The sequence below is a fragment of the Burkholderia sp. A2 genome (genome assembly GCF_001729305.1).
GTDB classification, from domain to species: domain Bacteria; phylum Pseudomonadota; class Gammaproteobacteria; order Burkholderiales; family Burkholderiaceae; genus Burkholderia; species Burkholderia sola.
Genome location: NZ_LZXX01000083.1, coordinates 111,567 through 167,982 on the forward strand (window position 1 = coordinate 111,567; position 56,416 = coordinate 167,982).

General features: G+C 66.3%; 49 protein-coding genes, 8 tRNA genes and 1 pseudogene (1 of these 58 running past the window's edge). 19 read left to right on the plus strand and 39 right to left on the minus strand.

Annotated features, from left to right (window positions below):
- Positions 1-125 precede the first annotated feature (125 nt).
- The 3 genes from A9Z05_RS08380 (at position 126) to aceA (ending at position 4,001) form a co-directional block, all read left to right on the plus strand.
- Entirely contained in the window at positions 126-395 is a 270-nt protein-coding gene (locus A9Z05_RS08380) for an acyl-CoA-binding protein (RefSeq protein ID WP_069617688.1), read from the plus strand.
- Between the two features lie 357 nt (positions 396-752).
- The gene (locus tag A9Z05_RS08385; RefSeq protein WP_069617689.1) at positions 753-2,300 is read left to right on the plus strand and encodes a DEAD/DEAH box helicase; all 1,548 of its coding nucleotides are present in this window, start codon (positions 753-755) and stop codon (positions 2,298-2,300) included.
- Positions 2,301-2,693: 393 nt separating this feature from the next.
- Positions 2,694-4,001, plus strand: a complete 1,308-nt coding sequence (gene aceA, locus A9Z05_RS08390; RefSeq protein WP_069617690.1) for an isocitrate lyase — start codon at positions 2,694-2,696, stop codon at positions 3,999-4,001.
- A gap of 193 nt (positions 4,002-4,194) precedes the next feature.
- On the opposite strand, the gene A9Z05_RS08395 is transcribed toward aceA, so the two are convergent.
- Together A9Z05_RS08395 and A9Z05_RS08400 are read right to left on the minus strand one after the other, a co-directional pair.
- Entirely contained in the window at positions 4,195-4,629 is a 435-nt protein-coding gene (locus tag A9Z05_RS08395) for a universal stress protein (protein WP_050012929.1), read from the minus strand.
- Positions 4,630-4,788: 159 nt separating this feature from the next.
- Complete coding sequence (locus tag A9Z05_RS08400) at positions 4,789-5,694, minus strand: LysR family transcriptional regulator (RefSeq protein WP_069617691.1); 906 nt, start codon at positions 5,692-5,694, stop codon at positions 4,789-4,791.
- Between the two features lie 158 nt (positions 5,695-5,852).
- On the opposite strand from A9Z05_RS08400, the gene A9Z05_RS08405 reads away from it, so the two are divergent.
- Together A9Z05_RS08405 and aceB are read left to right on the plus strand one after the other, a co-directional pair.
- Positions 5,853-6,620: a haloacid dehalogenase type II gene (locus A9Z05_RS08405; protein ID WP_069617692.1), complete on the plus strand. Its 768-nt coding sequence runs from the start codon at positions 5,853-5,855 to the stop codon at positions 6,618-6,620.
- A 68-nt stretch (positions 6,621-6,688) separates the two neighbouring features.
- Complete coding sequence (gene aceB, locus A9Z05_RS08410; RefSeq protein ID WP_069617693.1) at positions 6,689-8,281, plus strand: malate synthase A; 1,593 nt, start codon at positions 6,689-6,691, stop codon at positions 8,279-8,281.
- Positions 8,282-8,419: 138 nt separating this feature from the next.
- Here the strand turns inward: aceB and A9Z05_RS08415 are convergent, their stop codons facing one another.
- Complete coding sequence (locus A9Z05_RS08415) at positions 8,420-8,833, minus strand: gamma-glutamylcyclotransferase (RefSeq protein ID WP_069617694.1); 414 nt, start codon at positions 8,831-8,833, stop codon at positions 8,420-8,422.
- A gap of 282 nt (positions 8,834-9,115) precedes the next feature.
- On the opposite strand from A9Z05_RS08415, the gene A9Z05_RS08420 reads away from it, so the two are divergent.
- Positions 9,116-9,997 carry a helix-turn-helix domain-containing protein gene (locus tag A9Z05_RS08420; RefSeq protein WP_069617695.1) on the plus strand — a complete coding sequence of 294 codons (882 nt, stop codon included), beginning with the start codon at positions 9,116-9,118 and terminating at the stop codon, positions 9,995-9,997.
- A gap of 33 nt (positions 9,998-10,030) precedes the next feature.
- Here A9Z05_RS08420 and A9Z05_RS08425 read toward each other — a convergent pair whose 3' ends face one another.
- From A9Z05_RS08425 to gltX, 9 genes are all read right to left on the minus strand, one after another.
- Complete coding sequence (locus A9Z05_RS08425) at positions 10,031-10,495, minus strand: GNAT family N-acetyltransferase (protein WP_069617696.1); 465 nt, start codon at positions 10,493-10,495, stop codon at positions 10,031-10,033.
- Positions 10,496-10,856: 361 nt separating this feature from the next.
- Positions 10,857-10,933: transfer RNA gene (locus A9Z05_RS08430), tRNA-Asp, on the minus strand.
- Positions 10,934-11,006: 73 nt separating this feature from the next.
- Positions 11,007-11,082 (minus strand) — tRNA-Glu (locus tag A9Z05_RS08435).
- 65 nt (positions 11,083-11,147) lie between these two features.
- A tRNA-Asp gene (locus A9Z05_RS08440) sits at positions 11,148-11,224 on the minus strand.
- A gap of 80 nt (positions 11,225-11,304) precedes the next feature.
- Positions 11,305-11,380, minus strand: a tRNA-Glu gene (locus tag A9Z05_RS08445).
- Positions 11,381-11,443: 63 nt separating this feature from the next.
- Positions 11,444-11,520: transfer RNA gene (locus A9Z05_RS08450), tRNA-Asp, on the minus strand.
- A gap of 78 nt (positions 11,521-11,598) precedes the next feature.
- Positions 11,599-11,674: transfer RNA gene (locus A9Z05_RS08455), tRNA-Glu, on the minus strand.
- Between the two features lie 137 nt (positions 11,675-11,811).
- Positions 11,812-11,887 (minus strand) — tRNA-Ala (locus A9Z05_RS08460).
- Positions 11,888-12,014: 127 nt separating this feature from the next.
- A complete protein-coding gene (gene gltX, locus A9Z05_RS08465) occupies positions 12,015-13,424 on the minus strand; it encodes a glutamate--tRNA ligase (RefSeq protein WP_069617697.1) in 1,410 nt (469 codons plus the stop codon).
- A 273-nt stretch (positions 13,425-13,697) separates the two neighbouring features.
- Between gltX and A9Z05_RS08470 the strand changes: the two genes are divergently transcribed.
- Positions 13,698-14,615, plus strand: coding sequence for a patatin-like phospholipase family protein (locus A9Z05_RS08470; RefSeq protein WP_069617698.1), 918 nt, complete (start codon positions 13,698-13,700; stop codon positions 14,613-14,615).
- Positions 14,616-14,764: 149 nt separating this feature from the next.
- On the opposite strand, the gene A9Z05_RS08475 is transcribed toward A9Z05_RS08470, so the two are convergent.
- The 9 genes from A9Z05_RS08475 to A9Z05_RS08515 form a co-directional block, all read right to left on the minus strand.
- Positions 14,765-15,439, minus strand: coding sequence for a C40 family peptidase (locus A9Z05_RS08475; RefSeq protein ID WP_069617699.1), 675 nt, complete (start codon positions 15,437-15,439; stop codon positions 14,765-14,767).
- A gap of 128 nt (positions 15,440-15,567) precedes the next feature.
- A complete protein-coding gene (locus tag A9Z05_RS08480) occupies positions 15,568-17,190 on the minus strand; it encodes an ABC transporter ATP-binding protein (protein WP_069617700.1) in 1,623 nt (540 codons plus the stop codon).
- Positions 17,187-18,284, minus strand: coding sequence for an ABC transporter permease (locus A9Z05_RS08485; protein WP_050012940.1), 1,098 nt, complete (start codon positions 18,282-18,284; stop codon positions 17,187-17,189). Before A9Z05_RS08485 ends, A9Z05_RS08480 begins: the two co-directional genes overlap by 4 nt.
- A gap of 48 nt (positions 18,285-18,332) precedes the next feature.
- Complete coding sequence (locus tag A9Z05_RS08490; protein WP_069617701.1) at positions 18,333-19,376, minus strand: microcin C ABC transporter permease YejB; 1,044 nt, start codon at positions 19,374-19,376, stop codon at positions 18,333-18,335.
- A 50-nt stretch (positions 19,377-19,426) separates the two neighbouring features.
- Positions 19,427-21,289 carry an extracellular solute-binding protein gene (locus A9Z05_RS08495; protein ID WP_069617702.1) on the minus strand — a complete coding sequence of 621 codons (1,863 nt, stop codon included), beginning with the start codon at positions 21,287-21,289 and terminating at the stop codon, positions 19,427-19,429.
- Positions 21,290-21,429: 140 nt separating this feature from the next.
- Positions 21,430-21,804, minus strand: a complete 375-nt coding sequence (locus tag A9Z05_RS08500; RefSeq protein ID WP_069617703.1) for a hypothetical protein — start codon at positions 21,802-21,804, stop codon at positions 21,430-21,432.
- A 164-nt stretch (positions 21,805-21,968) separates the two neighbouring features.
- Entirely contained in the window at positions 21,969-22,664 is a 696-nt protein-coding gene (locus tag A9Z05_RS08505; protein WP_069617704.1) for a response regulator transcription factor, read from the minus strand.
- A 16-nt stretch (positions 22,665-22,680) separates the two neighbouring features.
- Positions 22,681-24,072 carry a HAMP domain-containing sensor histidine kinase gene (locus A9Z05_RS08510; protein ID WP_069617705.1) on the minus strand — a complete coding sequence of 464 codons (1,392 nt, stop codon included), beginning with the start codon at positions 24,070-24,072 and terminating at the stop codon, positions 22,681-22,683.
- Positions 24,073-24,083: 11 nt separating this feature from the next.
- On the minus strand, positions 24,084-24,758 hold the full coding sequence (locus A9Z05_RS08515) for a response regulator transcription factor (RefSeq protein ID WP_050013034.1): 675 nt from the start codon (positions 24,756-24,758) through the stop codon (positions 24,084-24,086).
- Between the two features lie 218 nt (positions 24,759-24,976).
- Between A9Z05_RS08515 and A9Z05_RS08520 the strand changes: the two genes are divergently transcribed.
- Positions 24,977-25,276 carry a DUF4148 domain-containing protein gene (locus A9Z05_RS08520; RefSeq protein ID WP_069617706.1) on the plus strand — a complete coding sequence of 100 codons (300 nt, stop codon included), beginning with the start codon at positions 24,977-24,979 and terminating at the stop codon, positions 25,274-25,276.
- 113 nt (positions 25,277-25,389) lie between these two features.
- Here A9Z05_RS08520 and cyoD read toward each other — a convergent pair whose 3' ends face one another.
- From cyoD to A9Z05_RS08545, 5 genes are all read right to left on the minus strand, one after another.
- Positions 25,390-25,722 (minus strand): cytochrome o ubiquinol oxidase subunit IV, encoded by a 333-nt coding sequence (cyoD, locus tag A9Z05_RS08525; RefSeq protein ID WP_059573658.1) that lies wholly within the window; start codon positions 25,720-25,722, stop codon positions 25,390-25,392.
- A complete protein-coding gene (gene cyoC / locus A9Z05_RS08530) occupies positions 25,723-26,331 on the minus strand; it encodes a cytochrome o ubiquinol oxidase subunit III (protein WP_027784811.1) in 609 nt (202 codons plus the stop codon).
- A complete protein-coding gene (cyoB, locus tag A9Z05_RS08535) occupies positions 26,331-28,337 on the minus strand; it encodes a cytochrome o ubiquinol oxidase subunit I (RefSeq protein ID WP_069617707.1) in 2,007 nt (668 codons plus the stop codon). The genes cyoC and cyoB overlap by 1 nt, the downstream gene beginning before the upstream one ends.
- A 3-nt stretch (positions 28,338-28,340) precedes the next feature.
- On the minus strand, positions 28,341-29,228 hold the full coding sequence (cyoA, locus tag A9Z05_RS08540) for a ubiquinol oxidase subunit II (protein ID WP_069617708.1): 888 nt from the start codon (positions 29,226-29,228) through the stop codon (positions 28,341-28,343).
- A 281-nt stretch (positions 29,229-29,509) separates the two neighbouring features.
- On the minus strand, positions 29,510-31,039 hold the full coding sequence (locus tag A9Z05_RS08545) for a NuoM family protein (RefSeq protein WP_069617709.1): 1,530 nt from the start codon (positions 31,037-31,039) through the stop codon (positions 29,510-29,512).
- Between the two features lie 1,061 nt (positions 31,040-32,100).
- Between A9Z05_RS08545 and A9Z05_RS08550 the strand changes: the two genes are divergently transcribed.
- Positions 32,101-32,541 (plus strand): hypothetical protein, encoded by a 441-nt coding sequence (locus tag A9Z05_RS08550; RefSeq protein ID WP_069617710.1) that lies wholly within the window; start codon positions 32,101-32,103, stop codon positions 32,539-32,541.
- A 485-nt stretch (positions 32,542-33,026) separates the two neighbouring features.
- Here A9Z05_RS08550 and A9Z05_RS08555 read toward each other — a convergent pair.
- From A9Z05_RS08555 to cysS, 6 genes are all read right to left on the minus strand, one after another.
- A tRNA-Ser gene (locus A9Z05_RS08555) sits at positions 33,027-33,120 on the minus strand.
- Positions 33,121-33,230: 110 nt separating this feature from the next.
- Complete coding sequence (locus tag A9Z05_RS08560; RefSeq protein WP_069617711.1) at positions 33,231-34,484, minus strand: aspartate kinase; 1,254 nt, start codon at positions 34,482-34,484, stop codon at positions 33,231-33,233.
- A gap of 342 nt (positions 34,485-34,826) precedes the next feature.
- Positions 34,827-36,248: a tRNA lysidine(34) synthetase TilS gene (gene tilS / locus A9Z05_RS08565; protein ID WP_069617738.1), complete on the minus strand. Its 1,422-nt coding sequence runs from the start codon at positions 36,246-36,248 to the stop codon at positions 34,827-34,829.
- A gap of 46 nt (positions 36,249-36,294) precedes the next feature.
- Entirely contained in the window at positions 36,295-37,266 is a 972-nt protein-coding gene (locus A9Z05_RS08570; protein ID WP_006478433.1) for an acetyl-CoA carboxylase carboxyltransferase subunit alpha, read from the minus strand.
- Positions 37,267-37,369: 103 nt separating this feature from the next.
- Entirely contained in the window at positions 37,370-38,197 is an 828-nt protein-coding gene (locus A9Z05_RS08575; protein ID WP_050012971.1) for a DNA-3-methyladenine glycosylase, read from the minus strand.
- A 43-nt stretch (positions 38,198-38,240) separates the two neighbouring features.
- Positions 38,241-39,638 carry a cysteine--tRNA ligase gene (gene cysS / locus A9Z05_RS08580; RefSeq protein ID WP_069617712.1) on the minus strand — a complete coding sequence of 466 codons (1,398 nt, stop codon included), beginning with the start codon at positions 39,636-39,638 and terminating at the stop codon, positions 38,241-38,243.
- Positions 39,639-39,872: 234 nt separating this feature from the next.
- Between cysS and A9Z05_RS08585 the strand changes: the two genes are divergently transcribed.
- The 4 genes from A9Z05_RS08585 to A9Z05_RS08600 all read left to right on the plus strand — a co-directional run bounded on the left by A9Z05_RS08585 (position 39,873) and on the right by A9Z05_RS08600 (position 42,618).
- Positions 39,873-40,595 (plus strand): tetratricopeptide repeat protein, encoded by a 723-nt coding sequence (locus A9Z05_RS08585; RefSeq protein WP_084044165.1) that lies wholly within the window; start codon positions 39,873-39,875, stop codon positions 40,593-40,595.
- Positions 40,596-40,634: 39 nt separating this feature from the next.
- Positions 40,635-41,210: a peptidylprolyl isomerase gene (locus A9Z05_RS08590; RefSeq protein WP_006484003.1), complete on the plus strand. Its 576-nt coding sequence runs from the start codon at positions 40,635-40,637 to the stop codon at positions 41,208-41,210.
- An 88-nt stretch (positions 41,211-41,298) separates the two neighbouring features.
- Positions 41,299-41,790: a peptidylprolyl isomerase gene (locus A9Z05_RS08595; protein ID WP_006478428.1), complete on the plus strand. Its 492-nt coding sequence runs from the start codon at positions 41,299-41,301 to the stop codon at positions 41,788-41,790.
- A gap of 27 nt (positions 41,791-41,817) precedes the next feature.
- Positions 41,818-42,618 carry a UDP-2,3-diacylglucosamine diphosphatase gene (locus A9Z05_RS08600; protein ID WP_069617714.1) on the plus strand — a complete coding sequence of 267 codons (801 nt, stop codon included), beginning with the start codon at positions 41,818-41,820 and terminating at the stop codon, positions 42,616-42,618.
- A gap of 52 nt (positions 42,619-42,670) precedes the next feature.
- Here A9Z05_RS08600 and cysE read toward each other — a convergent pair whose 3' ends face one another.
- Positions 42,671-43,444, minus strand: coding sequence for a serine O-acetyltransferase (gene cysE, locus A9Z05_RS08605; protein ID WP_027784824.1), 774 nt, complete (start codon positions 43,442-43,444; stop codon positions 42,671-42,673).
- 302 nt (positions 43,445-43,746) lie between these two features.
- On the minus strand, positions 43,747-44,571 hold the full coding sequence (locus tag A9Z05_RS08610; RefSeq protein WP_069617715.1) for an RNA methyltransferase: 825 nt from the start codon (positions 44,569-44,571) through the stop codon (positions 43,747-43,749).
- A 281-nt stretch (positions 44,572-44,852) separates the two neighbouring features.
- Here A9Z05_RS08610 and A9Z05_RS08615 point away from each other — a divergent pair, with 281 nt between their 5' ends.
- The 4 genes from A9Z05_RS08615 to A9Z05_RS08630 all read left to right on the plus strand — a co-directional run bounded on the left by A9Z05_RS08615 (position 44,853) and on the right by A9Z05_RS08630 (position 51,772).
- The gene (locus A9Z05_RS08615; RefSeq protein ID WP_059608913.1) at positions 44,853-45,656 is read left to right on the plus strand and encodes an inositol monophosphatase family protein; all 804 of its coding nucleotides are present in this window, start codon (positions 44,853-44,855) and stop codon (positions 45,654-45,656) included.
- A gap of 304 nt (positions 45,657-45,960) precedes the next feature.
- A complete protein-coding gene (locus A9Z05_RS08620) occupies positions 45,961-47,583 on the plus strand; it encodes an NAD(P)/FAD-dependent oxidoreductase (RefSeq protein ID WP_069617716.1) in 1,623 nt (540 codons plus the stop codon).
- Positions 47,584-47,862: 279 nt separating this feature from the next.
- Entirely contained in the window at positions 47,863-50,520 is a 2,658-nt protein-coding gene (gene mutS, locus A9Z05_RS08625) for a DNA mismatch repair protein MutS (RefSeq protein WP_069617717.1), read from the plus strand.
- On the plus strand, positions 50,501-51,772 hold the full coding sequence (locus A9Z05_RS08630) for a hypothetical protein (RefSeq protein WP_176730178.1): 1,272 nt from the start codon (positions 50,501-50,503) through the stop codon (positions 51,770-51,772). The genes mutS and A9Z05_RS08630 overlap by 20 nt, the downstream gene beginning before the upstream one ends.
- Here the strand turns inward: A9Z05_RS08630 and A9Z05_RS08635 are convergent.
- Positions 51,752-52,294 (minus strand): peptidylprolyl isomerase, encoded by a 543-nt coding sequence (locus A9Z05_RS08635; protein WP_069617718.1) that lies wholly within the window; start codon positions 52,292-52,294, stop codon positions 51,752-51,754. The two genes, A9Z05_RS08630 and A9Z05_RS08635, sit on opposite strands and share 21 nt — an antisense overlap.
- A 32-nt stretch (positions 52,295-52,326) precedes the next feature.
- Here A9Z05_RS08635 and A9Z05_RS08640 point away from each other — a divergent pair, with 32 nt between their 5' ends.
- Positions 52,327-53,547, plus strand: coding sequence for a cupin domain-containing protein (locus A9Z05_RS08640; protein WP_069617719.1), 1,221 nt, complete (start codon positions 52,327-52,329; stop codon positions 53,545-53,547).
- 56 nt (positions 53,548-53,603) lie between these two features.
- Positions 53,604-53,850 (plus strand): annotated as a pseudogene (locus A9Z05_RS38365) (hypothetical protein).
- 20 nt (positions 53,851-53,870) lie between these two features.
- On the opposite strand, the gene A9Z05_RS36840 reads toward A9Z05_RS38365, so the two are convergent.
- From A9Z05_RS36840 to dapA, 4 genes are all read right to left on the minus strand, one after another.
- Positions 53,871-54,035: a hypothetical protein gene (locus A9Z05_RS36840; protein ID WP_176730179.1), complete on the minus strand. Its 165-nt coding sequence runs from the start codon at positions 54,033-54,035 to the stop codon at positions 53,871-53,873.
- Between the two features lie 121 nt (positions 54,036-54,156).
- Positions 54,157-54,933, minus strand: coding sequence for an MBL fold metallo-hydrolase (locus A9Z05_RS08645; protein WP_069617720.1), 777 nt, complete (start codon positions 54,931-54,933; stop codon positions 54,157-54,159).
- Positions 54,934-54,937: 4 nt separating this feature from the next.
- A complete protein-coding gene (bamC, locus tag A9Z05_RS08650) occupies positions 54,938-56,083 on the minus strand; it encodes an outer membrane protein assembly factor BamC (protein WP_069617721.1) in 1,146 nt (381 codons plus the stop codon).
- Positions 56,084-56,194: 111 nt separating this feature from the next.
- Positions 56,195-56,416: the 3' portion of a 4-hydroxy-tetrahydrodipicolinate synthase gene (gene dapA, locus A9Z05_RS08655; protein ID WP_069617722.1), read on the minus strand. The gene runs 684 nt beyond the window's last position; the window shows 222 of its 906 coding nt (coding positions 685-906); its start codon lies beyond the right edge, outside the window — the gene reads right to left on this strand; its stop codon occupies positions 56,195-56,197.

The window sequence follows — 56,416 nt, forward strand, 5'->3', positions numbered from 1 at the left end:
ACGGGCGATCGGGCCCGATCTGTGCGCACGTGCGGCGCGGGCGGCGGTTTGGAAGGATCGCTCGACCCGGCGCGACGGTCCGCTTGTTAAGATCGGCCGATCTGAAACCCTTACGGAGACACCCGATGAGCGAACTCACCGCCCAATTCGACCAGGCCCAGATCGACGTCAAGCAACTGACGGAACGGCCGGGCAACCTGACCCTGCTGCGCCTGTACGCGCTCTTCAAGCAGGCGACCGACGGCGACGCGCACGGCGACAAGCCGGGCTTCACCGACATCGTCGGCAAATACAAGTACGATGCGTGGGAAGCGCTGAAGGGCACGCCGCAGGATGCGGCGAAGCAGCAGTACATCGAACTCGTCGAATCGCTGAAAAACGGCACGGCGTCCTGACCGGATCGCCGTCATCGCAATCGGCAATCAAATCAGTGGCGCAGCGCAGCAAATTTCTTTATAATGCGGCCTGCGTCACCTCCCGCGCTCGGCTCGCAAGCCGTTCCGGCCCGACGCCTCGTAGCGTTAAGCTCCAATCCGGTTTAGAACCTGTCCCCTCCTGCTTCGACCCTTGCGGTCGTCAACTAGGCTGGCGGCCCCGCTCCTGAAGCGCGCCGCACCCAAAACAGCTTCTAATGCCTCATCCGCCGACGGTTCGGCGGATTGCACCCGTTTCCCGATTTGCTCGCTGAATCCGACGACTTGGGTATGCGCGATTGGCGCCGACGTTTCACCCACTGTGTTTCAAGGATTGTTATGACTTCGAGCATCAACTCCAGCCCGCTCAACGCGATCGCCGACCAGGCGCTCGGTCTCGACGCCGCCGCACCGGCCGCGGTCGAACCGGCGTCGGACGAGCCGAGCTTCGCGTCGCTCGGGTTGTCGCCGGAGATCGTCTCCGCGCTGCAGGCCGCCGGCTACGTGAAGCCGACGCCGGTCCAGCAGCGCGCGATTCCGGCCGGCATCGCCGGCCGCGACCTGCTGGTGTCGAGCCCGACCGGTTCGGGCAAGACCGCCGCATTCATGCTGCCCGCGATCGAACGTTTCGCGCAGCTCCAGAAGACGCAGGCACAGCAGCCGCGCGCGCCGCGCGACCCGAACCAGGGCGACCGCCGCGCGCGCCGCCCGCAACCCGTCGCGCGCCCGGGCCTGCTCGTGCTGACGCCGACCCGTGAACTCGCGATGCAGGTCACGACGGCCGCATCGACGTACGGCAAGCACCTGAAGCGCCTGCGCACGGTCAGCATCCTCGGCGGTGTCGCCTATGGCCAGCAGCTGATGCTGCTCGCGAAGAACCCGGAGATCCTGGTTGCCACGCCGGGCCGCCTGCTCGATCACCTCGAGCGCGGGCGCATCGACCTGTCCGAACTGAAGATGCTCGTGCTCGACGAAGCCGACCGCATGCTCGACATGGGCTTCATCGAAGACATCGAAACGATCGTCGCCGCCACGCCGGAATCGCGCCAGACGATGCTGTTCTCCGCCACGCTCGACGGCAAGATCGGTTCGCTGACGAGCCGCCTGCTGAAGGACCCGGAACGCATCGAGATCCAGCAGCGCCTCGAGTCGCGCACGAACATCGCGCAGACGGTTCACTACGTCGACGACCGCGATCACAAGGATCGCCTGCTCGATCACCTGCTGCGCGACGACGCGCTCGACCAGGCGATCATCTTCACGGCGACCAAGATCGACGCCGACCAGCTCGCCGGCCGCCTCGCCGACGCAGGCTTCGAGTCGGCCGCGCTGCACGGCGACCTGCCGCAGGGCGCGCGTAACCGCACGATCCGCGCGCTGCGCGAGCGCCGTGTGCGCGTGCTGGTTGCGACCGACGTCGCGGCACGCGGCATCGACATCCCGGGCATCACGCACGTGTTCAACTACGACCTGCCGAAGTTTGCGGAAGACTACGTGCACCGTATCGGCCGTACCGGTCGCGCGGGCCGTTCGGGCACCGCGGTGAGCCTCGTGCACCACGCCGAGCAAGGCGCGCTCAAGCGTATCGAGCGCTTCGTGCGCTCGCCGCTGCCGGTCAACGTGGTCGAAGGTTTCGAGCCGCGCAAGTCGCCTCCGCGTAACGGCGGCACCGGCGGCCGCGGTCGTCCGGGCGGCGGCAACGGCGGTCGTCGTTTCGGCGGCAAGCCGGGCGGCGGTTATGGCGGCAACGGCAGCGGCAACGGTCGCAGCTACGGCGGCGGCAATGGCGGCGGCTGGAGCGGCAAGCCGGGCGGCAGCCGCGACGGCGGCCCGCGTCGCGACGGCCAGCGCAGCGGCGGCCCGCGCCGCAGCAACTCGGCATCGTAAGCACACACGGGCGGCCCTCGGCCGCCCCGCGGATCGGCTACCTGCCCATCCAGCCAACCGGCGCATCCGCGCCGGTTTTTTTCGCCTCGCGTCAATTTCACGATGCGGAAAATTTTTTTGCGTCGTAAAAAATCATGCTGCACGGCACAACCCGTGCGATTGCGGGATAGGAAAACGCATTTCTTATCTCGAAATGACAATGGCAACCCATTGATTAAAAACAACTAAAAAAATCCACGCTTCCCAAGACAGCCCCTGTTTCGCTCCCACCGATTTGCCTAGACTCTTATACAAGACTTCGCGAACCGGAACGCATCACTTCCCCGCCTCGCGAACCGCATCGTCACCGCCAGATTCGGCCCGTCACGCATACATCGCATCAAGGAGCTCATCATGTCGCGTCAGCAACAGGCACAGGAACTGCAGCAGCAATGGGAAACCGATCCGCGCTGGAAGGGCATCAAGCGCAACTACTCGGCTGAGGACGTGGTCCGCCTGCGCGGCTCGATCCCGATCGAGCACACGCTGGCCAAGCGCGGCGCGGAAAAACTGTGGAGCCTCATCAACAACGAGCCGTTCGTCAACGCACTCGGCGCGCTGACCGGCAACCAGGCGATGCAGCAGGTGAAGGCCGGTCTGAAGGCCATCTACCTGTCCGGCTGGCAAGTGGCCGGCGACGCGAACGTCGCGGGCGAAATGTACCCGGACCAGTCGCTGTACCCGGCGAACTCGGTGCCGCTCGTCGTCAAGCGCATCAACAACACGCTCACGCGCGCCGACCAGATCCAGTGGTCGGAAGGCAAGAACCCGGGCGACGAAGGCTACGTCGATTTCTTCGCGCCGATCGTCGCCGATGCGGAAGCCGGATTCGGCGGCGTGCTCAACGCGTTCGAGCTGATGAAGGCGATGATCGAGGCCGGCGCGTCGGGCGTCCACTTCGAAGACCAGCTCGCGTCGGTGAAGAAGTGCGGCCACATGGGTGGCAAGGTGCTCGTGCCGACGCGCGAAGCCGTCGCGAAGCTGTCGGCCGCGCGCCTCGCGGCCGATGTGATGGGCACGCCGACCGTGCTGGTGGCCCGCACCGACGCGGAAGCGGCCGACCTGATCACGTCCGACGTCGACGACAACGACAAGCCGTTCCTCACCGGCGAGCGCACGGTGGAAGGCTTCTTCCGCACCAAGCCGGGCCTCGAACAGGCGATTTCGCGCGGCCTCGCGTACGCGCCGTACGCGGACCTGATCTGGTGCGAAACGGGCAAGCCCGATCTCGAGTACGCGAAGAAGTTCGCGGAAGCGATCCACAAGCAGTTCCCGGGCAAGCTGCTGTCGTACAACTGCTCGCCGTCGTTCAACTGGAAGAAGAACCTCGACGACGCGACGATCGCGAAGTTCCAGAAGGAACTCGGCGCGATGGGCTACAAATTCCAGTTCATCACGCTGGCCGGCTTCCATGCGCTGAACTACTCGATGTTCAACCTCGCGCACGGCTATGCCCGCACGCAGATGAGCGCGTTCGTCGAACTGCAGCAGGCCGAGTTCGCGGCGGCCGACAAGGGTTTCACGGCAGTCAAGCACCAGCGCGAGGTCGGCACGGGCTACTTCGACGCGGTGACGCAGACGGTCGAACGCGAAGCATCGACGACCGCGCTGCACGGCTCGACAGAGGACGAACAGTTCTTCGACGGCAAGAAGGTCGCGTAACCCGCCCAAGCGTGACGCCGATGCCGCGGCATCGGCCACCGGAACAACAATCAGGGAGGAGACGGCAGGCGTGCGAGTCCCATCGCGCGACCGGCCGCGCGGCCTGCGGGCCGCCAGCAACGCCGCGCGCCGGCTTCGTCCGGCGCGCCCTTTTTCTGCGGCGCAGCCTGGCCCGGCCACGGCCGGCGCTGCCCTACCGATAGACGATCACCGGAATTTTCGTATGGGTCAGCACGCGCTGCGTCTCGCTGCCGATCAGCAGGCTGCCGAGCCCGCGGCGTCCGTGGGACGCCATGAAAATCACGTCGCACCCGCCGCGTTCGGCCGCCTCGATGATGCCGAGATACGGCGACGGATGCACGCTCGTCCACGTGTCGCACGCGACCCCGGCCGCCTTCGCCGCCGCTTCCACCTCGTCGAGATGCGCCCGCGCCTCGCGCTCGCTGCGCGCGCGGAAATCGGCGGGCGGCTCGATGATCACTTCGGAAAACGGCGAGTACGGGTATTGCGGCAGGCACGCGTAGGCCGTGACCTGCGCGCCGACCGCGCGCGCCAGGTCGATCGCGCCGTCGATCGCCTTTTGCGACAGTTCGGAACCGTCGGTTGGAACGAGGATGTGCCGGAACATCGCGCCCTCCTTCGTCAATCGCACGCCGCGCGCCCCGGCTCCGGCCGAACCGGCCGCGACACGGCGTGCATGCCTCTTACGATTGTAGTGGGTGAAACCGCGCAAGCCGCACCGTCAGCGGGTTCGCCCTCATATCGGAAACACGCGGACGCGCAGCGCCTACTCGCCCCAATAGCCGGGCCGCTCGTACGTGTGCTTCAGGTAATCGAGAAACAGGCGCACGCGCAGCGGCAGGTGCCGGCGCTGCGGAAACACCGCATGAATGCCGATCGGCGGCGCAGCGAATGCGTCGAGCACGCTGACGAGCCGGCCGGCCGCGATGTCCTCGCCGACTTCCCACCACGAGCGCCATGCGAGGCCATGCCCTGCGAGGCACCACTCGTGCAGCACCGCGCCGTCCGAGCATTCCATCGTGCCGTTTACGCGGATCGACACGACCTTGTCGCCTTCCTGGAACGCCCAGCCGCGCTGCTGGTTTGCATTGGCCGCGAGCGCGAGACAGTTGTGCCGCGCCAGTTCCGCGAGCGTGGCCGGCGTGCCGCGCCGCGCGAGATACGCGGGCGACGCGACGCACACGCGGCGATTCTCGCCGAGCTTCAGCGACACGAGCGACGAATCGGGCAGTTCGCCGAGCCGCACCGCGCAATCGAACCCCTCGTTGACGAGGTCGACCATCCGGTCGGACAGGTCGAGCGTCACCGACACGTCCGGATGCGCGCCGCTGAATTCGGGCACGAGCGGCGCGACGTGCCGCCGGCCGAAGCCGGCCGGCGCGGAGATCCGCAGATGGCCGCTCGCCTTGACGCCGCCGGCGGACACGCTCGCTTCCGCGTTCTGCATCTCGTTGATGATGCGCTGGCAATCCTCGAGGAACGCCGACCCCTCGAACGTCAGCGTGAGCTTGCGCGTCGTGCGCACCAGCAGCTTCACGCCGAGCCGCTCCTCGAGCGCGTCGAGGCGGCGGCCGATGATCGCCGGCGCGACGCCTTCCGCATGCGCGGCCGCCGACAGGCTGCCTTTGGCCGCGACCGCGGCGAACGTTTCGATCTGTTTGAACCGGTCCATGACTCCGTCGGGAGGACGGCATCGCCGCCCTTCGAATAACTTGAGCCGCACAAGATTAGGTATATGAAAGTAAAAGATCAAGTGACGTTTAGCGTCTTTTTTAGCACCTTCTATCACGAATAGAATCGACCCGACCTCTGAAACCGGAGCGCAAGGCTATGTCGGCCACAACGACACTCTCCTCTCCCAACGCCATTCTCTTCGACGCATTCGGCACGTTGTTCGACGTGCGTGCCGTGCTGGCCGTGGCTGAGCAGATGTTTCCCGGTCATGGGGAACGGTTGTCGCAGCTGTGGCGACGCAAGCAGATCGAATACTCGCAGTTGCGCACGCTTGCCGATCCGGCCGGCACGCACTACCGCCCGTTCCGGGACATCACGCTCGATGCGCTGCGGTTCGCCGCGCGCCGGCTCGGGCTCGCGCTGAACAGCGCGGCCGAGAAACGGCTGATGGACGAATACGCGTGCCTGTCCACCTATCCCGACACGCTGCCCGCATTGCGCAAGCTGCGCGCGCTCGACCCGCGCCCGCCGCTCGCGATCCTGTCGAACGGCACCCCGCAGATGCTCGACATCGCGATCAAGAGCGCGGGCATGTCCGGGCTGTTCGATCGCGTGCTGTCGGCCGACACCGTGCGCGCGTACAAGCCGAGCCCGGCCGCCTATGCGCTCGGCACCGCCGCGTTCGGGGCGAACCCGCGCGACATCGTGTTCGTGTCGTCGAACGCGTGGGACGTCGCGGGCGCCACCTGGTTCGGCTACACGACGTTCTGGCTCAACCGCACGGGCGCCCCCGCCGAGGAACTCGGCGCGCCGCCCGACGGCACGGGCACCGGCATGGCCGATCTGCTCGCGTTCCTCGCCGCACCCACCCCGGCTCCGTCCGGCAGACCCGCAAACCGCACGCGCCCCGGCCCGGGTGCATGACGTTTCGCAGCGCTGCCGCCTTCCCCTTTCACCGAAACCGCAACTGACCGACCAAGGAGATGAGACTCATGAGCACCCCGATCACGCTGCCGCAAGGCATGACGATCACCGGCGAAATCAAGCCGGGTTACGAAGCGATCCTGACGCCCGACGCGCTGGAACTCGTTGCGTCGCTGCATCGCACGTTCGAATCGCGCCGCCAGACGCTGCTGCAGGCGCGCGTCGAGCGCACGAAACGCCTCGACGCGGGCGAGCGCCCCGATTTCCTGGCCGAGACGAAGGCGATCCGCGAAGGCGACTGGAAGGTCGCGCCGCTGCCGGCCGACCTGCAATGCCGCCGCGTCGAGATCACGGGCCCGGTCGAGCGCAAGATGATCATCAACGCGCTGAACTCGGGCGCCGATTCGTACATGACGGATTTCGAGGATTCGAACGCGCCGAGCTGGACGAACCAGATCGACGGCCAGATCAACCTGAAGGATGCCGTGCGCCGCACGATCTCGCTCGAGCAGAACGGCAAGTCGTACCGGCTGAACGACAAGGTCGCGACGCTGATCGTGCGTCCGCGCGGCTGGCACCTCGACGAGAAGCACGTGACGGTCGACGGCCAGCGCGTGTCCGGCGGCATCTTCGATTTCGCGCTGTTCCTGTTCCACAACGCGAAGGAACTGATCGCGCGCGGCTCGGGCCCGTACTTCTACCTGCCGAAGATGGAAAGTCATCTCGAGGCGCGCCTGTGGAACGACATCTTCGTCGCGGCCCAGGAAGCGGTCGGCGTGCCGCGCGGCACGATCCGCGCAACGGTGCTGATCGAGACGATCCTCGCCGCGTTCGAGATGGACGAGATCCTGTACGAACTGCGCGAACACAGCTCGGGCCTGAACGCCGGCCGCTGGGACTACATCTTCTCGGCGATCAAGAAGTTCAAGAACGACCGCGACTTCTGCCTGGCCGACCGTTCCAAGATCACGATGACCGTGCCGTTCATGCGCGCGTACGCGCTGCTGCTGCTGAAGACCTGCCACAAGCGCAACGCGCCGGCGATCGGCGGGATGAGCGCGCTGATTCCGATCAAGAACGATCCGGAAGCGAACGACAAGGCGATGGGCGGCGTGCGCTCGGACAAGCAGCGCGACGCGACCGACGGCTACGACGGCGGCTGGGTCGCGCACCCGGGCCTCGTGCCGATCGCGATGGAGGAATTCGTCAAGGTGCTCGGTGACCAGCCGAACCAGATCGGGAAGCAGCGCGACGACGTGCAGGTCGAAGGCAAGAACCTGCTCGACTTCCAGCCGGAAGCGCCGATCACCGAAGCCGGGCTGCGCAACAACATCAACGTCGGGATCCACTACCTCGGCGCTTGGCTCGACGGCAACGGCTGCGTGCCGATCCACAACCTGATGGAAGACGCGGCGACGGCCGAGATCTCCCGCTCGCAGGTGTGGCAATGGATCCGCTCGCCGAAGGGAGTGCTCGACGACGGCCGCAAGGTCACGGCCGATCTCGTGCGCGAATTCGCGAAGATCGAGCTCGACAACGTGAAGCGCTCGGTCGGCGGCAACACGCAGCCGTACGAACGCGCGGCGGCGATCTTCGAGCAGATGTCGACGTCGGAAGGCTTCACCGAATTCCTGACGCTGCCGCTGTACGAGGAAATCTGACGACGCTGTCCGATGCGATCGCCGGACGGCCACGCCGCGCCGCCGGTCGCATGCGATGACGCGTCACCGGCATGAAAAAAGCGCCCCGCGGGGCGCTTTCTCTTTTGCGGCGTATCGAGCCGCCGCCCGCCGGCCCGCTCAGGCGGCTTCCTGCTCGCGCCGGTGCTGAACCCAGTCGCCGGACGCGATGCGCGGGCGCCCGGCCGCCGCATGCGCGGCCACCGGATAATACAGGCACACGTACTGCCGACCGCCGAGTTCGACGGTCACCTCTTCCGGTTTGAACAGCGAGTCGACGCCCGGATAGACGCGCTCGATCTCGTCGAGCACCGGGACGAGTTGCTCGTCGACCTCGTAGACGTCGCCCCAGACCAGCGACTTGCCGGCCGTCCCGGCGATCATGCCCGGATACGCGCCGAAATCGACCAGTTCGCCCGGCAGCGCGGCTGCACCCAGCAGCGTCGGGGCGGCGATGCCGTGGCGGGCGGCCGCATGGCCGATGTCGTTGGCCTGTCCGGCTCTCAAGGTGCCATAGACGAATACGTGGCGCATCGTGGTTCTCCTCTTCGATTCATGTGTTGCCGTGTTGGCGTGCGACCGGTGCGCGATGGGCGCGACGTGGCGCACGCATCGGTAGACCGCGATACCGGCCCGATGGTTCGAACCGTCGGCGCGACCGGCTGCGGGCGACCGGCTGCGGGCAGCCACCCCAGGTTCGCCGGCGCCCACACAAAGTTCATTTGAACCCGGCATGATGGCCCGAAAAACCACCGCATGCGCACGCGCCGCGCCTTCTAAAATAACGGCATCGCCGCCGCGCCGCCCGAACCGTTCATGAATCCGCCCGCCTCAGCCGACGTATCGAACCCGTACGACGTCATCGACATCCCGCCGGAATTCGCGCCGACCGCCGTCCATCCGATGCGCGTGCGCGCACGGCAGGTCGATGCCGGCCGCCGCATTCCGCTGCACACGCATGCGTGGGCGCAGCTCGCGTATGCGTCGCGCGGCGTGCTGCGCGTCGCGACGACCGGCACGACGTGGATGGTGCCGCCGTCCCGCGCGATCTGGGTGCCGCCGCACGTGTCGCACGAAGTCGTGATCGTCGAAGAGGCCTACTTGCGCACGCTGTATATCGACGAGTCGATCGTGCCGGGCGGGCTCGATGCATGCCGCGTCGTCGAGGTGACGGGGCTGCTGCGCGAGCTGATCGTCGCCCTCGACGCGCGCGACCTGAGCGCCTCGCGCGAGCGCCTGCTGTGCGGGCTCGTGCTCGATGAGCTGAGTCATGCCGAACCGTTGCCGCTCGCGGTGCCAATGCCGGACGAAAAACGCCTGCGCCTGCTGTGCGAATCGGTACTCGCGCAGCCCGCGCATGCGGAGTCGCTCGAGCACTGGGCGAGCGAGGTCGGCGCGAGCACGCGCACGATCTCCCGGCTCTTCAAGCAGGAACTGGGCGTGAGCTTTTCGCAGTGGCGCCAGCAGGCGCTGCTCGCGCGGGCGATCCCGCTGCTGAACCAAGGGCGCCCGCTGTCGCACATTGCGCGCGAACTCGGCTACCAGAGCCAGAGCGCGTTCTCGGCCATGTTCCGCCGCGCATTCGGCGAAAGCCCGCGCGCGTTCATGCTGCGCGGCTACGAGCATCGAGGCCCGGAAGGCGACGTCGCGGAAAACGACACGCCGGACGACGACGGCGCGATCGACGCGGCCCGCTGATCGCTCGTTCCGCCGCGACGGACCGTCAGATCATCAGACCGGCCGCACCATGTGGCGGATCGAGCCGAGTTGCGCAAGCCGCGGCCCGGTGACCCGGTAGCCCATGCGCAGGTACAGATGCGCGGCAGGATTGTCGACGAACACGCGCAACTGCAGTTCGTGCAGCCCGCGCGCACGTGCCCAGCGATGCGACATCTCGAGCATGTAGGTCCCGGCGCCCTGCCCACGATGGCCGGCCGCGATCTGCACGTCGCGAATGTGCAGCGAATCGCCCTCCTCGGTCACGCGCAGCACGCCGATGCGCTCGCCGTCGGCTTCGAGGATGAAGTTTTCGGATTCGCGCCAGCTCGCATAGAACAGGTCGCTGCGCCACACGAGCCCATGGCGCTTGTAGTAGCCGCCCATGTTGCCGTGCGTCAACGCTTCGGCATACGGAAAATCGCCGGGCTCCGCGGGCCGGAGCTGATACAGCAGTCGCAGGTCGGTCGGATCGAGCATCGCGCAGAAGTCAGAAACGCATCCCGCCACGATAGCGCAGTCGCGTGCGGATGCAATCGCGAATTTCTCGTAGGGGCGCGGCGCGCGGTTCGGTACGCGGTATGGGGCGTCAGCGAAAGCCACAACGGACGATGCAAATGAAAAAGCCCGCACGAGGCGGGCTTCTTCATTTTCTGGCGGAGCGGACGGGACGCGCCTACATCGCGCAGGCCGCGGCTGCGCTTGCAAGCGCAGCCCTTCGAGTCCCGCCGGAAGCCGCACGGGCGGCTTCCTCCGCTCCGCGGCCACGTGCCCGCAAGCGGGCACAACGACCGAACGCACAAACAACAATGCCCGCACTAGGCGGGCATTGTTGTTTGTTTGGCGGAGCGGACGGGACTCGAACCCGCGACCCCCGGCGTGACAGGCCGGTATTCTAACCGACTGAACTACCGCTCCAGTCTTGCTGCTTGCCTGGCAGGCGTCGGTTACTTCCTGCCGGCGCGCCGTTTGTTCGAACGACGCCGAAATCTGGCGTCCCCTAGGGGATTCGAACCCCTGTACTCACCGTGAAAGGGTGATGTCCTAGGCCTCTAGACGAAGGGGACAACGTACTGCTTACATCCTTAACGAGAAAGCCCGTTCAAAAACGCTTTTTGAACGGGCTTCGTTCTGGCGGAGCGGACGGGGCTCGAACCCGCGACCCCCGGCGTGACAGGCCGGTATTCTAACCAACTGAACTACCGCTCCAGCTTTTCTGCACCACCGCCCGCAGGATCTCGTCAGGTTCCTGCACGCGTTGCGACACTTCCATGAAACGCCGCTGAATCTGGCGTCCCCTAGGGGATTCGAACCCCTGTACTCACCGTGAAAGGGTGATGTCCTAGGCCTCTAGACGAAGGGGACAACGTACTGCTTACATCTTTAATACAAAAGCCCGCTCAAAAACGTCTTGAACGGGCTTCGTTCTGGCGGAGCGGACGGGACTCGAACCCGCGACCCCCGGCGTGACAGGCCGGTATTCTAACCGACTGAACTACCGCTCCAGCTTTCTTACCCAACCCGCAGGACGTCGGTTACGTTCCTGCAAGCCTTGCGACACTTCTACGAAACGCCGCTGAATCTGGCGTCCCCTAGGGGATTCGAACCCCTGTACTCACCGTGAAAGGGTGATGTCCTAGGCCTCTAGACGAAGGGGACAAAATCTTTTCAGATTTGTCTAACTTTCGCTATTTACTTCTGCTCAACAGCGAAGGCCGAAATTCTAACTGCTTTGAATCATTTTGTGAAGCATTTATTACTACCGCTGCTTCGCAAATCAATCCAGCTTGTTCTGTTGGTGGAGGTAAGCGGGATCGAACCGCTGACCTCTTGCATGCCATGCAAGCGCTCTCCCAGCTGAGCTATACCCCCTTGCAGAACAGAAATGAGATTATATGGACCGATTCCGAACTTGTAAATACCCTTTTTACGATTCGCGCGAAATTTTTTGCGAAGCCGCCGCGCACTCATGCACGACGGCTTCGCTCTCGCCTATACGTCAAGCCAGCGCGGCCTCGATGCGCGACACCACGACGTCGCGACCGAACAGCACGAGCACCGCGTCGATCGACGGCGTGTGCGTCGTGCCCGCCACCAGCAGCCGCACCGGCATCGCGAGCTGCGGCATCTTCAGCTTGTGCGCGGCGAGCGTCGCCTTCAGCGCCGCGGACACCGCTTCCTTCGTCCAGTCGGCCGCCTTCAGTGCGGCGACGAGATCGGCCAGCGCCGGCCGCACCGCATCGGTCACGTGTTGCGCGAGCGCATCGGCGTCGGGTGCCGGCACACGGTAGAACATCGTCGCGCCTTCCGCGATCTCCTTGACCGTCGTCGCACGATCCTTCATCAGGCCGACCACCGCGTCGAGCGCGGGGCCCGTCGCGATCGCCGCGTCGTCGATGCCGAGCGCGTCGAGGAACGGCTTCGCGAGTGCGGCAAGGCGCGCGTTGTCGGCTTCCTTGATGTAGTGCGCGTTCAGCCAGCTCAGCTTGCTGTGGTCGTACTGCGCGGGCGACTTGCCGAGATGCTCGAGGTCGAACCATTCGACGAACTGTTCGCGCGAGAAGATTTCGGCATCGCCGTGCGACCAGCCGAGGCGCGCGAGATAGTTGACGACGGCCTCCGGCAGGAAGCCTGCGTCGCGGTACGCCATCACGCTCATCGCGCCATGCCGCTTGCTCATCTTCTCGCCCTGCTCGTTCAGCACGGTCGGCAGGTGCGCATAGACGGGCGGCTCGCCGCCGAGTGCGTTCAGGATGTTGATCTGGCGCGGCGTGTTGTTCACGTGGTCGTCGCCGCGGATCACGTGCGTGATGCCCATGTCCATGTCGTCCACCACCACGCAGAAGTTGTAGATCGGCGTGCCGTCCGGGCGCGCGATCACGAGGTCGTCGAGCTCCTCGTTCGAGATCTCGACACGCCCCTTCACCGCATCGTCCCACACGACCGTGCCCGTGAGCGGATTGCGAAAGCGCAGCACCGGCTTCACGCCGGCCGGCGGCTCCGGCAGCACCTTGCCGGGCTCCGGACGCCACGTGCCGTCGTAGCGCGGCTTCAGGCCGGCTTCGCGCTGACGTTCGCGCAGCGCGTCGAGTTCCTCGGCCGACATGTAGCACGGGTACGCGAGGCCCTTCTCGAGCATCTGCGCGAGCACTTCGCGATAACGGTCCATCCGCTGCATCTGGTAGATCGGGCCTTCGTCGAAATCCAGCCCGAGCCATTGCATCCCTTCGAGGATCGCATCGACCGCTTCCTGCGACGAGCGCTCGACGTCGGTATCCTCGATGCGCAGCACGAACGTGCCTTTCATCTTGCGGGCGAACGCCCACGGATAGAGTGCGGAGCGGATGTTGCCGAGGTGGATGAAGCCGGTGGGACTCGGCGCGAAGCGGGTACGGACAGGACGGGTCATAAACGGTAACTCGAACGCCTGGGGCGCATGAATGATTCGACGCGGGACGACGGCAGCCCGGACAGCAACGGAGCCGGCGACGCCCGGAACGGGAAAGAAGCCGGAATTATACTCGCGCCGGACATCGCGCCAAGCGCGCCGCTTGCTTTATGATGTGCGCGCCGCGGCCGCCAGCCGGTGCGGCGCCGGCCGCACGGAACCCGCTGCGCGGCCTCGGAAACCCTCGCAGCCGCGGGCCGTGTGACCCGCCGCCAAGCCGCCGGAGAACCATCGATGTCGTCCCCTCGTCTGTCGCGCCGCCACTTCACGATCGCGTGCGCGTCTGCCAGCCTCGCCGCCTGTACGTCCTTCGGCGACAAGTCCCGCCCCGGCACGGCCCTGCCGCCGGAGAAGCCCGTCAAGATCGGCATCGCGCTCGGCGGCGGCGCCGCGCGCGGCTTCTCGCACATCGGCGTGCTGAAGGCGCTCGAGGCGCGCGGCATTCCGATCGAGATCGTCGCCGGAACGAGCGCGGGCTCGGTGGTCGGCGCGCTCTACGCGTCGGGCATGAACGCGCTGCAGATCAACAAGATCGCCCTCGACATGGACCAGGCGGCGATCAGCGACTGGGCGCTGCCGTTCCGCTCGCGCGGCCTGCTGCAAGGCGTCGCGCTGCAGAACTTTCTGAACAAGACGCTCAACAACCGGCCGATCGAGAAGATGGCGAAGCCGCTCGGCATCGTTGCGACGGACCTGCAAAGCGGCCAGCCGATCCTGTTCCAGCAAGGCAACGCGGGGCTCGCGGTACGCGCGTCGTGCAGCGTGCCGTCGGTGTTCGAGCCGGTGAAGATCGGCAATCGCGAATATGTCGACGGCGGCCTCGTGAGCCCGGTGCCGGCGTCGTACGCGCGCAAGATGGGCGCGAGCTTCGTGATCGCGGTCGACATCTCGTCCCGGCCGGACGGCGCGCCGACCAACAACCCGATCGAGATGCTGCTGCAGACCTTCACGATCATGGGCCAGACGATCAAGACCTACGAGCTGGACAAGTACGCGGACGTCGTGATTCGCCCGAACCTCGCGGCGATGGGCGGCAGCGACTTCAACCAGCGCAACGCGGCGATCCTCGCGGGCGAGGAAGCGGTCGCGCGCATCATGCCGGAACTGCAGCGCAAGCTCGCGGCGGCGCGCGGCGTGGCCGTGGCCGCGTAGGCCGCGATGGGCGGCGTGGCCGCGGCACGCGCCGCCTGCCGGTGGCCGACGCAACGACTTCCGCCTCGCCGTCGGCGCCGCGCCAAAGCAAAAAACCCTGCCGCCTTTCGGTGACAGGGTTTGTCGTCCGCCCGCGCGACCGGCAAACGTCAGTTGTTGCCGTTCGCCGAATCGTCGCCGATCGTCGCGCGCACGCGCTGACGCAGGTCTTCGGGCTTCATCGGGAATTCCGATTCGAGCCGGCGCGCGCCGGTGAAACGCTTTTCCCAGTAGCCGCTGTCGAGATCGTCGACGCGGACCGTGCTGCCCGTCGACGGCGAATGCACGAACTTGTTGTCGCCGATGTAGATGCCGACGTGCGAGAACGTGCGGCGCATCGTGTTGAAGAACACGAGATCGCCCGGCTTCAGGTTGCTCATGCTCACCTTCTCGCCGACGCGGCTCATTTCTTCCGCGCGACGCGGCAGCGACATGCCGAGCGTGTCCTGGAACACGTAGCGCACGAAGCCGCTGCAGTCGAGTCCCGAATCCGGCGAGTTGCCGCCCCAGCGATACCGCACGCCGATCATGTTCAGCGCGCCGACGACCACGTCGCCCGCCTTGCCCGCCATGCCGGCGAGGAACGACTTCGCGCCGCCGCTCGACGGCTGCGCGCTGGTCTGCTGGAGGGATGAGCCCGACCCGATCTGAGTCGAATTGCTGACATTCTGATTAAAACTGCTGACTTCGTCGGCGAACGCGCCGGGTGCTGCTGCGAACAGGGCGCCGATGAACAGCCCGGCGATGGTGCGCGCGCATGCCTGGGTCAGGGATCGATGCTGCATTGGTCGATGGAATATGCTTAAAAATCAGCTGATTGGCGGAAAATTTCGGTCGATACTAGCCAGCGCGTAATCGTTTGTCAAAACAAATTAATAAATACAATCGAGATGGTCAGACCATTGGACGCCTATCACGCTTTCCAGACTGCTTTCAACAGCTTTTGTGTGTAAGGATGTGACGGTCTGGTGAAGATGTCGGACACCTCCCCCGACTCGACGACGGCGCCGTCCTGCATCACCGCGACGCGGTGCGCCATCGCGCCGATCACCTCCAGGTCGTGGCTGATGAACACGTAGCCGAGGTTGTATTTCTGTTGCAAATTCGCGAGCAGCTTCAGCACCTGCTGCTGGATCGACACGTCGAGCGCCGACGTCGGCTCGTCGAGGATCAGGATGCGCGGCTCCAGCACCAGTGCGCGCGCGATCGCGATCCGCTGGCGCTGGCCGCCCGAGAATTCGTGCGGATAGCGGTGTAGCACCGTGCGGTCCAGGCCGACTTCCCGCAGCACCGCGAGCGACTTCGCGCGGCGCGCGTCGGGCGTCATGTCCGGGCGATGCAGCTCGAGCCCCTCGCCGACGATCCGCTCGATCGTGTGACGCGGCGAAAGCGAGCTGAATGGGTCCTGAAAGACCACCTGCATGTTCGAGCGCAGCGTGGTCTGTTCGCGGCCGCGATAGGTCGACAGCGCGCGCCCCTGGAATTCGATCTCGCCGCCGGCCGTCTTCTGCAGCCCGAGCAGCGCCATCGCGAGCGTCGACTTCCCCGATCCCGATTCGCCGACGATGCCGAGCGTTTCGCCCTGCCGCACCGACACCGACACGTCGGCCACGGCCGTCACCGGCACCGTGCCGAACCAGCCCGCGAAGCCCGGCCGCTTGCGCGCGAACTGCACGCTCACGTGGCGCGCGTCGAGCACGACGGGTGCGATCGGCATCACCGGCGTGACCGCGCGTTGCGGCCGGCTGTTCAGCAGCCGCTGCGTATACGGATGCTCGGGCGCCGCGAAGATCCGCTCGACAGGCCCGCTCTCGACGAGCCGGCCATGCTCCATCACCGCGACCCGCTGCGCGAAGTGCCGCACGAGATTCAGGTCGTGCGTGATCAGCAGGATCGCCATCCCGCGCTTTTCCGCCTCGTCGCGCTGCAGCTCCAGCAGCAGGTTGACGATCTGCGCGCGGATCGTCACGTCGAGCGCGGTGGTCGGCTCGTCCGCGAGCAGCAGGCGCGGCCGGCACGCGAGCGCCATCGCGATCATCGCGCGCTGCCGCTGGCCGCCCGACAACTGGTGCGGGTAGCTGTCGACGCGCTTCTCCGGCTCCGCGATGCCGGTGCGCGCGAGCAACGCAATCGCCCGCTTGCGCGCCTCCACGGCCGATACGCCGTCGTGCAGCACGATCGTCTCGCCGATCTGCACGCCGATCGTATACAGCGGATTGAGCGCCGTCATCGGTTCCTGGAAGATCATCGCGATGTCCGAGCCGCGCAGCCCGCGCATCTCGCGCTCGCTCTTGGCCGTCAGGTCCTGCCCGGCGAAACGGATCGCGCCCGTGACTTCGGCATCGCGCAGCAGCCGCAGGATCGACAGCGCGGTCACGCTCTTGCCCGACCCCGATTCGCCGACAAGCGCGACCCGCTCGCCACGCCCGATCGCGAGCGTCACGTCGTCCACCGCGACCGTGTCGCCGAAGCGCACATGCAGATGCTCGAGCGACAGCAGCGGCTCGTGCTGCGTCGATACGGTCGACTCGCTCATCGCTGCCCTCCCGCCGCGCGCACCGAATCGGCGATCCGCGTGTCGAGCGCGTTGCGCAGCGCGTCGCCCATGAAGGTCAGCAGCAGCAGCGTCGCGACCAGCACGCCGAACGTCGACAGCGAGATCCACCACGCGTCGAGGTTGCCCTTGCCCTGCGCGAGCAGCTCGCCGAGGCTCGGCGTCGGCGGTGGCACGCCGAGCCCGAGGAAATCGAGGCTGGTGAGCGCGAGGATCGAGCCGCTCATCCGGAACGGCAGGAACGTGATCACCGGCGTGAGGCTGTTCGGCAACACGTGGCGCCAGATGATCTGCCAATTCGTGAGCCCCATCGCGCGGGCCGCGCGCACGTAGTCCTGCGTGCGGTTGCGCAGGAACTCGGCGCGCACGTAGTCGGCGAGCCCGATCCAGCCGAACAGCGACAGCAGCACGATCAGCAGCAGGAAGCTCGGCTCGAAGATCGACGCGAAGATGATCAGCAGGTACAGCTCCGGCAGCGAGCTCCAGATCTCGATCAGCCGCTGCCCGACGATGTCGATGCGTCCGCCGAAGAAGCCTTGCACCGCGCCCGCGGCGATCCCGAGCAGCGTGCCGATCACGGTCAGGATCAGCCCGAACTCGACCGAGATGCGGAACCCGTACACGAGCCGCGCAAGCAGGTCGCGGCCCTGCGCATCGGTGCCGAGCCAGTTCTCCCGCGACGGCGGCGCCGGGTTCGGCACGTTCGAGAAGTAGTTCAGCGTGTCGTAGTAGTAACGGTTCGGCGGATAGACGACGAAGTTGCCGGGCGCCTCGAGCCGCTTGCGCACATACGGATCGAGATAGTCGGCCGGCGTCGGGAAATCGCCGCCGAAGGTGGTCTCCGGGTACGCATGGAACATCGGGAAATAGGTCTGCCCGTCGTAGCGCACGACGAGCGGCTTGTCGTTGGACCACAGCGGCGCCGCGAGGCTCGCGGCAAAGGCGACGACGAAGATCACGAAGCTCCAGTAGCCGAGGCGCTGCTGCCTGAAGCGCTGCCACACACGGCGGGCCGGCGACGGCGACACGCGCGCACGCGCGGCGTCGATACGGGGGGATGCGACGGCCCGGTTCATCGCGCGCCTCGCCCGCTGGCGCCGGGCATGCGAATGGCTCGTTTCATGTCAGCGCTCCAGGTTGTCGAATTGAATGCGCGGATCGACCCACACATAGCAAAGATCGGAAATCAGCTTGGTCGCGAGCCCGATCAGCGTGAACAGGTACAGCGTGCCGAGCACGACCGGGTAATCGCGCCGCACGACCGACTCGTACGACAGCAGCCCGAGGCCGTCGAGCGAGAACAGCGTCTCGATCAGCAGGCTGCCGGTGAAGAACGCGCCGATGAACGCGGCCGGAAAGCCGACGATCAGCGGCAGCATCGCATTGCGGAACACGTGCTTCCACAGCACGCTGCGCTCGGAGAGCCCCTTCGCGCGCGCGGTGAGCACGTATTGCCGGCGGATCTGGTCGAGGAACGCGTTCTTCGTGAGCATCGTGACGACCGCGAAGCTGCCGACGACCGACGCGGTGATCGGCAGCGCGATGTGCCACAAATAGTCGAGCACCTTGCCGACGAGCGACAGCTGCGCGAAGTTGTCCGACGTGAGGCCGCGCAGCGGAAAGAGCTGCCAGAACGAGCCGCCGCCGAACAGCACGAGCAGCAGCACGCCGAGCACGAAACCCGGAATCGCATAGCCGACCAGCACGACGAGGCTCGTCGCGACGTCGAACGGCGAACCGTTGCGCACGGCCTTCGCGATGCCGAGCGGCACCGAGATCAGGTACGTGAGGAAGAACGTCCACAGCCCGATGCTGATCGACACGGGCAGCTTCTGCACGACCAGCGACCAGACGCTTTGATGGCGAAAGTAGCTTTCGCCGAGATCGAAGCGCGCGAAGCGCTTCAGCATCAGCCAGTAGCGTTCAAGCGGCGGCTTGTCGAACCCGTACAGCGCCTTGAGCTGCGCGAGCTGCTGCGCGTCGACGCCGGTGTGCGCGCGCATTCCGAACGGCGTCGCGCCCTGCTCGGTCGCGCCCTTGCGCAATTCCTGCACGGCCTGCTCGACCGGGCCGCCCGGCACGAACTGGATCACCGCGAACGTGAGCGTCAGCACGCCGACGAGCGTCGGGATCATCAACAGCAGGCGTTTGAGGATGTAGCTCCACATAGGGCGTCGACTCGTGATCGGTGGCGGGTTGGATGAAGGGCCGGCGCGGCTCAGTGATCGGGCTTCGCCCACCAGGTCGACACGATCCAGCCCTCGGCCGAATAGTACAGCGGCAGCGTCTGGGGATAAGCGAGCGTGCGCTTGTACGCGACGCGGTGCGTCGTGCTGTACCACTGCGGAACCGCGTAGTAGCCGTGCATCAGCACGCGGTCGAGCGCGTGCGTCGCGTCGAGCAATTCCTCGCGCGTCTGCGCGGTGCCCAGCGCGTGCAGCAACGCGTCGACGGCCGGCGATTTCAGCCCGATGAGATTGTCGGAGCCCGGCTCGTCGGCGAACTTGCTCGCGTAACGCGAGTATTGCTCGGCGCCCGGCACCTGCACGCCCGGCAGGCGGATCGTCGTCATGTCGTAGTCGAACGCATCGAGGCGCTTTTGCAGCAGCGCGTAATCGGCCGTGCGAAACCGCACGTCGATGCCCAGCTTCGCGAGGTTGCGCTGGTACGCGGTCACGACGCCTTCCATCGCGCCACCCGCATCGTCGAGGATCTCGAAAGCGAACGGCTCGCCCTTCGCATTGCGCAGCGCGCCGTCGCGATAGGTCCAGCCGGCCTGTGCGAGCAGCGCGCGCGCCTTCAGCAGGTTCGCGCGCAGCGAGCCCGGCGGATTCGTGTTCGGCTGCGTGACCATCGGGCCGAACACCGCCGGATCGAGTTGCGCACGCAGCGGCTCCAGCAGCTTCAGCTCGCCCTCGCCCGGCGCACCGGTCGCCTGCAGGTCGGTGTCGGCGAAATAACTGTTGAGGCGCGTGTAGGCGCTGTAGAACAGCTGACGGTTCAGCCATTCGAAGTCGAACGCGAGGTCGAGCGCCTGACGCACGCGCACGTCGCGAAACAGCGGCCGGCGCAGGTTCATGAAGAAGCCCTGCATGCCGGCGCCGTTATGCTGGCGGAATTCGCGCTTGACCAGTTCGCCGCTGTCGAAACGCTTGCCGACGTCGCGTCGCGCCCAGTTGCGCGCGACGTACTCGACGAGCACGTCGTATTCGCCAGCCTTGAACGCCTCGAGCCGCGCGACGCCGTCGCCGTACAGCTTGTAGACGATCCGCTCGAAGTTGTTGGTGCCGACTCGCACCGGCAGGTCGGCGCCCCAGTACGCGGGGTTGCGCCGGTAGGTGATCGTGCGGCCGTTGTCGTAATGGTCGATCACGTACGGGCCGCTGCCGATCGGCTGCTCGAACGCGAGTTGGTCGAACGGGATGCGCGAGCCGTCCGCGCGCAATCCCCACTTGCGCGAGAACACCGGCACGCCGCCGGCGATCAGCGGCAACTCGCGGTTCGCGCTGTGGAATTCGAAGCGCACGGTCGCGGGATCGACCACCACGGCCTTCGTAATTTCGGCGAAGTACGCGCCGAACTGCGGTGCGGCCCGTTTGCTCTTCAACGTGTCGAACGAAAACTTGACGTCGTCCGCCGTGACGCGATCGCCGTTCGAGAAACGCGCGCGCGGATTCAGGTGGAACGTGACCGAACGGCGATCCAGCGCGACGTCGATGTCGTCGGCCAGCAGCCCGTAGGCGGACGCCGGTTCGTCGGAGCTGCCGGTCGCGAGGCTCTCGAACAGCATGTCGATGCCGGGCGCGGTGTTGCCGCGCATCGTGAACGGATTGAACTTGTCGAACGACGTCAGCCGGCTCGGGTTCGCGAGCACGAGCGTGCCGCCCTTCGGCGCGTCGGGATTCACGTAGTCGAAATGCTTGAAGCCCGGCGGATACTTCGGCTCGCCGTACTGTGCAATCGCATAGGCCGCGTGCGCGGCCGGCGCGGCCAGCGCCAGCACCGCGGCCACGCGGCCGGCGGCCCGCAGCGCGCCGAGGCAGGCGCGCGCGGCGGCGGCCCGGGGCGAACCCTTCGTCATAGAGGCCCTGTCGTCGAATGAGGGTAGTAACGTGGAGCGATTCTACCCATTCAATCCGTCGGGCCAAAAGAAAACCGCCACGCGGGCGGTTTCCTCACGAGCCGTTGTCGCGCGCGCGGCACGCACGCGCGACCGGTCGATCAGCGCCAGCCGTTGTGGCGGCCGTGATCCCAGTGACCGCGATCGCCGCCCCAGCCGCGACCATGGTGGCGATACCACTCGTCGCGGCCCCAGTAGCGGCGGCCGTCCCAGTAGCGGTCGCCGTGCCAGCCGATCACGATCGCCGGCGCCGGCCCGTACACGGGCGCCGGTGCGTAGACGGGCGCCGGTGCGTAGACGGGCGCCGGCTGGTAGACGACCGGCGGAGGCGGCGGCGCATACACGGGCGCGGGCGCGACGTAGACCGGTGCCGGCACGCCGACGTTGATCCCGACATTGACTCCCGCCATTGCTGCGCCCGACACGAGCAAGGCCGTCATACCGGTCATGAGCGAGGCAACACGCAAAGTCTTCATGGATTCCTCTTCTGGTTGTGTCATGTGTGATTCGACTATAGCGGCAAGCGCCCTCCCCGCATATTTCAAGTTTGTAAGAACTGATGCGCGGCATCGCAACGGGAAGCCCGCGCTAACGTCTTGTAACAATCGGCGCCCGGCGCCAGCCTTTCCCGAAACGCCTTTCAACCTGCGCCGCGGCCCGCGTCAAGCGGCGCCGCGCCCGTGTCGAACCGGAAGCCGAATCGCGCCACCGTTTCGATCCGCGCGGAAAACGCATGCGCGGCCAGCTTGCGCCGCAACCGTACGACGAGCGCATTGACCGTTTCAGGCTCGATGTCCGCATCGCCCCACGCATAACGGAGCACGGCGTCGCGCCCGACCGGCCGCCCGGCTTCGCGCAGCAGGCATTCGACCACGCGAAATTCCCGCGCGCTGAGCGCGAGCCGCCGGCCACGCTCGTCGAGGGCGCGCGTCGCCGTGTCGAGCCGGATCGATTCACGCGTCGCGATGACGCCCGCGCGGCGCCACAGCGCGTGCAGCCGCTCGTGCAATTCGACGAACGAGCACGGATGGGCCAGGCACACGTCGCAGCCCGCGTTCAGCATCTGCGCGCGCTGGGCGGACGTGGTGCCGGCAACGATCGCGGCAATCGCCGCGCTGCCCGCCGACGCGGCGAGCGGCGGCAATCCGTCGAGAAGCGCCGGCGCGGAAGCGCCATCGGTCGCGACGATCACGATTGCGTCGAACCGATCCTGCGTCGCCGCGAAACAACCGTCGCGCCATTCGTCGACGCGCTCGACGCCGTGCATGCTTTCCCGGAACGCCTTGTCGAGCCGCGACGCGTCCGGCGTCGGCGGCGCAATCAGCAGGATGCGCATCGATCGGCCTCCTCCGTCACGCGAGCGAACGCGGCCAGCATTCGACCGTGATCGCCGCACCGGCCGGCTGCGCACCGCCGATCCGCAGCGCGAAACCGTGCACGCGCATCACCGCCGACACGATGCTCAACCCCAGCCCCGAGCCGTTCACGTGGCGCGTGCGCTCGCCACGATAGAAGCGTTCGAGCACCGCGTTGCGCTCGCCGGGCGGGATGCCGGGCCCGGTGTCCTCGAACCGGACGAGCGGCCCGTGCGACGTCGTCTGGAGCACGACGCGCACGCGGCCGCCGGGCGGCGTGAACTTGATCGCGTTGTCCGCGAGATTGCTGAACGCCTCGAACAGCAACGCACGGTCGCCATGGATGCCGTCGACCGCGGCCGCATCGAGCTCGAACGACACGTCGACCGCCTCGGCCAGCGGCTCGTAAAGCTCGCACACGTCGCGCAGCAAGGCCGCGACGTCGACCTCGGCAAAACCGCCACGCCGGCTCAGCGTGCCGATCTCGGAGATGCGCAGCATCGCGCGAAAACGTTCGAGCAGCCGGTCGGTTTCGTCGCGCGCCGACGCCAGCAGCGTCGCCGACGCGGGATCGTGTGCGCAGAACGGCTGGTCGGCGAGCCGCGCCAGCATCGTATGCACGCGTGCGAGCGGCGTGCGCAGGTCGTGCGCGATCCCGTCGCAGGTATGGCGCACCTCGCCCATCAGCCGCTCGACTTCGTCGAGCATGTGGTTCACGAGATGCGCGAGCAGATCGAGTTCGTCATAGCCGCCGACCGGCAGCCGCTTGCCGAGATCGCCCTCGGCGATCTGCCGCGTGACGCGCCGGATCTCGGCGACGCGGCGCATCTGCCGCATGCCGAGCATGCTGCCGCCCGCGACGCCCGCGATCAGGATCGTCACGCCGCCGATCACGAGCCCGCGAATCGCGACGTCGCGGATCTGGATGAAATGCGACAGGTCGCGCGCGACGACCAGCGTCATCCCGTTGTCGCGGCGCACCGCCATCGCGCGCGTGATCGGCGACGATTGGCCGTCGAGCGGCGCGAGCGTGCGGTTCAGCGTCCGGCCGTGGCGATCGGTGCACAGCCCGGGCGGCGTCGCGATGTCGCCGGCCACGCGGCGCCCGCTCGAGTCGAACAGCCCGTAGAAATTCGTATGCATGTGCTCGTGCTCAAGCCGCCGATGGATCGCGAGCGGCAGCTCGGCATCGGGAATCGAATCGAAATAGATCAGTTGCCACGCGAGCACCTCGTCGGTGTCGTGTGTCATCGTGTGCGTCGCGGCCACGCTGATCACGCCCGCGAGCAGCAGCAGCGACACCGAGAAGATCGCCGCGTACGCGCACAGCCAGCGAAACGTCGTCGTATGCCAGCGGCGCGTGAAATTCGCCGCGCGGGCTGCGTCCATCCGTGCCTCCGTCAAGCGAGCATGTAGCCCGATCCGCGCACCGTCTGGATCATCGGGTTCGCGCCGGGCGGATCGATCTTCTTGCGCAGCCGCCCCATGTGAACGTCGATCAGGTTGGTACCGGGATCGAAGTGATAGCCCCACACGGCCTCGAACAGCATCGTGCGCGTGATCGTCTGTCCCGCGTTGCGCATCATGAACTCGAGCACGCGGAACTCGGTCGGCAGCAGCGGAATCTCGTCGGCGCCGCGGCGCGCGCAGCGCGAAATGAGGTCGAGCTCGAGCGCGCCGACCTTCAGCAGCGTCTGCTGCGGCACGCCCGATGCCTGCCGGCGGCGCAGCAGCACTTCGATGCGCGCGCTCAGTTCGCCGGAATCGAATGGCTTCGTCAGGTAATCGTCGCCGCCCGCACGCAGACCGCGAATGCGCTCGTCGACGTCGCCGAGCGCGCTCAGCATCAGCACCGGCGTATCGATGCCGACCGTGCGCATCGCGGTCACGATCGCGAGACCGTCCGCCCCCGGCAGCATCCGGTCGAGCGTGATCGCGTCGTACGATGCGCTCATCGCACGCATCATCCCTTCGCGGCCGTTGTCGATCCAGTCGACCTCGAAGCCGCGTGCGGTCAGCTCGCCGACGATTTCGTTCGCGGTGACCGCATCGTCCTCGACCGTCAGTACTCGCATGGTTGCCCTCGCAATGAACGTCAAGACGGGCGCGCACGATGCGCCCGTCGCTATCGTAAGCGCCGCGATCGCCGCGCAGCGCCAGATGAAAATAGCTTCATCCTGCGTCGCGGCGCGCGCCTGTGAAACATGTTTCATCCGTGCGTCGGCCGCGCTGCGGCCGGGGCCGCCTACGCTGACGTCATGCGGCATCGGGCCGCGAAACCAGGAGCTACCGGATGAAACTGTCGACCACCGTCGCCTGCATGCTGCTCGCATGCGCGAGCACCGCCGCATTCGCGGGGCCGCACCTCACCCCGCAGGAATGCAACGCGTACCCGTTCGTGCACACGGGCAGCGACGTCACGCGTGCGGACCTCGTGCGCGAGCTGACCGAACTCGAACAGGTCGGCTACGATCCCGCCCATGCCAGCCCGTATTACCCCGACGATCTCGACGGCGCGAAGCATCGGCTCGCCGCCGAGTACCGCGCCGACTGCGCGCATGCGCTGACGGCCGACGCCGGCCCGCGACGCTGACCGCACTGCCCGACGCGACGCGACGCGGCAGCGGGAAAAAACGAAAAGGCGGCACGTGCCGCCTTTTCTTCATGAACGCGCATGGTGGTGAACCCGATGCGCCGCGCTGCCGCTCAACGCGACATCATGTTCATGCTCACGTTGTGCATCACCCACAGCGTGCCGACGATCAGGATCGCGGCGGTCAGCACCGTATAGCTGAACGCCATCACGTTCCAGCGCTGGCCCGACGAGCCGTTCATGTGCAGGAAGTACACGAGGTGCACGACGATCTGCACGAACGCGAGCACGGCGAGCCCGATCAGCGACGCATGCGGCGACAGCACGCCGCCCATCACGAGGCCGAACGACGCGGCCGTGAGCAGCACCGACAGGATGAAACCGGCGACGTAGCCGCCGACACTGCCGTGCCCTTCTTCGAGTTGAGACGAATGCGAATGGGCCATTTAGATCACGCTCGCGAGATAGACAAAGGAAAACACGCAGATCCACACGATGTCGAGGAAGTGCCAGAACAGGCTCAGGCACGTCAGGCGTCGCAGGTCGCGATCGGTCAGGTCGCCGCCGCGCAACACGATCTGCGCGGCCAGCACGATCATCCACAAGAGACCTGCCGTCACGTGCAGCCCGTGCGTGCCGACCAGCGTGAAGAACGCCGACAGGAACGCGCTGCGCTGCGGGCCGGCGCCTTCCGCGATCAGGTGCGAGAACTCCCGCAGTTCCATCGCGAGAAACGCCGCGCCGAGCACGAACGTCACCGCGAGCCATGCGAGCAGCGCACCGCGCCGCTGCTTGTACGCCGCGAGCATCGCGAAACCGTACGTGATGCTCGACAGCAGCAGTGCGGCGGTTTCCACCGCGACGCCCGGAATGTCGAACAGCTCTTTCGCGGTCTGCCCGCCCGCGTACTGGTGGCCGAGCACCGCGAACGTCGCGAACAGCGCCGCGAAGATCACGCAGTCGGTCATCAGGTACAGCCAGAAACCGAACACCGAATGCGACGGCGGATGGTCGTCGTGCTCGAGCAGGGTTGCGCTCAAGGTTTTCTGCAACATCAGTTGGCCTCCAGTTCCACGTCGTCGACGCGCGCGGCCGTGCGCTTCGTCGGCTGCTTGTCTTCGGTCTTGCGCACCGTCGACGCAGGGATGTAATAGCCGTCGTTATCGCGCGAGCTGTAGATCACGAGCGTCGCGATGATTCCGACGAGCCCGCCGATCGCCATCCACCAGATGTGCCACACCAGCGCGAAGCCGAGCACCAGGCTGAAGACCGCGATCACGAGGCCCGCGCAGGTATTCGACGGCATGTGGATGTCGCGAATCGCTGCCGGGTTCGGCCGGCCTTCGCCGCGCGCCTTCATGTCCGCATACGCGTCGAGCGTGCGCACCTGCGGGATCACCGCGAAGTTGTAGTCGGCCGGCGGCGACGACGTCGCCCACTCCAGCGTGCGGCCGCCCCACGGGTCGCCCGTCGTGTCGCGGTACTCGGGCAGATGGCGGTTGCGGATGCTGACCACCAGCTGCAGCAGCTGGCACGCGATGCCGATCGCGATCAGCACGGCGCCGAACGCGGCGACCAGCAGCCACGGATGCCAGGCCGGGTTGTCGTAATGGTTCAGGCGGCGCGTCATGCCCATGAAGCCGAGCACGTAGAGCGGCACGAACGCGACGTAGAAGCCGACCTGCCAGAACCAGAACGCGGCCTTGCCGAGCTTCTCGTTCAGCTTGAAGCCGAACGCCTTCGGGAACCAGTAGTTGAAGCCCGCGAGATAGCCGAACAGCACGCCGCCGATGATCACGTTGTGGAAGTGCGCGATCAGGAACAGGCTGTTGTGCAGCACGAAGTCGGCGCCGGGAATGGCCATCATCACGCCGGTCATGCCGCCGAGCGTGAACGTGACCATGAAGCCGATCGTCCACAGCACCGGCGTCGTGAATTCGATCCGGCCGCGGTACATCGTGAACAGCCAGTTGAACACCTTCACGCCGGTCGGAATCGCGATGATCATCGTCATGATCCCGAAAAACGCGTTCACGTTCGCGCCCGAGCCCATCGTGAAGAAGTGATGCAGCCACACGAGGAACGACAGCACCATGATCGCGCAGGTCGCGTACACCATCGTCTTGTAGCCGAACAGCGGCTTCTTCGCGAACGTCGCGATGACTTCCGAGAAGATCCCGAACGCCGGCAGGATCAGGATGTACACCTCCGGATGGCCCCACGCCCAGATCAGGTTCAGGTACAGCATCGCGTTGCCGCCGGCGTCGTTCGTGAAGAAGTGCATGCCGAGGTAACGGTCGAGGCCGAGCAGCGCGAGCGTCGCGGTCAGGATCGGGAACGACGCCATGATCAGCACGTTCGTGCAGAGCGCCGTCCACGTGAACACCGGCATCTTCAACAGCGTCATGCCGGGCGCGCGCATCTTGATGATCGTCACGAAGAAGTTCACGCCGGTCAGCAGCGTGCCGACGCCGGAGATCTGCAGCGCCCACAGATAGTAGTCGACCCCTACCCCCGGACTGAACTGCAGCTCCGACAGCGGCGGGTACGCGAGCCAGCCCGTCTGCGCGAATTCGCCGATCACGAGCGACAGGTTGATCAGGATCGCGCTGACCGCCGTCATCCAGAACGACAGCGAGTTGATGAACGGGAACGCGACGTCGCGCGCACCGATCTGCAGCGGCACGATGAGGTTCATCAGGCCGACCATGAACACCATCGCCATGAAGAAGATCATGATCACGCCGTGTGCCGTGAAGATCTGGTCATAGTGGTGCGGCGGCAGATAGCCGGGCGCGTTGTACGCGAGCGCGAGCTGCATGCGCATCATGATCGCGTCGGCGAAGCCGCGCAGCAGCATGATCAGCGCGACGATGATGTACATCACCCCGAGTCTCTTGTGGTCGACCGTGGTCAGCCATTCCGTCCACAGCCATTTCCATCGGCCGGTGATCGTCAGCGCGGCGAGAATGCCCAGCACGACCAGCCCCATGAAGGCGCCGGCCCCCATGATGATGGGCTGATCGAACGGGATCGCCGAAAGTGTGAGTTTGCCGAACATGCGTTACCCCTTCGTGCCGCAGGCGGCGTCCTTCAGGTCGAGGACGTGGCCATCGTTGTATTTCGCGATGATGTTGTGGAAGAGCCGCGGATCGACCGACGAGAAGTAGCGCACCGGCGCCTTCTCGCTCGGCTGCGCGACGCTGCCGTATACGGTCGCGTCGAGCCGGTCCGGCGACGCCTTCACCTTCTGCACCCATGCATCGAACTGCTCGCGCGGCTCGGCGAGCGTGCGGAACTTCATGTCCGAGAAACCGCGGCCGCTGAAGTTGGCGGACGTGCCCGCGTAATTGCCGGCCTCGTCGGCGATCAGGTGCAGGCGCGTCTGCATGCCGGCCATCGCGTAGACCTGGCCGCCGAGCTGCGGGATGAAGAACGAGTTCATCACCGAATCCGACGTGATGCGGAAGTTCACCGGCGTGCCGACCGGAATCGCGAGCTGGTTCACCGACGCGATGCCGAGCTCGGGATAGATGAACAGCCACTTCCAGTCGAGCGCGACCACCTCGACGTCGATCGGCTTCACCGCCGATTCGAGCGGCTTGTACGGATCGAGCTCATGCGTGGTCTTCCACGTGAGCACGCCGAGGAACAGGATGATCAGCGTCGGCACCGTCCAGATCACGACTTCGATCGCGGTCGAGTGCGACCAGTTCGGCGCGTAGGCGGCGTTGCGGTTCGACGCGCGGTAACGCCACGCGAACCACAGCGTGAGCAGGATCACCGGCACGACGACGATCAGCATCGCCCACGTGGACGTCGCGATCAGCGCCTTTTCGGCCGCCCCCACGCTTCCTTTCGGATTCAGTACATCTAAATTACAACCTGACAGGCTCAATGCCGCGCCCATTGAAAGCAGCGCCGACCAGCCTCTTGAAGCTCTTCTTTTCATCACACAGCCCGAGGGTCATTGAATCCGTTTGCGTATGCCCGATGCGCATTCGATTCACGAAATTGGCCGAATCATACGTCGCGCGAGTGTGATGAAAAACCGGCGCATGCGGCAAATCATCATTGCAAAATCTGCCGTGAGTCACATTGTCGCGGGGCAATTTCACGCAGCCGCAAGCGCGCCCGGCACTTGCCGTGCCGGGCCGCGATGGATGCGTGCGCAACGATGCGTCGCCGCTCGACGCGGCTCGTTTGCGCGGGACGGCCCGGTGTGCCGCGCGCTCAGTCGTGCGTCGACGCCATGTACGACGGCAACGCCAGCGCGGGGCCATCCCCTGCCGGCACCTTCGAATGACTGGCTTCCTGGATCAGCTTGCCGACGGTCGGATCGATTGCATCGGTGAACGGCTTCGGATCGATGCCGACCGCCAGCACGATCAGTGCGAGCGACGCGAACATCACGATCTCGCGGCGGTTCAGGTCCGCGAGCTTCGCGATCCGCTGGTTCGCGACCTTGCCGAACACCACGCGCTTGAGCATCCACAGCGTGTACGACGCGCTGAGGATCAGCGTGAGCGCCGCGATCGCGCCGATCCAGAAGTTGAAGCGGATCGCGCCCATGATCACCATGAACTCGCCGACAAACCCCGACGTGCCCGGCAGCCCGACGTTGGCCATCGCGAACAGCAGCGTGAAGGTCGCGAAACGCGGCATCACCCCGGCCACGCCGCCGTATGCGGCGATCTCGCGCTGCCGGGTGCGGTCCACGAGCACGTTCACGCACAACAGCATCGCGCCCGCCACGAAGCCGTACGACACGAGCTGCACGATCGCGCCTTCGACGCCGATCCGGTTGAACAGGAACAGCCCGAGCGTGACGATCCCCATGTGCGCGACCGTCGAATACGCGAGCAGCTTGCCGAGATCGGTCTGTGCGAGCGCAATCAGGCTCGCGTAGACGATCGCGAACAGCGACAGCGCGATCACGGCCGGCGCGAAGAAATGGCTCGCGTCGGGCGTGATCGGCAGCGCGAAGCGCAGGAACCCGTACCCGCCGAGCTTGAGCATCGCGAGCATCAGCGCGGCGCCCGTGGGGCCGTCGGTGTACACGTCGCTCAGCCACGTGTGGACCGGCCACATCGGCACCTTGACCGCGAACGCGGCGAAAAAGCCGAGGAACACCAGCAACTGCGGCGCGAAGCCGAGCTGCAACGTGCGCCACACGGCCATGTCGAACGTATGCGACTGCGCGTACAGGTACAGCATCGCCATCAGCAGCAACAGCGAGCCGGCGAACGAGATGAAGAAGAACTTCACGGCCGCATACACGCGGCGCTCGCGCCCCCACGTACCGATCAGCAGGTACAACGGAATCAGCGTCGCCTCGAAGAAGATGAAGAACAGCAGCCCGTCCTGCGCGACGAACACGCCGACCATCAGCCCCGACAGGATCAGGAACGACGCGTAGTACTGCGCGACGCGAACCGTGACCGATTCCCACGATGCCACCACTACCACGAGCGTCGTGAACGCGGTCAGCACGACGAGCCAGAGCGACGCGCCGTCGATGCCGACCCGCCATCCGGCATTGAATGCCGCGAGCCAGTCGCGTCTTTCGACGAACTGCATCGCCGCGGAATGCGCGTCGAAACCGGCCATCAGCGGAACGACGGCCGCCAGCCCGGCAATCGCGCCGACCAGCGCGATCAGTCGTATCCGGCGGAAATGCTGGTCGGAACCGGCGCGCAGCAGCCCCGCGCCGAACAGTATCGGAACCCAGATGGCCAGGCTCAGGAAGGGGAAATCATGCATGTCAACAACGCCTTGAGGAGGTCGCGCCTTGCATCGGGGACAGGCGCGACGAAAGGAACGAAATCAAATCGACAGGTAGATTTCGTGAATCGCCAATGTTGGCTAAATGTAAAGCGGCATCACCGGAAAACTTGACGCCGCTCAAACGCGATCGGGTTAACCAGCATAAGGCGATTGATTATTTTCTGCAGCGCAGCAGAGCACTGTTTTTCGCCTTCTGCGTAATATACTGATTTATATGGGTAATTTTTTGTATTATCCAAGGCGATGTGCCGCGAGAATAGACGCAGCGCCGCATTTTTGACATCAACCGGTCATTTCGAGGGGTTGGAGCGACAAGATCGATGTCTCGCGGCGCGGCGATCGCGTGGGGCAGTCTGCCTTACACGAATTCTTTCATTTTTATTTCATTTGATCTCGTGCAGTGCAGCCCGGACGAAGCGTTGTCCTCGCCCGCCTCTTTCGCGCGATCGCGCCGCTCACGCCGACGGACTCACGCGATCCCATATCCGCACCATTTCGTCCCCTTCGGCTTACATCAGCTTGACTGAGGTGTCCGGAAGAACGGGAGAAGGCCATGGAGACAAACGCGACAGTTGCTGCGCCACCGAGCCCAGTGACCGCAGCCACGGCGCTTGCGCAATCGACGAGCCGTCGGCTTGTAGCCCGTCGATGAAAGCTCACTCGCTTCGAGGTTCATCGACATATTGCCGGCAACGCGATCAGCCGCGGCGGTGGCGAGCACTTGCGCACGCACCGGCCTTAATCGGCAGGACATGCAAATACCTTGAACAATTTGCGCCACCGGTCACTTAAACTAAATTATTAAATCAAAAAAGTAAACTATTACAGCAATCCACCAATATTAATAACGATAAAAACATTTCAGCTCGACGCTTGACAATGTCTGACGAAATATCCTTTGCGTTAACATGGCCGCTACATAGAATAAATTTGCCCGATAGATTCACCACGAATCGAAAGGCAGCACAATTACATCAAGGCCGATAGCTTCATTCGTTAATTGTGACTTTCATTAATCAAGAGAAATGGAGATTGATATGAGCACGCAAGCCGCACACTCCGAAAATGACCTCCCCCCGATCTCCGATGCGGAGGCGAAGGCAGGTTATGCCGATTCCAGGCAATATGACGGACAGCGCATCAAGGCGTCCGACAGCCCCATCATCTACCTCGTTATTAATGGAGCGCGCCACACCATTCCGGATTGGCCCACATACGAAAACCTGTTCATTCCGGGGAGCCCCATCAAAACCAACAATTCTCTCGTTTCCCGTATCCCGTTGGTCGGGGCGCTGTCCAACGGAGCCTATCTCGCCCAAGGAAAAACGAGCGGATCGAAATATTTGGTGACGAACGGTCAGAAGCGTTTGATTCCGGACGATGCCACATTCGAAAATTTTTCTTTCAATCCCAGGAAGATCAATCTCCTTGATGAAAATATTCTCAATTCGATCCCCTGGGGTGAAGACATCGACTAATGGCTCTGCTCCGCGCCGCGCATCAGGCGTGTCCGGCCGTCACCAGGATGACGTAGAGCGGCCGTCTCGACGCGGAGTCGTGGCGGTTGGCGCGGCTCAGCGTGGCCTGCCGGACCGAGCAACGGGTGTCACCGGGGCGGGGGAGCGCAGGTTGTGCCGCATGCTCCCCGCCCCGCTCTGCAGCGCCGCTTTTACTGAATGGGCGCTTGAGGGTTTCCGAGAGTTTGTCCAGGACGGCGCGGCTCAGGTTTGCACCTGAGATCGCGCATCCGGTCTGCCTTGTCGGGCGTCGTGGCCGCGTCACCGCAACGGTTCGGCACGGACGACACTTGCAGCCACACCACGGCGCGGCAATTGCGACGGCCGCAACTGGCGAAGCACCTCGCTCATCGCGCTCAATACCCGCCAGGCTTGTAAGTCAATTTGATCGTGAAAAAGAAAAAGCCCCGCAAGTCCGAGAACTTGCGGGGCTTTGTCACCGCTTTTGGCGGAGACGGAGGGATTCGAACCCTCGATCCAGGTTTTGGCCCAGATGCTCCCTTAGCAGGGGAGTGCCTTCGACCTCTCGGCCACGTCTCCCAAACTTTCGCTCGCACCAGGGAGGCAGTGCGACGAGAACGAAATAATATAGGGTTTCGAACCGTGCGTCAATTTCCGTGATGCATTTTCTTCAATGCATCACGAAAAATTCACGATGCCTGGTCGAGTTCGAACACCTTGTGCAGCGCGCGGACGGCCAGCTCCATGTATTTCTCGTCGATCAGCACCGAAATCTTGATTTCGGACGTCGAGATCATCTGGATGTTGATGCCCTCTTCCGACAGCGTGCGGAACATCTTGCTCGCGACGCCCACGTGCGAACGCATGCCGACGCCGACGACCGACACCTTCGACACCTTCGGGTCGCCCTGCACGCGCTCGGCGCTCACATGGCCCTGCACCTGGTTGGTGAGGATGTCCATCGCCTTCTGGTAGTCGCCGCGACCGACCGTGAACGTGAAGTCGGTTTTGCCTTCGACGCTCTGGTTCTGGATGATCATGTCGACGTCGACGTTCGCATCGGCCACCGGGCCGAGGATCTGATATGCGATGCCCGGCTTGTCGGGCACGCCCATCACCGCAATGCGTGCTTCGTCGCGCTGGAACGCGATGCCGGAAATGACTGCCTTTTCCATGGTCTCGTCTTCTTCAAAAGTAATCAGGGTGCCCGAGCGCATTTCTTCGTCGAGCGCAATCAGCGGATCGGTCAGGCTCGACAGCACACGCGTCTTCACCTGGTATTTGCCGGCGAATTCGACCGAGCGGATCTGCAGGACCTTCGAGCCGAGGCTGGCCATTTCCAGCATCTCCTCGAACGTCACGCGGTCGAGGCGGCGCGCCTCTTCGACGACGCGCGGGTCGGTCGTGTAGACGCCGTCGACGTCGGTATAGATCAGGCACTCTTCGGCGCCCAGCGCAGCGGCCACCGCTACCGCCGACGTGTCCGAGCCGCCGCGGCCCAGCGTCGTGATGTGACCGTCCGGATCGACGCCCTGGAAGCCGGTGATAATCACGACCTTGCCCGCGTTCAGGTCTGCCTTCACGCGCTCGTCGTCGATCGAGTGAATGCGTGCCTTCGTAAACGCGCTGTCCGTCTTGATCGGCACTTGCCAGCCGGCATAGCTCACGGCCTCGACACCGATTTCCTGCAGCGCGATCGACAGCAGGCCGACGCTGACCTGCTCGCCGGTCGACGCGATCATGTCGAGCTCACGCGGGCTCGGCTGGCTCGAAATCTCTTTCGCAAGACCGAGCAGACGGTTGGTTTCGCCGGACATCGCCGAAGGCACGACCACCATCTGGTGCCCGGCCTGATGCCATTTTGCGACGCGTTTCGCGACGTTCTTGATGCGCTCGACCGAGCCCATCGAAGTGCCGCCGTATTTGTGTACGATGAGTGCCATTGTCGTTCTGAACTGGAGGAGAAGCCGCACGGGCGCGCTGGGCAGGCCGCGTTGCCGTTCGGTCACGCGGCTTGTGGCTGTGGACGGACGACGAGGGGAACGGCTGGGACGCAACACGCAAGCGTGACGGATTTTGCCCGGAAGGCCGATCAGGCCGCGCAAACCGGGTACGTCACGCGGGAAACCTGCACAAAACGCTCAAAAATCGAGCCGAGCAAACGACCGAGCGTACCCGATAGACGCCCACTTGACAAGCCGCGTGCCGTGTCGCCGGCCGTTCCGGCGCTGTTTACCAAATGGTGAAAATGGGCACGCCATCGCGCCGCCAGTCACCCGCCGCCGCTATGCGATCAGCAGGTCGGGACGCCATTCGATTCGGCGCCATGCGGCGGTGGCGGGCGCCGCGTGGACAGCCTCGCCCATGTCGCGATTGACGCCCAGCCGCGGCACGTAGATCAGCCGGTCGCCCGCGAACAGCAGCGGCACGTCGCGCTGCCAGGCCGGCACGCCGCGCTCCTGGAACAGGTTCTTCAGCGTCCGGCCGGGCCCGCCCGGCGATGTGCGCATCCGTTCGCCGCCGGCCCGCGCGCGCGCCGCCAGCCGCGCACCGCGCAGCAACCCCTCCGGCACCGCATCGGCGCTGCCCGCGTCGGCGGGCGCGAACACGAACGTGCCGCGCCATCCCGGCAGGTGCCACACGTCCTGTCCGTCCCATGCGAGTGCCGCCTCCGGTTGCGGTGCGCCCGTGCCGTCGTCGGCCGGCTCGCTGCTGTCGCCCGCTTCCCAGTAGACGACATCGCGATAGAGCCGCAGGCACTGCCCCGCATGATCGACGCGCAGCGCATGCGCGTCGTGCGCCGCGCGCAGTTGCCGCATCATGTTCGCGAGCCGGGCCGCCGACGCGCCCGGCAAACCCAGCCGGCGCATCCAGAAGCGCAGCAGGTTCGCGCCACGCGTGTCGTCGAAGCCGATCAGCGCGTCGCGCGACAGCGCCTGACCGTCATCGCGCGCGGCGACGGCGAAATCCAGCTCGGCCAGATCGTCGAGCAGCCGCTGAGCGGCCGCCGCATGCTGGGCCGCGCGACCGAGCGCGTCGCGAAAGCCCGGGAAATGCACGGCCAGCGCCGGCAGCACGTCGACGCGCAGCGCATTGCGCGCATAGCGCGTATCGCCGTTCGATTCGTCGTCGATCCACACGAGCGCGTGCTGCTCCGCATAGCGCTCAAGTTGCGCGCGCAACAGTCTCAGCAACGGACGCACACGGTCGATGTTCCCGCCGTCGGGGCGATAACGCGGGGCCATCGCGGCGAGCCCCGCGATTCCCGCCCCGCGCAGCAGTTGCAGCAGCACCGTCTCGGCCTGGTCGTCCGCATGTTGCGCGAGCCACAGCGCCGCCACGCCGTGGCGCCCGCCCATCTCGTCGAGCGCCGCGTAGCGACGCTCGCGCGCCGTCGCCTCGACACCGAGCCCGCTGTCGCGCGGCACGTCGACGCGCATCGATTCGAATGCGACGCCGAGCCGCGCCGCCTGCCCTTCGGCATGCGCGACCCACGCATCGGCGTTCGCGCTCAGGCCGTGATGCACGTGCAGCGCGACGCAGCGCGATGCGCCCGCGACGCGCACGGCCGCGTCGAGCAGCACGGTCGAATCGAGGCCGCCGCTGTACGCGATCGCGATGCGCGCATCCGGCGGCAGGCCGGAAAGCGCAACGCCGACCGCGTCGAGTACGACGCGGTCGGCGGAGAATTCGGTGGGCGGGATCACGAGCGGGACGCGCGCGCAGCGGCGCGCGCATTGCATACACGGCCGGTCATGCGCCCGGCGTGGTTTCCTTGAACTTGCCGTAGGCCATCAGGCGCTCGAAGCGGCGCTCGCGCAGCGCATCGATGCTCATGCCCTGGAACTGGCGCAGCGAATCGGCCAACGCACGGCGCAGCAGCGCGGCCATGCCCTTCGGATCGCGATGCGCGCCGCCGAGCGGCTCGTTGATGATCTTGTCGATCAGGCCGAGCGCCTTCAGGCGGTGCGCGGTCAGGCCCAGCGCTTCCGCGGCTTCCGGCGCCTTCGCGGCGCTCTTCCACAGGATCGACGCGCAGCCTTCCGGCGAGATCACCGAGTAGGTCGAGAACTGCAGCATCATCACGGTGTCGGCCACGGCGATCGCCAGCGCGCCGCCCGAACCGCCCTCGCCGATTACCGTCGTGATGATCGGCGTCTTCAGCTCGGCCATCACGTACAGGTTGCGGCCGATCGCCTCCGACTGGCCGCGCTCTTCCGCGCCGATGCCCGGGTACGCGCCCGGCGTGTCGACGAACGTGAAGATCGGCAGCCCGAACTTCTCGGCCAGACGCATCAGGCGTTCGGCCTTGCGATAGCCCTCCGGACGCGGCATCCCGAAGTTGCGCGCGGCGCGCTCCTTCGTGTCGCGCCCCTTCTGGTGACCGATCACCATGCACGGATGGCCGCCGAAGCGCGCGAGACCGCCGACGATCGACAGGTCGTCCGCGAACGCGCGATCGCCATGCAGCTCGTGAAAATCGGTAAACAGTTCCGCGACGTAATCGAGCGTGTACGGCCGCTGCGGATGCCGCGCGATCTGCGAAACCTGCCACGGCGACAGGTTCGCGTAGAGGTCTTTCGTCAGTTGCTGGCTTTTCTTCGACAGCCGCTCGATTTCTTCCGAAATATCGACAGCCGAGTCGTCCTGCACGAATCGCAGCTCTTCGATCTTGGCCTCGAGTTCGGCGATCGGCTGTTCGAAATCCAGAAATGTGGTCTTCATGTGTTCGAATCCTTGGGTCTTGCGGCAGCGCGTATTCTACCCGCGCGGGCGACGCTCAAAACCGGCTCTCAACTATTGATGTTTAAAACCCGATAGCCGGCGCTCAGGCGTCGGCGTCGGGCGCATCGAGGCTGCGCCACATGTACCAGGTCGCGACGGTGCGCCACGGCTCCCAGTTGGCCGCAACCTCGCGCGCCTCGCTGCGCGTGACGGGTTCGCCGCTGAAGTAATTGACGCTGATCGCACGGATCAGGCCCGGGTCGTCGAGCGGCAGCACGTCGGGCCGCGACAGGTTGAAGATCAGGAACATCTCGGCCGTCCAGCGGCTGATGCCGCGGATCTGCGTGAGTTCCGCGATCACGTCCTCGTCGTCCATCGACATCCATTTGTCGACGTGCAGCGCCCCCGACACGAAATGCTGCGCGAGATCGAGGATGTATTCCGTCTTGCGCTTGGACAACCCGCACGCGATCAGCTTGTCCGCGCCGAGCCGGATCACCGGTTGCGGCGCGAGCTTCGGACAGGCGTCCTCGATGCGCGCCCACAGCGACTGCGCGGACGGCACCGAAATCTGCTGGCCGACGACCGAGCGCGCGAGCGTGACGAACGGATCGCCGCGCTTCACGAGATGCGCGGGACCGAACTTCGGAATCAGTTTCTTCAGGATCCGGTCGCGCTTGACGAGGTCCGCGCACGCCTTGTCCCAATAGGCGGGACGCACGACGACTTCCTCGCCGTCCGCTTCGGACGCCCGTGTCTTGCGGGCCGCGTCGGCGGCCGGCAGCGCGGCTGCCGGCTGCGCATGACCGTTCAGCGCGCCGTTCGGCACGGCGCGCGTCGCGTCCGCCTTCGTCGCCGGGACGCGCTTGGCTGCCGGACGCGCGGCGACCGGAGTCGCGCGCCTGACCGGCGCTTTTCTGGCCGTTGCCATCTTGCCTCCTACCTGACGGATCGGTCAGTGGAACGCGCCGCGCTCATACGCGACGCCATTCGGTCGATCCGCCCGGTTTGTCTTCAAGTGCGATGCCGGCTTCGAGCAGTTCCGCCCGGATCCGGTCCGCTTCGGCATAGTCCTTCGCTTGCTTCGCCGCGACGCGCGCGGCGATCTTCGCTTCGATCTCGTCGGCCGCGAGCCCGCCCGCCTGTGCGGCGCCGGACGCCTGCTGCAGGAACGCGCGCGGTTCGCGGCCCAGCAGGCCGAGCAGGCCCGCCAGCTGTTTCAGTTGCCGCGCGAGCGACGCATCGCGCGTGCGGTTGACTTCGCCCGCCAGCTCGAACAGCGTCGCCACCGCGACCGGCGTGTTGAAATCGTCGTTCATCGCGGCCGCGAAACGCTGCGCGTGCGGCTCGCTCCAGTCGAGCGCGAGCGTGTCGGGCTCGACATCCTTCAGCGCGGTGTACAGACGCGTGAGCGACGCGCGCGCATCGTCGAGATGCACGTCACTGTAATTCAGCGGCGAACGGTAGTGCGTGCGCACGATGAAGAAGCGCATGACTTCCGCGTCGTAACGCTCGAGCACTTCGCGGATCGTGAAGAAGTTGCCGAGCGATTTCGACATCTTCTCGTTGTCGACCTGCACGAAGCCGTTGTGCATCCAGTAATTGACGAACGTCTCGCCGGTCGCGCCTTCGCTCTGCGCGATCTCGTTCTCGTGGTGCGGGAATTGCAGATCCTGCCCGCCGCCGTGGATGTCGAAATGATTGCCGAGCAGCGAGCAGCCCATCGCCGAGCACTCGATGTGCCAGCCCGGGCGACCCATCCCGTACTTCGACGCCCACGACGCGCCTTCCGGCTCGTCCGCCTTCGCGCGCTTCCACAGCACGAAGTCGAGCGGATCCTGCTTCGCATCGTTCGCGGCGACGCGCTCGCCCGCACGGAGATCGTCGAGCGACTTGCCCGACAGCTTCCCGTAGTTCGCGAACTTGCGCACCGAGTAATTGACGTCGCCGTCGGTCGCCTGGTACGCGTAGCCGTTCGCCTCGAGCGTCTCGATCATGCCGAGCATCTGCGGGATGAACTGCGTCGCGCGCGGCTCGATGTCGGGCCGCTGGATGCCGAGCGCGGTTTCATCCTCGTGCATCGCGCCGATGAAGCGGTCGGTCAGCGACTTGATCGTCTCGCCGTTCTCGACCGCGCGGCGGATGATCTTGTCCTCGATGTCGGTGATGTTGCGCACGTACGTGACCCGATAGCCGATCGCACGCAGCCAGCGCTGGACGAGGTCGAACACGACCAGCATGCGCGCGTGGCCCACGTGACAATAGTCGTAGACGGTGATCCCGCATACGTACATCCGCACTTCGCCGGGCTGGCGCGGCACGAAAACTTGCTTGTCACGCGCGAGCGTGTTGTAGATGCGCAGTGATTCCATAGAGATGAACCGTGAGCCGAAGGAAACCGCCCTGGCGAAGCTCGCCCAGCATGTGAAACGGACGGACCATCTGCTGCGGCGCCAGGCCGCGCGTCCTCGATATCACATGGGGCGGTCAGGCTGCAAGCACAGCGGTGACGGCCACGAGAGGCTAAGAAAGACTGTCTGCCGCTCGCCGGAACGCGCAGACGTTTTGTTAGAATGGCTCGGAGTATAACATTCCGATTTACGCCTATGAAACCTCATCGCGGCCGCGCGCCGAGCGCTGCGACCCTCGTTGCGACCACCGTCATGGGCGTCGCGCTGACGCTTTTCGCGGCGCCCGCGGCACATGCGCAAAAGGCCCCGGCGGTCGCCGACGGCACGCCAGAAGTCGATGCGTCGATCGCCGGCAAGCAGTGGAAGCAGGCGCTCGCGCAGCTCGACGCGCGCATCGCGTCGAACCCGCGCGACGTGCAGGCGCAGTTCAAGCGCGGCACCGTGCTGGCCCGCCTGAACCGCGACGACGACGCGATCCAGCAGTTCGTCGCGATCACGCAGGCCTACCCCGAACTGCCCGAGCCGTACAACAACCTCGCCGCGCTCTACGCGAAGCACGGCCGCTACGATGAAGCGCGCACCGCGCTCGTCACCGCGACGCAATCGAACCCGAGCTACTCGCTCGCGTACGAGAACCTCGGCGATCTGTACCTGCGCCTCGCGGCCGAATCGTACAAGCGCGCGCAATCGCTCGGCCGCACGAGCGGCGCGACCGCGCAGCGCCTCGCCGATCTGCAGAAGATCGTGTCGCCGTCGAAAGCCGCGCCGAACGCCCGCGCGACGACGCCGGCCACGCGCGACTACACTGATCGCGCCGCCGCGAACGTGAGCACCACCACGCTGCCGATGTCGCCGACGTTCCAGTTCAGCGGTCCGTCGGGCGCACTGGCGGCACCGTACGTCGCGCCGTCGAAATAAGCGGCGCGGCCCTCCTTCCCTCCCAACCTGAGGATCGCAATGAAACGTCTGTTGCTGGCGCTTGGCGGCGCCGCCCTTCTCGCGACCGCGCCCGCGTTCGCGCAAACGGCCACCGCGCACCCCGTCGTGCAGCTCAAGACCTCGCAGGGCGACATCCGCGTCGAGCTCTATCCGGAGAAGGCGCCGAAGTCGGTCGCCAACTTCCTCGATTACGTGAAGGCCGGCCAGTACAACGGCACGATCTTCCATCGCGTGATCAAGGGCTTCATGATCCAGGGCGGCGGCTACAAGACCAACTTCGAGGAAAAGCCGACCCGCGCGCCGATCCCGCTGGAAAGCCGCAATGGTCTGAAGAACCTGACGGGCACGATCGCGATGGCCCGCACGAGCGATCCGAATTCGGCCACCGCGCAGTTCTTCATCAACACGGTCGACAACAGCGGCCTCGACTACCCGAACCCGGACGGCAACGGCTATGCGGTGTTCGGCAAGGTCGTGTCGGGCCTCGACGTCGTGAAGAAGATCGAAGGCGTGGCGACGACCTCGCGCGGGCCGATGCAGGACGTGCCGGCGCAACCGGTCGTGATCGAATCGGCGAGCATCGTCTCGAAGTAAGAACCTGCCGGCACGTCCGGCGCCACACGCGGCCGCGTCGCACGACCGGCCGCGTGCCATTTAAACCGCCTTACCGAAGGAATTCATCATGGTTGAACTGCATACGAACCACGGCGTGATCAAGCTCGAACTCGACGCCGCGAAGGCACCGAAGACGGTCGAGAACTTCCTGAACTACGTGAAGAAGGGCCATTACGACGGCACCGTGTTCCATCGCGTGATCAACGGCTTCATGATCCAGGGCGGCGGCTTCGAGCCGGGCCTGAAGCAGAAGCCGACCGACGCGCCGATCGACAACGAGGCGAACAACGGCCTGAAGAACGACAACTACACGGTCGCGATGGCGCGCACGAACGATCCGCACTCGGCGACCGCCCAGTTCTTCATCAACGTGAACGACAACGACTTCCTGAACCACTCGTCGCCGACGCCGCAAGGCTGGGGCTACGCGGTGTTCGGCAAGGTCGTCGAAGGCCAGGACGTGGTCGACAAGATCAAGGGTGTCAAGACGGGCAACGCCGGCTTCCACCAGGACGTGCCGACCGACGACGTCGTGATCGAAAAGGCCGTGGTGGTCTGACGCACCAGCCGTTACGGAGGCACTTCGATGTTGCAGGAGAGTCCGCCGCGAAGCGTCTCCGCGGGCGTGCCGGGCGAGCGCGAATACGCGCAAGCCGCACGCCCGTTCCTGTTTCTGTCCGATCTGCACCTGAGCGAGGCGATTCCGAAGACGGTCGCCGCGTTCGAGCATTTCGTGAAATACACGGCCGACAGCGCCGACTCGGTGTTCATCCTCGGCGACTTGTTCGAATACTGGATCGGCGACGACATCCTCGACGACGATCCGTTCGCCGCGCGCATGGCCGCGCTGATGCACACGTTCTCGGAACGCGGCATCGCGCTCTACGTGATGCACGGCAACCGCGATTTCCTGCTCGGCCGGCGCTTCATGAAGGCGGCCGGCGCGATGCTGCTGCCCGACCCTTCGCTGATCGTCGCGTTCGGCCAGCGCATCGTGCTCGCGCACGGCGACGCGCAATGCACGGCCGACCGCGGCTACCAGGTGTTCCGCCGCTTCGCGCGCAACCGCGTCGCGCAATGGCTGTTTCTCGCGTGGCCGTTCCGCTGGCGCCGCGCGCTCGCGCAGCGCATGCGCTCGACCAGCGAAGCGGGCCGGATGCGCCCTGCTTCGGCCGTCTACGACGTCACGCGGGAAGGCGTGGCCGCGCTGTTCCGGAAAAGCCGCGCGAGCGTGATCATTCACGGCCACACGCACCGCCCCGCGCGCCACGCGGAACCGGACGGGATCCGCTGGGTGCTGCCCGACTGGGATCTCGATCACGGCACGCGACGCGGCGGCTACCTGCGCGTCGACGCGGAAGGCATCCACGCGATGCCGCTCGACTGACGCCGCCGCTGCCGTCGCACCGACCGGCAGCGATCGGCGTGGATCGCGTTCGTTACATCTGGCGTTCGACCGTCTTGCCTTCCAGCACCGCCGACAGCCTGCGCAGGTCGAGGCGCGCAGCGTCGGCGCCCTGCAGCGTTTCCAGATGCGTGCCGAGCCGCTCGAGCGCCGCGACGATTTCGTCGACGCGGCGACTTTCCTTCGCCGCGTGATCGATCAGCCCGTGGATCGCGAGCGACATCGGATCGTCTGCGTTCGGCGTGATCCCGTACGCGCAGAACGCCGCACGCTCGGGCTGCGGCTTCGGCTGCGCCGGCATCACGATGCGCGCCGGATTGCCGACCGCGGTGCCGCCGGCCGGCACCGGCTTGACGACCACCGCGTTCGAGCCGATCTTCGCGCCCGCGCCCACCGTGAAACCGCCGAGCACCTTCGCGCCGGCGCCGACGATCACGCCGGCCTCCAGCGTCGGGTGACGCTTCGCGCCGCGCGTGAGCGACGTGCCGCCCAGCGTCACGCCCTGATAGATCGTGCAGTCGTCGCCGATGATCGCCGTCTCGCCGATCACGACGCCCATGCCGTGATCGATGAACACGCGCCGGCCGATCGTCGCGCCGGGATGGATCTCGATGCCCGTCAGGAACCGGCCCGCCTGCGACGCGAACCGCGCGAGCCAGTAGCGTTTCGCGCGCCAGCATGCGTGCGCGAAACGGTGCAGGACGAGCGCGTGCAGCCCCGGATAACAGGTCAGCACTTCCCACGCACTGCGAGCGGCGGGATCCCGCTCGCGAATCGTTGCAACGTCTTCGCGCAGTCTCGTGAACATGATGTGATCTGGGAAAAGGCCGGCGCGCATCGCCGGCAATGCCGGTCGTTATCGCGCCGGGTCATTTGCTTATGACGTCCGGCGATTGTAGGGCCAGTCGCGCCCGACCGCACGCGGTCGCGCGTTCACCCCGCCGTCGGCGCGGGTATTCGGCCGGGACGCTTGTTGCGACGGGGTTTCCGGGGCCGATCGACGGGGAGAAACAGCCGGTTCGACGGCTCGGCTGGCTAACGCATGGCCTGCCCGGCCACGCGCCGCATCCAGCGGACCGCCCCGCGCCCGGCAATCGGGGCGCCGCCCGCTTACGCGTCGCCGCCCGGCTTGCCCGACTTCAGCAGGATGTGCTTCGCGACGCCGCGCAGGATGTTGACCTCCTCGCGCTCGAGGCCCGTGCGCGCGAACAGGCGCCGCAGCCGCGGCATCAGCTTCTTCGGATTGCGCGGATCGAGGAAGTCGAGCGCGATCAATGCGTTCTCGAGGTGCACGTACATCCGCTCGATCTCGTCGCTCTGCGCGAGCGTGCCGGCTTCGGCCTGCGGCTGCGCCGACGGCTCGCTCGCTTGCTCGAGAAACGCGACGCGCAACTCGTACGCGAGCACCTGCACGGCCTGCGCGAGATTCAGCGAACTGTAGGCCGGATTGGCCGGAATGTGCGCGAGCGCGCTGCACTGCTCGACATGCTCGTTCGCGAGACCGGTGCGCTCGTTGCCGAACACGAGCGCGATGTCGCCCGCGCCGACTTGCGCGCTCGCCTGCGCGGCCGCCGCGCGCGGTGCGAGGCGCGGCGGCCCGTACTCGCGCGTGCGCGCGGTCAGCGCGATCGACCAGTGCACGCCGGACAGCGCTTCGCCGAGCGTCGGCACGACGTGCGCGGACGCGAGGACGTCGTCCGCGCCGCTGGCCATCGCGATCGCGTCGGGGTCGCTCTGCACGTGCGGCACGCGCGGCGCGACCAGCACGAGGCGCGAGAAGCCCATCGTCTTCAGCGCGCGGGCCGCCGCCCCGACGTTACCGGGATGGCTCGGCTCGACGAGCACGAAGCGGGTGGACGTGAAGCCGCCGGACGGCGGCGCGGACGAGGCCGCGCCCGATTCGGACGGCGCGGCGGTGTTCTGCGGGGTTTCCACTACGATACGACTCGGTTCATCAGAATGGCCGTATGGTATCGCCATCGCCCGCGCAAACCCACTCGTCCGGACGGCCAGTGGGGGTTTCCCCGCATGCCGATCGCCTGAAACCGCCGAAAATCGGGTAAAATCATGCCTTTACGCGTTGCGCTCGGTGCAGCGCGGGTCGTACCCCGCTCTTTGTCAATTCGCGTCTCACCTCGCCCCGGCACACTTGCGCCGTTCCGGGCGGTTGTCCCACTTCGTGGCGGCCCGTGCCGCCGGCTACAGGATCCAGGCTCATGCATCCCATGCTCAACATTGCTGTCAAGGCTGCGCGCCGCGCCGGACAGATCATCAATCGCGCGTCCCTCGATCTCGACCTGATCGAGATCCGCAAGAAGCAGCAGAACGACTTCGTCACCGAAGTGGACAAGGCCGCCGAAGACGCGATCATCGAGACGCTGAAGACCGCCTACCCCGACCACGCGATCCTCGCGGAGGAATCGGGCGAATCGGAGAACGAATCCGAATTCAAGTGGATCATCGATCCGCTCGACGGCACGACCAACTTCATCCACGGCTTCCCGTACTACTGCGTATCGATCGCGCTCGAGCACAAGGGCGTCGTCACGCAGGCCGTCGTCTACGATCCGAACAAGAACGACCTGTTCACGGCCACCCGCGGCCGCGGCGCGTACCTGAACGATCGCCGCATCCGCGTGGGCCGCCGCGATCGCCTGTCGGACGCGCTGGTCGGCACCGGCTTTCCGTTCCGCGAGAAGGACGGCCTCGACGCATACGCGCGCCTCTTCACCGAAATGACGCAGGCCTGCACGGGCCTGCGCCGCCCGGGCGCGGCGGCGCTCGACCTCGCGAACGTCGCGGCCGGCCGCCTCGACGCGTTCTTCGAGCAAGGCATCAACGTGTGGGACATGGCGGCGGGCAGCCTGCTGATCACCGAGGCCGGCGGTCTCGTCGGCAACTACACGGGCGACGCCGATTTCCTGCATCGCCACGAGATCGTGGCCGCGAACCCGAAGATCTACGCGCAGATGATCCCGATCCTGAACCGCTACAGCCGCGTGCATCCGGCAGCGGAGTAAGCCCGCGCCGCGCCCGCGTGGCGCGGCTTTCGCGCAAACCGCTCGCACGGCATCGTCATGACGGCGCGCCGATCGCCCGACACAGGGAACAATCATCCGCGCACGCGGGCCGCTTCGTGCGCCTATCCTGAAGTTGCTCGCGTTGCGCGTTCGAGTCGGCGTACTGCCGCTCGCGCCGCTTGTCCCGCAACGACAGCGCAGGGTTTGCGTCCGGCATGCCCGCGCGGCGAACGACGCCGCAGACGTGCCGGCCCCACCTGTATCAACATCGCCACGGCGCCGTGGCAATCGCATCCGAGTCATCATGTTACGGCTAAGCGAAATTAAACTCCCCCTCGACCACCCCGAGAGCGCGCTCGAGGCCGCGATTCGCGCGCGCCTCGCGGAGCTTGGCGTGGCGCCAGACGGGTTGCTCCGTTACACCGTGTTCCGCCGCGCGCACGACGCGCGCAAGCGCGCCGACATCAAGCTCACGTATATCGTCGACGTCGAAGTCAGCGACGAAGCGGCCGCGCTCCAGCGCATCGCCGGCAAGCCGCATTGCGGCGTGACGCCCGACATGACGTACCACTTCGTCACGAAAGCGCCCGAGCACGCCGATTTCCTGCGCCCGGTCGTCATCGGCATGGGGCCGTGCGGGCTGTTCGCGGGGCTGATCCTCGCGCAGATGGGGTTCCGCCCGATCATCCTCGAACGCGGCAAGGCCGTGCGCGAGCGCACCAAGGACACCTTCGGCCTGTGGCGCAAGAGCGTACTCAATCCCGAATCCAACGTGCAGTTCGGCGAAGGCGGCGCGGGGACGTTTTCCGACGGCAAGCTGTACAGCCAGATCAAGGATCCGAACCACTATGGCCGCAAGGTGCTGGACGAATTCGTCAAGGCCGGCGCGCCCGAGGACATCCTGTATCTGAGCCGCCCGCACATCGGCACGTTCCGCCTCGTCAGCATGGTGGAAAAAATGCGCGCGTCGATCCACGAACTCGGCGGCGAAGTGCGTTTCGAAACCCGCGTCGACGACATCGAAATCGATCAGGGCAAGGTGCGCGCGCTCAAGCTGTCGAACGGGGAAACGCTGCGGTGCGACCGCGTGGTGCTGGCCGTGGGTCACAGCGCGCGCGACACGTTCCAGATGCTGCACGACCGCGGCGTCTACATCGAAGCCAAGCCGTTCTCGCTGGGTTTCCGTATCGAGCATCCGCAGGGGCTGATCGATCGCAGCCGCTTCGGCAAGTTCGCGGGCCACAAGCAGCTCGGCGCGGCCGACTACAAGGTGGTCCACCACGCAAGCAACGGGCGCGCGGTCTACAGCTTCTGCATGTGCCCGGGCGGCACGGTGGTCGCCGCGACCTCGGAGCCGGGCCGCGTGGTCACCAACGGGATGAGCCAGTATTCCCGCGCCGAGCGCAATGCGAACGCGGGCATCGTCGTCGGCATCACGCCGGACGACTATCCGGGCGGCCCGCTCGCCGGCATCGCGTTCCAGCGCAAATGGGAAGAGCGCGCGTTCGAACTCGGCGGCGGCGACTACCGCGCGCCGGGCCAGCTGGTCGGCGATTTCATCGCGGGCCGGCCGTCGACGTCGCTGGGTTCCGTGGAGCCGTCGTACAAGCCCGGCGTGAATCCGACCGATCTCGGCACCGCGCTGCCCGACTACGTGATCGAAGCGATTCGCGAAGCGCTGCCGGAGATCGACAAGAAGATCGCCGGCTTCGCGATGCACGACGCCGTGCTGACCGGCGTGGAGACGCGCACGTCGTCGCCGATCCGGATTCGACGCAAGGACGACTACCAGAGCATGAACGTCGAAGGCCTGTATCCGGCCGGCGAAGGCGCCGGGTATGCGGGCGGCATCTATTCGGCCGCGATCGACGGCATCGAAGTCGCGCAAGCGGTGGCGCTCAGCCTGACGTCGGGGCACGCGTCCTGATCGGCGGTACGGGCCGGGGTGCGCAGGCTCGCAAGCCCGGCGCCGCCGGCCTGCTCCGGTCGCGGCAACGCGTCCGATCGGGAATGACGAAAGCGCGCGCGGCTCCCGGCCATGCGTCCTTTCTTCGATGCCTCGTGGCAGGCGATCGTGAGCCGCCGCTCGAGGTCGGGTACCGCTGCACGGCGCCGCCGGCATTCGGCCAAACGGCCAACTTCGCACGTTCGCGTCGAAGCCACTGGTAAACTCGGGCAACCCAAGCAACAACTTCATGCCTGACCTATGACCACGCTGTCGCCCGAAGCCTTCGCAGGCCACACCCCGATGATGCAGCAGTACCTGCGCATCAAGGCCGATCATCCGGACACGCTCGTCTTCTACCGGATGGGCGACTTCTACGAGCTGTTCTTCGAGGATGCGGAAAAAGCGGCCCGCCTGCTCGACCTGACCCTCACGCAGCGCGGTGCGTCGGCCGGCACGCCGATCAAGATGGCCGGCGTCCCGCATCACGCGGTCGAGCAGTATCTGGCGAAGCTCGTGAAGATGGGCGAATCGGTCGCGATCTGCGAGCAGATCGGCGATCCGGCCACGTCGAAGGGCCCGGTCGAGCGCAAGGTCGTGCGCGTCGTCACGCCCGGCACGCTGACCGATGCCGCGCTGCTGTCCGACAAGAACGACGTCTACCTGCTCGCGATGTGCACCGGCCACAACAAGCGCGGCGTCGCGGTCAATATCGGGCTCGCGTGGCTGAATCTCGCGAGCGGTGCGTTACGGCTCGCCGAAATCGAGCCCGAGCAGCTCGCCGCCGCGCTCGAACGCATCCGGCCGGCCGAAATCCTGACGCCGGACGGCGCAACCGACGCCCTCCCCTCCGGCGCGGGCACAAGCAAGCGCGTGCCGGCCTGGCACTTCGACATCGCATCGGGCACGCAGCGTCTGTGCGACCAGCTCGACGTCGCGAGCCTCGACGGTTTCGGCGCGCATTCGCTGACGAGCGCGTGCGGCGCGGCCGGCGCGCTGCTGCTCTACGCAGCGGCCACGCAAGGCCAGCAACTGCGGCACGTGCGCAGCCTGAAGGTCGAGAACGAAACCGAATACATCGGGCTCGATCCGGCCACGCGCCGCAACCTCGAGCTGACCGAGACGCTGCGCGGCACCGAGTCGCCCACGCTGTATTCGCTGCTCGACACCTGCTGCACGACGATGGGCAGCCGCCTGCTGCGTCACTGGCTGCATCACCCGCCGCGCGCGTCGGTCGCCGCGCAGTCGCGCCAGCAGGCGATCGGCGCGCTGCTCGAGGCACCAGCCAATGCGAGCCTCGATGCGCTGCGCAGCGCGCTGCGCCAGATCGCCGACGTCGAGCGGATCACCGGGCGGCTCGCGCTGCTGTCCGCGCGCCCGCGCGACCTGTCGAGCCTGCGCGACACGTTCGCCGCGCTGCCGGCGCTGCGCGAGCGCATCGGCGCGATCGTCGCGAACGCGGATGCGCTCGCGCGCGTCGACGCGGCGCTCGCGCCGCCCGCCGAATGCCTCGACCTGCTGACGAGCGCGATCGCCACCGAGCCGGCCGCGATGGTGCGCGACGGCGGCGTGATCGCGCGCGGCTACGATGCCGAGCTCGATGAGCTGCGCGACATTTCGGAGAACTGCGGGCAGTTCCTGATCGATCTGGAAGCGCGCGAGCGCGCGCGCACCGGCATCGCGAACCTGCGCGTCGAATACAACAAGGTGCACGGTTTCTACATCGAGGTCACGCGCGGTCAGACCGACAAGGTGCCCGACGATTACCGTCGCCGCCAGACGCTGAAGAACGCCGAGCGCTACATCACGCCGGAACTGAAGACCTTCGAGGACAAGGCGCTGTCCGCGCAGGAACGTGCATTGGCGCGCGAGCGCGCGCTGTACGACTCGGTGCTGCAGGCGCTGCTGCCGTTCATCCCCGAATGCCAGCGCGTCGCGTCGGCCCTCGCCGAACTCGACCTGCTGGCCGCGTTCGCCGAACGCGCACGCGCGCTCGACTGGGTCGCGCCGACCTTCACCGACGAGATCGGCATCGAAATCGAACAGGGTCGCCATCCGGTCGTCGAAGCGCAGGTCGAGCAGTTCATCGCGAACGACTGCCGGTTCGGCGCCGAACGCAAGCTGCTGCTGATCACCGGCCCGAACATGGGCGGTAAGTCGACGTTCATGCGGCAGACCGCGCTGATCGCGCTGATGGCGTACGTCGGCAGCTACGTGCCGGCGAAGTCGGCGTGCTTCGGCCCGATCGACCGGATCTTCACGCGCATCGGCGCGGCCGACGATCTCGCGGGCGGCCGCTCGACCTTCATGGTCGAGATGACCGAAGCCGCGGCGATCCTCAACGACGCGACGCCGCAAAGCCTCGTGCTGATGGACGAGATCGGCCGCGGCACGTCGACCTTCGACGGCCTCGCGCTCGCCTGGGCCATCGCGCGCCACCTGCTCGCGCACAACGGGTGCTACACGCTGTTCGCGACGCACTACTTCGAGCTGACGCAACTGCCGGCCGAATTCCCGCAAGCGGCCAACGTCCATCTGTCGGCGGTCGAGCACGGCCACGGGATCGTGTTCCTGCACGCAGTCAACGAAGGCCCGGCGAACCAGAGCTACGGCCTCCAGGTCGCGCAGCTCGCGGGCGTCCCGGCGCCGGTGATCCGCGCGGCGCGCAAGCACCTCGCGTATCTCGAACAGCAGTCGGCATCCCGGCACACGCCGCAACTCGATCTTTTCAGCGCGCCGCCGGCGGCCGTCGACGATCTCGAATGCGCGGACGCGCCGGCGCTGCCCGACACGCCGCATCCGGCGCTCGAAAAGCTGCGCGACATCGATCCCGACGATCTCAAGCCGCGCGAGGCGCTCGACCTGCTGTACGAACTGCGTACGCTGGTCCGGTCGCACGATGCCGACGGGCACGCGTAAGCGCATTCCGCGCGGCCTGCCGGCCCGCGCCGCCGCCGCGCTCGTCGCGGCGGTCCTTGTGCTCGCGCAGGCCGGTGCGCTGGCCGCGCCGCCCAAGCGCGGCGCGGCGCCCTACTCGTTCGCGGTCGTGTCGGGCGTCATCAACGTCCCGGCGGACGAACCGGCTGCGCAGCGGCTGCTCGATGCGATCGCACGCGAGCGCAACCTCGCATTCGTCGTCTACGCGGGCGATCTCAAAGGCTCGAAGGAAGCGTGCCGCGATACGCTGTATTCGCAGCGCGGCGCGATCCTGGATTCAGCGCGCGTGCCGCTCGTGTTCATTCCCGGCCACGACGACTGGATCGCGTGCAGCACCGCGGCCGGCGGCGGCTACGACCCGGTCGAGCGGCTCGATTTCCTGCGGCAGACGCTGCTCGCCGACGCGGCGCTGCCCGACCCCGGCGCGCTGCAGATTACGCGGGAGAGCGAAGTCGCGCGGTTCCGGCCGTATCGCGAGAACGCACGCTGGATGCGCGACGACATCGTCTACGTCGCACTCAATGCGCCGGCGCCGAACAACCATTATTTGACGGCGGGCGGCCGCAACGGCGAATTCGAGGATCGCATCGTCGCGAACGGCTTCTGGATCGACCACGCGGCCGAATATGCGAAGCGGCGCGAAGCGCGCGCGATGGTCGTGATTTTCGAAGGCGATCCGCAGTTCGAACGCTATGAACGTTCGGAGCGCTTCGCGTGGCTGCGTTTCAACCGGCCGCGCGTGCGCGACGGCTTCCGTGAGCTGAAACGAACGCTGGTGAAGGCGGCGGCGACATTCCGCGGCCCGATCCTGGTGATGCACGCGAGCGGCGAACCGCTGGCGAACGGCTTTCTGATCGACCGTCCGCTGCATGGCGACGACGGTGAGCTGATAGGAAACGTGACGCGCGTCGCGATCGGACCGCGCCATCCGGCGAATCAGTGGGTGAAGGTCAGCGTATCGCCGGCGCGGCAGACGATCTTCAACGTGAGCCTGCAGGAGGTGCCGAAGAACCTGCCGGTGCCGCCCACACTGCCGCTCGCGCCGCGCGACGACGTGCCGCTGCCGCAGATGCCGGAAATTCCCGCGCTGCCGGCGCTGCCCGACGCGTCGTCGGTCGCGCCGCCGCTGCAGGGCGACGGCGCCGCACCGGGCGGCGCGTCGTGGCCGGCACCGCCCCCCGCATCGGGGCCGGCGCCGGGCCTGCCGGCGAGCTCAGTGCAGCGTACGCCCTGACGGCGCTTCGCCGTCTTCGTCGTCATCCTCGTCGACGATCTCGAGCCCTTCCGCGCCATGCGCGTGCTCGTGCTCGATTTCGTCTTCGGTGGCTTCGCGAACGTCCTTCACGGTCAGCGCGAAACGCAGCGCCATGCCCGCCAGCGGGTGATTGCCGTCGAGCACGACCTTGTCGTCGGCGATGTCGGTGACCGTATAGATCAGCGAGTCGGCTTCCTCGTCACCGTCTTCCGGCGTGCCTTCGAACTGCATGCCCACTTCGAGCGGCTCGGGAAAACGGTCGCGCGGCTCGATCTTCACGAGTTCGGGATCGTAGTCGCCGAACGCGTCTTCCGGCTCGAGCTGGATCTGCGCCTGATAGCCCGCCTCGTGGCCGTCGAGCTGTTCCTCGATCTTGGGGAACGTGCCATCATAGCCGCCGTGCAGATAGACCATCGGCTCGTCGCTTTCCTCGATCAGATTGCCCTGTGCGTCCGACAGCTTGTAAGTGACCGACACGACGGTGTTTTTTGCGATTTTCATCCAATTCTCCCAAATACAAGTCTCATTATACGATGCGCAACCGGTCTCAAGCCGAACCGCGGGATGCCGCTGCCGCCCCGCTCGGCGCGCCGCCTTCCGATCTTCCCACACCGCTGCTCGGCGGCCTGACGCCGGCGCAATTCATGCGCGGCTACTGGCAAAAGAAGCCGCTGCTGATCCGCCAGGCGATCCCCGGCGTCGCGTCGCCCGTCACGCGCGATGCATTGTTCGAGCTCGCCGCCGACTATGACGCGGAATCGCGATTGATCACCCATTTTCGTAACAAGTGGCAACTGTCGCACGGTCCGTTCGAGCCCGACTCGCTGCCCGCGGTCACGCGCAAATCCTGGACCTTGCTCGTGCAGGGGCTAGACCTGCACGTCGACGCGGCCCGTGCGCTGCTCGACCGCTTCCGCTTCGTCCCCGACGCGCGGCTGGACGACCTGATGATCTCGTATGCGACGGACGGCGGCGGTGTCGGCCCGCACTTCGATTCGTACGACGTCTTCCTGCTGCAGGTCGAAGGCCGGCGCCGCTGGCGGGTCGGCGCGCAGAAGGACCTGTCGCTGCAGGCGGACGTCCCGCTGAAGATCCTCGAGAACTTCGAGCCGAGCGACGAATGGGTGCTGGAGCCCGGCGACATGCTGTACCTGCCGCCGCACATCGCGCACGACGGCGTCGCCGAAGGCGAGTGCATGACCTGCTCGATCGGCTTCCGGGCCCCGTCCGCCGGCGAGCTGGGCGCCCAGTTCCTGTACTACCTCGCGGAGCGCGGCGGCCTGCGCGACGCGGGCGGCGACGACCTCTACCGCGATCCGAAGCAGCCGGCCGTCGACGCGCCCGCGCAACTGCCGCCGGCCATGGTCGACCGTGTGGCCGAGATCGTCGACGCGATCCGCTGGCGCAAGCGCGACGTCGCCGAATTCCTCGGCTGCTACCTGAGCGAGCCCAAATCGAACGTCGTTTTCGACCCGCCCGAGCGCCCGCTGTCCGAGGCCGCGTTCGTCACGCAGGCATCGCGCCGTGGCGTGTGTCTCGACAGAAGGGCCGCATTGATGTATAACGCGCGCTCGTACTTCATTAATGGCGAGGAAGGGCCACTCGAGCAAGCCGAGGAATGGCTGCCCGAACTGGCCAATCAACGCCAGATGGAGGCGAAACGGTTTGTAACACTATCCCGGGTTCCCTCAATGACAGCCTTGTTGCACGAGTGGTATCGTGCGGGCTGGATACGGGTCGGAAGCCGGAATTAGTGTGAGTCGCCCCGTATGCCCATACAGATCAAATTCTGTATGGGAAAGACAACGTATTGACCCCGCATTTGTCGACGGTCGATAGGAAAGTGCATATAATTTCCGCCCAAGCCGTAGGGAAGATTCACGCTCTAAGAAGTGCATCTCCACCAGCGGCCCAGGTCGGTGTTGGAGCACATTACCGGTATTGTTTCGCGCTGTTGCTTACCTTTAACCATAAAAGGACGTGATCATGAAGAAATCCCTCCTCGTAGCTTCCCTGTTGGCTGCTGTTGCACTGGCTGCTTGCAACAAGAGCGCTGATCAAGCTGCATCGTCGGCTGCTAGCGACGCATCGGCTGCTGCTTCGTCGGCTGCTTCGGCAGTTGCTGGCGCTGCGAGCGACGCTTCGGCTGCTGCTTCGTCGGCAACGGCTGCTGCGAGCGACGCTGCTGCTGCAGTGGCGTCGGCTGCTTCGGCAGCGACGGCTGCTCCGGCTTCGGGCGCAAGCCAGTAAGCCTTCAGCATCAGCTGAAAAAAAACCGGCCCGAGGGCCGGTTTTTTTACGTCTGCCGCTTTCGAATCGATCGCCCGGCAGCCACTTCGGGCCGCCGCAGCAGCCCTGCCCGCTCATCCGAGCATCAGCCAGTCGAAGCCCGCATCCTGCGAGGCCACGACCACGTCTTCCCCGTCCGTCCCGAGCACGCCGCCAAACGCCTGGCGGGCCAGTTCCGGCAGGTTGTTCTGCTGGCTGAGATGGGCCGCGACCAGGTGCTGCAGACGACTGCGTTCGAGCGATGCGAGGATGCCGGCCGCCGCGTCGTTGCTCAGGTGGCCGTGGTTGCCGCCGATCCGCGCCTTCAGCGACTGCGGATAGCGGCTGGCGGCCAGCATCGCGGTATCGTGGTTGGATTCGAGTACCAGCGCGTCACAGCCGCTCAGAACGGCCGTGATGTGCGGCGTAGCCATCCCGACGTCCGTCAGCACGCCGAGCCGGCGGTTTCCGTCCATGAACACGAACTGGAGCGGTTCCCGCGCATCGTGCGGGACCGTATAGGGCATCACGGCCAGATCGCGTATCGCAGCCGTCTCGTCGCCCCACAGCACGTGGAGATCGACATCGGCCTCGTCCGCGCCGACCGCGCGCGCGGTGCCCCAGCTCATGTAGAGCGGCAGCGACGCGCGGCGCGCAAGCGTCAGCGCGCTGCCGACGTGGTCGCTGTGTTCGTGGGTAACGAGGATCGCATCGAGATCGGCGATGCAGAGATTCAGTCGGCCGAGCCGGCGCTCGACCTCCTTGGCAGAAAAGCCGCAGTCGAGCAGCACGCGGGTGGTCGTCGTGCCGCTCGAGGCCTCGACGACCAGCGCGTTGCCTTCGCTGCCGCTTCCGAGGCTGGCGAATCGCACGCGCTCAGTTCAGTTGCGCGTGCAGCAGCGAAATGATCCGCTGCGCGTCGGACGAGTTGTCGACCTGGCCGTTCGCGCCAATCACCGCCACCTGCGTGCCGCCGGCGCCTGCCGCGCGCAAGTTGATCAGGTATTCCTTGCCCGGCTTCGCCGCCGACGGGCCGCCGTAGAACAGCTTGCCGAACAGGCCGTCACGCTTGAGCTCTTCCATCGAATTCGCATAGCGCACGGTGTAGACGCCCTTCTCGCGATCGCGATTGTCGACCGTGAAGTTGGTCCGGTCGAGCGCCAGGCCCACGCGCAGCCACGCACGGTCGAACGACTCGGCCAGTTGCAGCGTCGCCGCGCCGCCGCTCGTGTCGGTGACCTGCGCCGGCGCCGTCGCGGGGCGCGCATCGGTCAGCAACTGCTTCGCCTGCGCGTCGGTCAGGCCGAACTTCTGCATCAGTTTCGACAGGAACACGGCTTCGAGCACCGGGTTGCGTGGACGCTCTTCCCAACGCGACGACGTGCCGCCCTGCGGGCCGACCATCATTTCTTCCATCGCGCTATGCGTGATCGAGATGTCGGTGTTGCCGTCCGACGTGCGGTTCACGAGCGTGCGGAAGCGGTCGCGCGTGCCCGACGAGTACGCGAAATCGATGACCCGGCCGATCGTGCGGCGGAACCAGTCGTCCGGAATGTTCGCACGGTTCTCGGCCCAGTCGGTGGCCATGATGCCCGTCGACGGCGCATCGGTCTTCAGCGAGAAGCCGTTCTCCTGCCAGAACTCCTTCAGGATCGGCCACAGCTGCTCGGGCGTCCGGCCGTCGACGACGAGCCAGCGGCGATCGCCGTCGCGCTCGATGTGCATGCCGAGCGGATCCTGCGCGCTCGGAATGCCGTCGGTCGCGTTGCCGGCTTGCGTCGTGGCCCGCGGCGGCAGCGTGCCGAGCCCGGCGTTGGTCGGCGGTGCGACGAACTGCTGCGTCGTCTGCACCGGCTTCAGGTCGCTCGGCACCGCGAGCGGCGGCGCCGACCCGGTGTTCTTGTAGTTGACCCGGTCGGGGGCCAGGTAGTCGTTCAGCGTATCGCAGCCAGCGAGCGCGCCCAGCGCCAGCGCCACCACCGACAACTGGATGGCGCGAGAGGAAATGGCGAAACGTTTCATGAAATCCTTCGTCTTGCTAGAACGCTCGTCAGGAGCGGCGCCGGACGGAGCCGGCCGGTGCGGGTTGATCAGGGGTCGAGCCGGCGGCCGCAGGACGCGGCCGCCTCGGCATCAGGCGAGAACGCCGGCCTCGACGAGGGCCGAACGTACGGCATCGTGGCAGCGCTCGTCGAGCGGCGTGAGCGGCAGCCGGATGCCGCCCTGCATCTTGCCCATCGCCTGCAGCGCCCACTTCACCGGGATCGGGTTCGCTTCGATGAACAGGTTCTTGTGCAGCGACAGCAGCTTCATGTGCAGTTCGCGCGCCGTTGCGACGTCGCCGGCCAGCGCCGC

What these genes read in the sequence shown, in the direction of transcription:
- A9Z05_RS08380 (WP_069617688.1), top strand. Translation starts at nt 126, where the DNA reads ATGAGCGAACTCACCGCCCAATTCGACCAGGCCCAGATCGACGTCAAG.
- A9Z05_RS08385 (WP_069617689.1), top strand. Translation starts at nt 753, where the DNA reads ATGACTTCGAGCATCAACTCCAGCCCGCTCAACGCGATCGCCGACCAG.
- aceA (WP_069617690.1), top strand. Translation starts at nt 2,694, where the DNA reads ATGTCGCGTCAGCAACAGGCACAGGAACTGCAGCAGCAATGGGAAACC.
- A9Z05_RS08395 (WP_050012929.1), bottom strand. Translation starts at nt 4,629, where the DNA reads ATGTTCCGGCACATCCTCGTTCCAACCGACGGTTCCGAACTGTCGCAA.
- A9Z05_RS08400 (WP_069617691.1), bottom strand. Translation starts at nt 5,694, where the DNA reads ATGGACCGGTTCAAACAGATCGAAACGTTCGCCGCGGTCGCGGCCAAA.
- A9Z05_RS08405 (WP_069617692.1), top strand. Translation starts at nt 5,853, where the DNA reads ATGTCGGCCACAACGACACTCTCCTCTCCCAACGCCATTCTCTTCGAC.
- aceB (WP_069617693.1), top strand. Translation starts at nt 6,689, where the DNA reads ATGAGCACCCCGATCACGCTGCCGCAAGGCATGACGATCACCGGCGAA.
- A9Z05_RS08415 (WP_069617694.1), bottom strand. Translation starts at nt 8,833, where the DNA reads ATGCGCCACGTATTCGTCTATGGCACCTTGAGAGCCGGACAGGCCAAC.
- A9Z05_RS08420 (WP_069617695.1), top strand. Translation starts at nt 9,116, where the DNA reads ATGAATCCGCCCGCCTCAGCCGACGTATCGAACCCGTACGACGTCATC.
- A9Z05_RS08425 (WP_069617696.1), bottom strand. Translation starts at nt 10,495, where the DNA reads ATGCTCGATCCGACCGACCTGCGACTGCTGTATCAGCTCCGGCCCGCG.
- gltX (WP_069617697.1), bottom strand. Translation starts at nt 13,424, where the DNA reads ATGACCCGTCCTGTCCGTACCCGCTTCGCGCCGAGTCCCACCGGCTTC.
- A9Z05_RS08470 (WP_069617698.1), top strand. Translation starts at nt 13,698, where the DNA reads ATGTCGTCCCCTCGTCTGTCGCGCCGCCACTTCACGATCGCGTGCGCG.
- A9Z05_RS08475 (WP_069617699.1), bottom strand. Translation starts at nt 15,439, where the DNA reads ATGCAGCATCGATCCCTGACCCAGGCATGCGCGCGCACCATCGCCGGG.
- A9Z05_RS08480 (WP_069617700.1), bottom strand. Translation starts at nt 17,190, where the DNA reads ATGAGCGAGTCGACCGTATCGACGCAGCACGAGCCGCTGCTGTCGCTC.
- A9Z05_RS08485 (WP_050012940.1), bottom strand. Translation starts at nt 18,284, where the DNA reads ATGAACCGGGCCGTCGCATCCCCCCGTATCGACGCCGCGCGTGCGCGC.
- A9Z05_RS08490 (WP_069617701.1), bottom strand. Translation starts at nt 19,376, where the DNA reads ATGTGGAGCTACATCCTCAAACGCCTGCTGTTGATGATCCCGACGCTC.
- A9Z05_RS08495 (WP_069617702.1), bottom strand. Translation starts at nt 21,289, where the DNA reads ATGACGAAGGGTTCGCCCCGGGCCGCCGCCGCGCGCGCCTGCCTCGGC.
- A9Z05_RS08500 (WP_069617703.1), bottom strand. Translation starts at nt 21,804, where the DNA reads ATGAAGACTTTGCGTGTTGCCTCGCTCATGACCGGTATGACGGCCTTG.
- A9Z05_RS08505 (WP_069617704.1), bottom strand. Translation starts at nt 22,664, where the DNA reads ATGCGCATCCTGCTGATTGCGCCGCCGACGCCGGACGCGTCGCGGCTC.
- A9Z05_RS08510 (WP_069617705.1), bottom strand. Translation starts at nt 24,072, where the DNA reads ATGGACGCAGCCCGCGCGGCGAATTTCACGCGCCGCTGGCATACGACG.
- A9Z05_RS08515 (WP_050013034.1), bottom strand. Translation starts at nt 24,758, where the DNA reads ATGCGAGTACTGACGGTCGAGGACGATGCGGTCACCGCGAACGAAATC.
- A9Z05_RS08520 (WP_069617706.1), top strand. Translation starts at nt 24,977, where the DNA reads ATGAAACTGTCGACCACCGTCGCCTGCATGCTGCTCGCATGCGCGAGC.
- cyoD (WP_059573658.1), bottom strand. Translation starts at nt 25,722, where the DNA reads ATGGCCCATTCGCATTCGTCTCAACTCGAAGAAGGGCACGGCAGTGTC.
- cyoC (WP_027784811.1), bottom strand. Translation starts at nt 26,331, where the DNA reads ATGTTGCAGAAAACCTTGAGCGCAACCCTGCTCGAGCACGACGACCAT.
- cyoB (WP_069617707.1), bottom strand. Translation starts at nt 28,337, where the DNA reads ATGTTCGGCAAACTCACACTTTCGGCGATCCCGTTCGATCAGCCCATC.
- cyoA (WP_069617708.1), bottom strand. Translation starts at nt 29,228, where the DNA reads ATGAAAAGAAGAGCTTCAAGAGGCTGGTCGGCGCTGCTTTCAATGGGC.
- A9Z05_RS08545 (WP_069617709.1), bottom strand. Translation starts at nt 31,039, where the DNA reads ATGCATGATTTCCCCTTCCTGAGCCTGGCCATCTGGGTTCCGATACTG.
- A9Z05_RS08550 (WP_069617710.1), top strand. Translation starts at nt 32,101, where the DNA reads ATGAGCACGCAAGCCGCACACTCCGAAAATGACCTCCCCCCGATCTCC.
- A9Z05_RS08560 (WP_069617711.1), bottom strand. Translation starts at nt 34,484, where the DNA reads ATGGCACTCATCGTACACAAATACGGCGGCACTTCGATGGGCTCGGTC.
- A9Z05_RS08570 (WP_006478433.1), bottom strand. Translation starts at nt 37,266, where the DNA reads ATGAAGACCACATTTCTGGATTTCGAACAGCCGATCGCCGAACTCGAG.
- A9Z05_RS08575 (WP_050012971.1), bottom strand. Translation starts at nt 38,197, where the DNA reads ATGGCAACGGCCAGAAAAGCGCCGGTCAGGCGCGCGACTCCGGTCGCC.
- cysS (WP_069617712.1), bottom strand. Translation starts at nt 39,638, where the DNA reads ATGGAATCACTGCGCATCTACAACACGCTCGCGCGTGACAAGCAAGTT.
- A9Z05_RS08585 (WP_084044165.1), top strand. Translation starts at nt 39,873, where the DNA reads ATGAAACCTCATCGCGGCCGCGCGCCGAGCGCTGCGACCCTCGTTGCG.
- A9Z05_RS08590 (WP_006484003.1), top strand. Translation starts at nt 40,635, where the DNA reads ATGAAACGTCTGTTGCTGGCGCTTGGCGGCGCCGCCCTTCTCGCGACC.
- A9Z05_RS08595 (WP_006478428.1), top strand. Translation starts at nt 41,299, where the DNA reads ATGGTTGAACTGCATACGAACCACGGCGTGATCAAGCTCGAACTCGAC.
- A9Z05_RS08600 (WP_069617714.1), top strand. Translation starts at nt 41,818, where the DNA reads ATGTTGCAGGAGAGTCCGCCGCGAAGCGTCTCCGCGGGCGTGCCGGGC.
- cysE (WP_027784824.1), bottom strand. Translation starts at nt 43,444, where the DNA reads ATGTTCACGAGACTGCGCGAAGACGTTGCAACGATTCGCGAGCGGGAT.
- A9Z05_RS08615 (WP_059608913.1), top strand. Translation starts at nt 44,853, where the DNA reads ATGCATCCCATGCTCAACATTGCTGTCAAGGCTGCGCGCCGCGCCGGA.
- A9Z05_RS08620 (WP_069617716.1), top strand. Translation starts at nt 45,961, where the DNA reads ATGTTACGGCTAAGCGAAATTAAACTCCCCCTCGACCACCCCGAGAGC.
- mutS (WP_069617717.1), top strand. Translation starts at nt 47,863, where the DNA reads ATGACCACGCTGTCGCCCGAAGCCTTCGCAGGCCACACCCCGATGATG.
- A9Z05_RS08630 (WP_176730178.1), top strand. Translation starts at nt 50,501, where the DNA reads ATGCCGACGGGCACGCGTAAGCGCATTCCGCGCGGCCTGCCGGCCCGC.
- A9Z05_RS08635 (WP_069617718.1), bottom strand. Translation starts at nt 52,294, where the DNA reads ATGAAAATCGCAAAAAACACCGTCGTGTCGGTCACTTACAAGCTGTCG.
- A9Z05_RS08640 (WP_069617719.1), top strand. Translation starts at nt 52,327, where the DNA reads ATGCGCAACCGGTCTCAAGCCGAACCGCGGGATGCCGCTGCCGCCCCG.
- bamC (WP_069617721.1), bottom strand. Translation starts at nt 56,083, where the DNA reads ATGAAACGTTTCGCCATTTCCTCTCGCGCCATCCAGTTGTCGGTGGTG.